This is a genomic window from Psychrobacter sp. UBA3483, from assembly GCF_002377905.1.
GTDB lineage: Bacteria > Pseudomonadota > Gammaproteobacteria > Pseudomonadales > Moraxellaceae > Psychrobacter.
In genome coordinates this window covers 1-44,538 of sequence record NZ_DFQS01000045.1, presented here as the reverse complement: position 1 = coordinate 44,538, position 44,538 = coordinate 1, and the positions used below count along the sequence as shown (strand labels likewise).

General features: G+C 41.6%; 38 protein-coding genes and 1 tRNA gene. 23 read left to right on the top strand and 16 right to left on the bottom strand.

The annotated features are described in order from the left end of the window. Positions 1-216, top strand: a 216-nt coding sequence (locus tag B2866_RS08555; protein WP_296192816.1) for an IS30 family transposase, incomplete at its 5' end; no start/stop codon positions are given. A 164-nt stretch (positions 217-380) separates the two neighbouring features. Here the strand turns inward: B2866_RS08555 and B2866_RS08550 are convergent. Further along, the gene (locus B2866_RS08550; protein WP_296192813.1) at positions 381-1,448 is read right to left on the bottom strand and encodes a maleylacetate reductase; all 1,068 of its coding nucleotides are present in this window, start codon (positions 1,446-1,448) and stop codon (positions 381-383) included. A 53-nt stretch (positions 1,449-1,501) separates the two neighbouring features. Then, the gene (locus tag B2866_RS08545; protein WP_296192810.1) at positions 1,502-2,419 is read right to left on the bottom strand and encodes a LysR family transcriptional regulator; all 918 of its coding nucleotides are present in this window, start codon (positions 2,417-2,419) and stop codon (positions 1,502-1,504) included. 187 nt (positions 2,420-2,606) lie between these two features. On the opposite strand from B2866_RS08545, the gene B2866_RS08540 reads away from it, so the two are divergent. The 14 genes from B2866_RS08540 to B2866_RS08475 all read left to right on the top strand — a co-directional run bounded on the left by B2866_RS08540 (position 2,607) and on the right by B2866_RS08475 (position 16,538). Then, positions 2,607-3,779, top strand: a complete 1,173-nt coding sequence (locus tag B2866_RS08540; RefSeq protein ID WP_296192809.1) for a muconate/chloromuconate family cycloisomerase — start codon at positions 2,607-2,609, stop codon at positions 3,777-3,779. A 42-nt stretch (positions 3,780-3,821) separates the two neighbouring features. Next, positions 3,822-4,112, top strand: coding sequence for a muconolactone Delta-isomerase (gene catC, locus B2866_RS08535; protein WP_011513602.1), 291 nt, complete (start codon positions 3,822-3,824; stop codon positions 4,110-4,112). A gap of 99 nt (positions 4,113-4,211) precedes the next feature. Then, positions 4,212-5,135, top strand: a complete 924-nt coding sequence (gene catA / locus B2866_RS08530) for a catechol 1,2-dioxygenase (protein WP_296192806.1) — start codon at positions 4,212-4,214, stop codon at positions 5,133-5,135. A gap of 128 nt (positions 5,136-5,263) precedes the next feature. After that, positions 5,264-6,649, top strand: a complete 1,386-nt coding sequence (benA, locus tag B2866_RS08525; protein WP_296192803.1) for a benzoate 1,2-dioxygenase large subunit — start codon at positions 5,264-5,266, stop codon at positions 6,647-6,649. A gap of 61 nt (positions 6,650-6,710) precedes the next feature. Beyond that, a complete protein-coding gene (gene benB / locus B2866_RS08520; RefSeq protein WP_296192800.1) occupies positions 6,711-7,208 on the top strand; it encodes a benzoate 1,2-dioxygenase small subunit in 498 nt (165 codons plus the stop codon). A 65-nt stretch (positions 7,209-7,273) separates the two neighbouring features. Further along, on the top strand, positions 7,274-8,290 hold the full coding sequence (gene benC, locus B2866_RS08515; RefSeq protein ID WP_011513598.1) for a benzoate 1,2-dioxygenase electron transfer component BenC: 1,017 nt from the start codon (positions 7,274-7,276) through the stop codon (positions 8,288-8,290). Positions 8,291-8,349: 59 nt separating this feature from the next. Continuing rightward, complete coding sequence (locus B2866_RS08510) at positions 8,350-9,129, top strand: 1,6-dihydroxycyclohexa-2,4-diene-1-carboxylate dehydrogenase (RefSeq protein WP_296192798.1); 780 nt, start codon at positions 8,350-8,352, stop codon at positions 9,127-9,129. 75 nt (positions 9,130-9,204) lie between these two features. Next, complete coding sequence (gene benE, locus B2866_RS08505) at positions 9,205-10,434, top strand: benzoate/H(+) symporter BenE (protein ID WP_296192794.1); 1,230 nt, start codon at positions 9,205-9,207, stop codon at positions 10,432-10,434. 111 nt (positions 10,435-10,545) lie between these two features. Continuing rightward, positions 10,546-11,235 (top strand): 3-oxoacid CoA-transferase subunit A, encoded by a 690-nt coding sequence (locus B2866_RS08500; RefSeq protein WP_238052631.1) that lies wholly within the window; start codon positions 10,546-10,548, stop codon positions 11,233-11,235. A gap of 59 nt (positions 11,236-11,294) precedes the next feature. Further along, complete coding sequence (locus B2866_RS08495) at positions 11,295-11,960, top strand: 3-oxoacid CoA-transferase subunit B (RefSeq protein WP_296192786.1); 666 nt, start codon at positions 11,295-11,297, stop codon at positions 11,958-11,960. A 17-nt stretch (positions 11,961-11,977) separates the two neighbouring features. Further along, positions 11,978-13,216, top strand: a complete 1,239-nt coding sequence (pcaF, locus tag B2866_RS08490; RefSeq protein WP_296192821.1) for a 3-oxoadipyl-CoA thiolase — start codon at positions 11,978-11,980, stop codon at positions 13,214-13,216. A gap of 54 nt (positions 13,217-13,270) precedes the next feature. Further along, positions 13,271-14,053, top strand: coding sequence for a 3-oxoadipate enol-lactonase (gene pcaD / locus B2866_RS08485; protein WP_296192782.1), 783 nt, complete (start codon positions 13,271-13,273; stop codon positions 14,051-14,053). 279 nt (positions 14,054-14,332) lie between these two features. Further along, complete coding sequence (locus B2866_RS08480; RefSeq protein ID WP_296192818.1) at positions 14,333-15,697, top strand: MFS transporter; 1,365 nt, start codon at positions 14,333-14,335, stop codon at positions 15,695-15,697. 307 nt (positions 15,698-16,004) lie between these two features. After that, positions 16,005-16,538 (top strand): DUF2058 domain-containing protein, encoded by a 534-nt coding sequence (locus B2866_RS08475; protein WP_296192779.1) that lies wholly within the window; start codon positions 16,005-16,007, stop codon positions 16,536-16,538. A 156-nt stretch (positions 16,539-16,694) separates the two neighbouring features. Here the strand turns inward: B2866_RS08475 and B2866_RS08470 are convergent, their stop codons facing one another. From B2866_RS08470 to speB, 4 genes are all read right to left on the bottom strand, one after another. Continuing rightward, positions 16,695-18,194, bottom strand: coding sequence for an aldehyde dehydrogenase family protein (locus B2866_RS08470; RefSeq protein ID WP_227514997.1), 1,500 nt, complete (start codon positions 18,192-18,194; stop codon positions 16,695-16,697). A gap of 263 nt (positions 18,195-18,457) precedes the next feature. Continuing rightward, on the bottom strand, positions 18,458-19,864 hold the full coding sequence (locus tag B2866_RS08465) for a YjiH family protein (RefSeq protein ID WP_296192775.1): 1,407 nt from the start codon (positions 19,862-19,864) through the stop codon (positions 18,458-18,460). Positions 19,865-19,998: 134 nt separating this feature from the next. Next, on the bottom strand, positions 19,999-21,741 hold the full coding sequence (locus B2866_RS08460; protein WP_296192772.1) for a 5-guanidino-2-oxopentanoate decarboxylase: 1,743 nt from the start codon (positions 21,739-21,741) through the stop codon (positions 19,999-20,001). 114 nt (positions 21,742-21,855) lie between these two features. Next, complete coding sequence (gene speB / locus B2866_RS08455; protein ID WP_296192769.1) at positions 21,856-22,824, bottom strand: agmatinase; 969 nt, start codon at positions 22,822-22,824, stop codon at positions 21,856-21,858. Positions 22,825-23,068: 244 nt separating this feature from the next. On the opposite strand from speB, the gene B2866_RS08450 reads away from it, so the two are divergent. Next, positions 23,069-23,968, top strand: a complete 900-nt coding sequence (locus tag B2866_RS08450; protein WP_296192766.1) for a LysR family transcriptional regulator — start codon at positions 23,069-23,071, stop codon at positions 23,966-23,968. 36 nt (positions 23,969-24,004) lie between these two features. On the opposite strand, the gene B2866_RS08445 is transcribed toward B2866_RS08450, so the two are convergent. After that, positions 24,005-25,795 carry a potassium/proton antiporter gene (locus B2866_RS08445; RefSeq protein ID WP_296192763.1) on the bottom strand — a complete coding sequence of 597 codons (1,791 nt, stop codon included), beginning with the start codon at positions 25,793-25,795 and terminating at the stop codon, positions 24,005-24,007. Between the two features lie 461 nt (positions 25,796-26,256). Further along, positions 26,257-27,921, bottom strand: coding sequence for an alpha-keto acid decarboxylase family protein (locus B2866_RS08440; RefSeq protein ID WP_296192761.1), 1,665 nt, complete (start codon positions 27,919-27,921; stop codon positions 26,257-26,259). Positions 27,922-28,181: 260 nt separating this feature from the next. On the opposite strand from B2866_RS08440, the gene B2866_RS08435 reads away from it, so the two are divergent. Next, positions 28,182-28,256, top strand: a tRNA-Gly gene (locus tag B2866_RS08435). Positions 28,257-28,732: 476 nt separating this feature from the next. On the opposite strand, the gene B2866_RS08430 is transcribed toward B2866_RS08435, so the two are convergent. Further along, entirely contained in the window at positions 28,733-28,969 is a 237-nt protein-coding gene (locus B2866_RS08430) for a helix-turn-helix domain-containing protein (RefSeq protein ID WP_296192759.1), read from the bottom strand. A gap of 122 nt (positions 28,970-29,091) precedes the next feature. Between B2866_RS08430 and B2866_RS08425 the strand changes: the two genes are divergently transcribed. From B2866_RS08425 to B2866_RS08415, 3 genes are read left to right on the top strand one after another with little or no spacing between them, the layout of a single operon-like run. Next, entirely contained in the window at positions 29,092-29,307 is a 216-nt protein-coding gene (locus tag B2866_RS08425; protein ID WP_149492551.1) for a hypothetical protein, read from the top strand. Positions 29,308-29,333: 26 nt separating this feature from the next. Continuing rightward, a complete protein-coding gene (locus tag B2866_RS08420) occupies positions 29,334-30,557 on the top strand; it encodes a site-specific integrase (RefSeq protein WP_296192747.1) in 1,224 nt (407 codons plus the stop codon). Next, positions 30,554-30,847 (top strand): hypothetical protein, encoded by a 294-nt coding sequence (locus B2866_RS08415; RefSeq protein WP_296192744.1) that lies wholly within the window; start codon positions 30,554-30,556, stop codon positions 30,845-30,847. The genes B2866_RS08420 and B2866_RS08415 overlap by 4 nt, the downstream gene beginning before the upstream one ends. Positions 30,848-31,323: 476 nt before the next feature. Here the strand turns inward: B2866_RS08415 and B2866_RS08410 are convergent, their stop codons facing one another. From B2866_RS08410 to B2866_RS08385, 6 genes are all read right to left on the bottom strand, one after another. After that, a complete protein-coding gene (locus B2866_RS08410) occupies positions 31,324-33,333 on the bottom strand; it encodes a DUF262 domain-containing protein (protein WP_296192742.1) in 2,010 nt (669 codons plus the stop codon). Further along, on the bottom strand, positions 33,326-34,861 hold the full coding sequence (locus B2866_RS08405) for a DUF262 domain-containing protein (protein WP_192992426.1): 1,536 nt from the start codon (positions 34,859-34,861) through the stop codon (positions 33,326-33,328). The genes B2866_RS08410 and B2866_RS08405 overlap by 8 nt, the downstream gene beginning before the upstream one ends. A gap of 118 nt (positions 34,862-34,979) precedes the next feature. Beyond that, entirely contained in the window at positions 34,980-35,606 is a 627-nt protein-coding gene (locus tag B2866_RS08400) for a hypothetical protein (RefSeq protein WP_296192739.1), read from the bottom strand. Positions 35,607-35,940: 334 nt separating this feature from the next. Continuing rightward, positions 35,941-36,378, bottom strand: coding sequence for a DUF1810 domain-containing protein (locus B2866_RS08395; RefSeq protein WP_192992427.1), 438 nt, complete (start codon positions 36,376-36,378; stop codon positions 35,941-35,943). An 18-nt stretch (positions 36,379-36,396) separates the two neighbouring features. Then, positions 36,397-37,485, bottom strand: a complete 1,089-nt coding sequence (locus tag B2866_RS08390; protein ID WP_296192735.1) for a helix-turn-helix transcriptional regulator — start codon at positions 37,483-37,485, stop codon at positions 36,397-36,399. 48 nt (positions 37,486-37,533) lie between these two features. Continuing rightward, a complete protein-coding gene (locus B2866_RS08385; RefSeq protein ID WP_296192733.1) occupies positions 37,534-38,391 on the bottom strand; it encodes a PP2C family protein-serine/threonine phosphatase in 858 nt (285 codons plus the stop codon). A gap of 478 nt (positions 38,392-38,869) precedes the next feature. Here B2866_RS08385 and B2866_RS08380 point away from each other — a divergent pair, with 478 nt between their 5' ends. Both B2866_RS08380 and B2866_RS08375 read left to right on the top strand, forming a co-directional pair. Then, positions 38,870-39,925: a WG repeat-containing protein gene (locus B2866_RS08380; protein WP_296192731.1), complete on the top strand. Its 1,056-nt coding sequence runs from the start codon at positions 38,870-38,872 to the stop codon at positions 39,923-39,925. A gap of 249 nt (positions 39,926-40,174) precedes the next feature. Further along, positions 40,175-41,131: a WG repeat-containing protein gene (locus B2866_RS08375; RefSeq protein ID WP_133104077.1), complete on the top strand. Its 957-nt coding sequence runs from the start codon at positions 40,175-40,177 to the stop codon at positions 41,129-41,131. 489 nt (positions 41,132-41,620) lie between these two features. Here the strand turns inward: B2866_RS08375 and B2866_RS08370 are convergent, their stop codons facing one another. Beyond that, the gene (locus B2866_RS08370; RefSeq protein WP_414706784.1) at positions 41,621-42,880 is read right to left on the bottom strand and encodes an MgtC/SapB family protein; all 1,260 of its coding nucleotides are present in this window, start codon (positions 42,878-42,880) and stop codon (positions 41,621-41,623) included. An 879-nt stretch (positions 42,881-43,759) separates the two neighbouring features. Here B2866_RS08370 and B2866_RS08360 point away from each other — a divergent pair. Continuing rightward, positions 43,760-44,533 carry a leucine-rich repeat domain-containing protein gene (locus B2866_RS08360; protein ID WP_296192722.1) on the top strand — a complete coding sequence of 258 codons (774 nt, stop codon included), beginning with the start codon at positions 43,760-43,762 and terminating at the stop codon, positions 44,531-44,533. Positions 44,534-44,538 lie beyond the last annotated feature (5 nt).

Genomic DNA, 44,538 nt, shown 5'->3' with positions numbered 1-44,538 from the left:
CATCTGGTCGCGGATGCGATGGTATTTATGCTAACTTCAGTGAGACTACACGTTAAGACGATTACGTCTGACAATGGCAAGGAATTTGCGGATCATAAAGCCATTAAGCAAAGACTCTATAGGGGGTTCTACTTTGCTGATGCTTATGCCTCATGGCAACGAGGAACAAACGAAAATACCAATGGCTTGATTAGAGAGTACTTGCCTAAAGGATGAGACTTTAGACAAGTATCTGATGATGAGGTTCAGAACATCGAAGACAGGTTAAACAACAGACCAAGAAAGCGTTTGGGGTTTAAAACGCCAAACCAAGTGTTTTATTCCATTAATTAGCGTTGCACTTGGTGTGTTAATCTAGGACATAAAACCCATAATGATACTTAAGCAGGCGGTAAACCTTTATAAGCTCTTTGTAATAAGCCTTCTAGTTCATCGTAATTGTATTCACGAGGATTATAATAAGGACTGTCACACACCATCCTTGCCACATCAGCGGGACCCTCTTCAGGTAAACCGATATCTTTTAGTGCCAATTCAATACCTAGAGACTGGTTTAGACGGTAAATTGCCAAGCCAACTTCTTCACGGCTGCTGACGTCCAAAGCCTCTGCCAGTCTATCCATCGCTTCAATATCAGCGTTACGATTGTAGTGTACTGAATACGCAAGCGTAATGGCATGTGCTTGCGCATGCGGTAGGTTAAAAGTGCCACCTAGGGTATGGCAGATTTTATGGTGAATGGCCATACCAACCGAACCAAGACAAATACCCGCAAGCCATGCACCATAGCTTGCTTTTTGGCGGGCTGAAATATTGGTGAGCTCTTTGACAATCACAGGCAAGGAAGACTTTAATGCTTTGATAGATTCAATCGCCATCAGGCTGACGATTGGGTTTTTATCCTCAGCATATAACGCTTCTACAGCGTGCGTCATAGCATTCATACCTGAGCAAGCTGAGATTTTAGCGGGTAATGCTTGGTTTAGCTTCGGATCATAAATCACTACCTTAGGTAGGACATGACTGTCTTTGCCAGTGGTTTTTAGATTGTTTTTGGTCAAACCATAAATGGCTGTCATCTCGCTACCAGCATAGGTAGTCGGTATGGCAACGATAGGTAAATGTGTTTTTAAAGCAATTATTTTGGCAAATCCAATTGTAGAGCCGCCGCCCAAAGCCAGACAACAATCAATATCACTCTCTTTGGCAAATTCTACTGCTTTATTCGCCACTTCAACTGGCACATGCATGACAGCATGCGGATACACGCCTGCACAGATTTCTTGTAGTTCTTTTGCCAATTTACGACCCGCTTCTTCTTGACCAGGTGTCGTAATCACTAATACCTTATGATAACCATGCTGAAGTAATATATATTTGGTTTCAGCTGACTTTCCCACGCCAAAATGAACGTCAACTGGTAAGGCTTTATAATGAAATTCTTGCATAAAATTATCCTTTTATGAGTTCATATTAGGATTCTTAATGAGTGCAGAGTCTCTCAAATTTGCTCACGCTTATAATCAAACCCTTCTTTATCGTAAATCTGATAAGTCACCTCCAACAATGTTTTTAATAGCTCTGATTTGTCAAAGTGTCTCACACTCATGACGATAGGCGAGGTTAAAAGCCCGTCCTCGAAAGGAATATAAGTCACTTCCTGACTCCGCAGATGCTCAAGCGTTTTTGGTACGATAGTCAAGCCCTCACCTGCTGCTACCAATCCCAAAGCAATATGCAACTCACGTACCTCAGTAAAATAGTTTGCTTTTAGATTGCGTGCCTCAAACAACTCTAAGACATAGTCAATAAAACTAGGACGAGGTGCCATCGGATATAACAATAAGTTTTCATTGGTTAAATCCATTAAATTAATACTTTTTAGCCTCTCTTGTGCCAAACGATGTTTAACAGGAACAGCTACAACTAAGCTCTCCTCTCTTAATAGTAATCGCCTAATAGAAGCGTCTTCGAATAATAACCTTCCATAACCAACATCTATTTTACCCTCTACCAAGCTTTGTGTTTGCTGCCAAGAGTTTAATTCATATAACTTAATTTCTATATTTGGATAGACCTCTCTGAAGCGCGCAATCACTTTTGGCAATATGCCATATAATATCGACGATACAAAACCTATAGAGAGTGAGTTGTCAAAACTGCCTTTACGAAAAGTCATAGCACGCAGATCATCTGATTTCTTTATTATCTGCAGCGCATGATCATAAAAAAACTCGCCAGCTTCAGTAAGTTTTAAAGGGCGATTGTCCCTATCAATGAGCGTGACACCTATCTCTTCTTCTAACTGTCTTACCTGACGGCTTAACGGTGGCTGTGAAATAAACAAACGCTCTGCTGCCTTATTAAAACTTTTTTCCTCTGCCACCGCTACAAAATAGCGTAAATGTCTCAATTCCATTGAATGTTATTCCTTGAGTGATCTATAAGCTTATCGATACCTAAAGAACATAACATGGTGCGGGTTGGTTATCAAAATACCTAAAAGGTATTAATAATAGACTAAATGGGTCTTAGACATGTCGTTATACAGCAACTATAGTTCTTATTAAGCATAAGGAAGCAGCATTAACTTAATAGGGACTGTTATGATTCGTTCAATTAATACTTTATTGGTACCGATACCTACTATAAGAGCTCATAAGCTCGCTTGTACCGTTATGAACGAACAAGTTCTGGTGTTGGTGCACATTCAAACAGAAGATGGCTATGAAGGTTGGGGCGAAGCAACCACCATTGGCGGTCTAAGCTACGCAGAAGAAAGCCCTCATAGCATCAAGACTAATATCGACACCTACTTTACGCCTCTGTTATTAAAAGAACAGCCTACTAGCCCAGCAAAAGCCTTGCAGCTGCTAAGTCTTCATATCAATGGCAACCGCTTTGCAAAGTGCGCGATTGAAACTGCCCTACTCGATATCGAAGGCAAACGCCTAAACCTACCAGTAAGTGAGCTGATTGGTGGCCGTGTTCGTGACCGTATCGAAGTGGCATGGACGCTTGCCAGCGGCAATACAGCGACCGATATCGCCGAAGCTAAGCGTATGATTGAGCAAAAGCGCCATCGCATTTTTAAATTAAAAATCGGTAGCAATCCGATTATTGATGATGTTGCCCACGTATTGGCTATCAAAAAAGCGCTGCCTGATTGCCGCATTACAGTTGATGTTAACCAAGCATGGACAGAGCTTGAGGCAATGCAAGGTATTAGCCTATTGCAAGCTGGCGGCGTTGATTTAATAGAACAACCTGTCTCAATGCGCAATAAAGCCGCCCTAAAACGCTTAACCGAACATTTCGATGTGGCCATTATGGCGGATGAAATTGTCCAAGATCCTCAGAATGCCTTTCATTTAGCAGCAGATCATTGTGCTGACGTCTTTGCCGTGAAAATCAATCAAGCAGGCGGATTAAAAGCAGCATGCTTAATCGGACAAATGGCACATCTAGCAGGTATCGAGCTCTATGGTGGCACCATGTTAGAAGGTCCTATCGGTACGGCCGCATCCGCCCATGTATTCTCAACCTATCCCAGTTTAAATTTTGATACAGAACTTTTTGGTCCTTTACTATTAACCGAAGACGTTTTAGTACAGCCTCTTGATTATCAAGATTTTGGTTTAAATGTACCTATGGGCGCAGGTCTTGGTATCGAAGTAGATAGCGATAAAGTCTATCACTACGCCAATCAAGCAATCAATAATTCACTTAAATCATCGAAGCCGCAATTTGCCACTAATGCTCAAACTGAAATACTGTAACAGCTAAAAAAATTACCCGTCATCAAATATAAGGAAATAATTATGTTATACCACGTCAGAATGGATGTCTTAATCCCAACAGATATGGACGCCGACAAGGTCAACGAGCTTAAAGCCACCGAAAAAGCATTATCACAAAAGCTCCAAGAGCAAGGTAAATGGCGTCATATTTGGCGCATAGCCGGTCAGTACTCTAACTTCAGTATCTTTGATGTTGAGAGTAATGAAGAGCTACACGACATTATGATGTCATTACCGCTCTATCCGTACATGAAGGTTGAAGTGACACCATTGTTACGTCACCCATCATCTGTTCGTAGTGATGACAGCTAAATCAAGACAGTACAGCTGATGTCAGAATCTATAAAAACTGAGTAAGAATACTCACTGTAATTACCCCTTAATAAAACAGTCCTCAACAAGGAGAGAGACATGGAACGCAGCCAAATTGAAGCATTAGCCACTCAGTTCATCAAAGGCAAAATCGACTTCCCTGAGCAAGTTAATCCACGCGTACAAGAGATTGTCTTGCGTATCGTTACCGACCTTATGCAAACCATTAACGACTTAAAAATCACTGCCGATGAATATTGGTCTGGCGTTGAGTTTATCGGTGATTTGGGCAAAGAAGCTGGTTTATTATCACCAGGCTTGGGTTTCGATCACTTCATGGATTTAATGATTGAAGAGGATTTAAAAGCAGCCGGTCTTGACGGTGGTACTGTACGTACTATTGAAGGTCCACTCTATGTCGCTGGTGCGCCAGAAGAAAAGGGCTTTGCGCGTCTAGATGATGGTACTGACCTTGACAATGGTACCGTGCTATTTATGCAAGGCACTGTTTATGGTGAAGATGGAAAGCCTATTCCAAACGCAAAAGTTGAAGTGTGGCATGCCAACAGCTTAGGTAACTACTCTTTCTTTGATGAATCACAGTCTCATTTCAACTTACGTCGTAGCATCATTACCGATGAAAACGGCAATTATGCATTCCGCAGCATCGTTCCGCTAGGTTACTCGGTACCACCAGAAGGAATGACGCAAAAAGTATTGGGCGCGCTAGGACGTCACGGTCATCGCCCAGCTCACATTCATTTCTTTGCCAGTGCTGACGGTCATCGCAAACTGACCACGCAGATTAACATCGATGGCGATGAGTACCTATGGGATGACTTTGCTTTTGCAAGCCGCGAAGGTTTGGTACCAGAGGTAACGATGGTCGAAGATGCGGACAAGCTAAAAGAAAAAGCGCTTGATAAGCCTTACGCAAGTATCGACTTTGACTTTCATTTAGTAAAAGACATTGACCAAGCTATACAAGGCAGCGAAGTAGAACGCCGCCGTGCTCAAGGTTAATGAGCACTCATATTAAATAGCATTAATTAATAACGATTAGCGACTTACGTTTGATATGTCCTCAGTTGTCGTATCAAACGTTAGCTTCTAATCTCATTTTATACCGTCATTATACAAGGAAGGCAGCCATGAGCGAGCGTATCAATCTAGTACCTGAAGGATCAGACATCACTATTGATGATTTTTTAGAAGAGAACAGTGAAAAAGGGATTTATCGCCTGCATCGTAGCGCCTTCACTAACGAAGAGTTGTTCGAGCTTGAGATGAAGTACATCTTTGAAAACAATTGGGTGTATTTGGCTCATGAGTCTCAAGTTCCTGATAACAACGACTACTACACCTCATACATTGGTCGTCAGCCTGTTATTCTTGCCCGCAATAAAGAAGGCGAGCTGCATTGCATGATTAACTCATGCTCACATCGTGGTGCACAGCTCTGCCGACATAAAAAAGGCAATAAAGCCACTTACACCTGCCCATTTCATGGTTGGACCTTTAACAACTCAGGTAAGCTGCTTAAAGTTAAAGACCCAAGACATGCAGGCTATCCAGAATGCTTCAATAAAGAAGGCTCACACGACCTAAAACAAGTAAAGATGGCCAATTATAAAGGCTTTATCTTTGCCAGCTTAAATGATGATGTGCAGCCAATCGAAGAATGGCTTGGCGGCTCTACCAAAATTCTTGACATGATTGTCAATCAGTCGCCAGAAGGTCTAGAAGTTCTACGCGGCACTTCCACCTATACCTTTGATGGTAACTGGAAACTGCAAGCTGAAAACGGTGCCGACGGCTATCATGTCTCAGCCGTCCACTGGAACTACGCTGCTACTACTGCACGCCGTAAAGAAACTGAAGCGGTCAAAGAAGACAATATCAAAGCCATGAACGCTGGCAAATGGGGTCGACAAGGCGGTGGGTTTTATTCTTTTGAAAACGGTCACATGCTGTTATGGACACAATGGGAAAACCCACAAGATCGTCCAAACTATGCCTATCGCGATGATTATATCGCCAATTACGGTGAAGCCATGGCGGACTGGATGATTGGACGCTCACGTAACTTATGCCTATATCCGAACGTTTACATTATGGATCAGTTCAGCTCACAAATTCGTATGCTCCGCCCGATCGCGGTTGACAAAACTGAAGTCAGCATCTGGTGTATCGCACCAAAAGGCGAAAGCGATGAGGCACGTGCACGCCGTATTCGTCAGTATGAAGATTTCTTTAACGTTACTGGTATGGCAACACCTGATGACTTAGAAGAATTCCGCTCGTGTCAAGAAGGTTATAACGGTATCAAGCTTGAATGGAATGATATGTGCCGAGGCTCTGAGCATTGGATTCAAGGGGCAGATGAAGGCGCGGCCGCTATTGACCTCAAACCTTTAATGAGTGGTGCTAAAACTGAAGATGAAGGACTATATACAGTTCAACATCGCTACTGGCATGAAGAAATGAAAAAAGCGCTAGAGCAAGAGCAGCAGCTACACGGTGCTAATAGCGACTAATACATGTTTATTATTACTCTGTTATTTATTGTAGAACTGACAAAAAATAAGGATATCAATCATGAAAAATGCAACTGTTCAAATTGAAGACATTAGACAGTTTCTATACCGTGAAGCGCGTTTATTGGATGAGAAAAAATGGGAAGAATGGCTCACTTATTACGATGAAGACTGTCCCTTTTGGATGCCAAGTTGGGATGATGATGGTCAGCTCATCAGCGACCCACAACGAGAAATCTCGCTGATTTATTATCCGGATCGCCGTGGTCTTGAAGATCGTATCTTCCGCATCGAGACTGAGCGCTCATCAGCGACCATACCTGATACGCGTACCACGCACAATTTATCGAATATTGAATTACTCGAAGACAATGACGGTATTGTGACGGTACGTTTCAACTGGATCAACAAGTCCTTTCGCTATCACGAGACCAATACCTATTGGGGTTACTCTCAGTACAAAATAGACATGACTCAAGACCAACCAAAAATTTTGGATAAGTATGTGGTCTTAAAAGACGACTATGTGCATCAAATCATGGACGTCTATCACGTCTAATCATTATTCACTCATTATTTAGCCACTAGCTTTTAATTAATACGTGTTGAAAAGGGATATTTCTCATGGAATATAATATTGCTCTACAGTTCGAAGACGGCGTCACAGGCTTCATCAAATGTGAAGCCGACGAAACCGTCGCCGAAGCCGCTTATCGTCAAAAATTCAATATCCCTGTGGATTGCCTAGATGGTGCTTGCGGTACTTGCCGTTGCCATTGTGAATCTGGCAGTTACGACATGCACCCTGATATGTATATCGAAGATGCACTGACAGAAGCTGAAGCTGCTGAAGGTTATGTACTCACCTGTCAGATGATTCCAGAAAGCGACTGCGTGATCAAAGTACCAACCTCCTCTGAAGCCTGTAAAGTCGGCAAGTCTGTATTCAAAGGCAAACTACAACAGCTGAATGTACTGTCAGAATCTACCATTCACTTTGGCGTCGAAGTCGACAATCCAGATGCACTAGTATTTTTGCCAGGCCAGTATGTCAATGTCAGTATTCCTGACTCTAACGAGACACGCTCCTATTCATTTAGCTCTATACCTAGCGCCAATCAGGCCGAATTTGTCGTCCGCAATATTCCTAATGGCAAGATGAGTACCTTTTTATCTGATACTGCGACTATAGGTCAAGAGATTAATTTTGAGGGTCCATTTGGTAGCTTTTACCTGCGCCCTCTAATCCGCCCGACCCTATTTCTAGCAGGTGGTACTGGTATCGCGCCTTTTTTATCGATGCTAAAAAGTTTAGAGGTGTCTGGTGCTCATCATCCTGTCAGGATGGTCTACGGCGTCACCAACGACTTTGATCTTATAGAAGTTGAGAAACTAGAAGAAGTCAAACAAAACCACCCTTGGTTTGACTACCGCACCTGTGTCGCCACTGAAGACAGCCAGCATGAGCGTAAAGGCTATGTTACCGGTCATGTTGATAATGAGTGGCTGAACGATGGTGACGTCGATGTCTACTTGTGTGGTCCGTTAGGGATGGTGGATGCGGTGAGTAACTGGTTAGACAGCAGCAATCTAAAACCGAGTAATTTTTACTATGAAAAATTCACGCCCAGTGAACAATAACGTAGCCTAGCCGTATTACTCTACTAGCAAAGCATGAGCAAGATTTTTAGGAGACTGTCATGAGTAAAAGATTTGATAATAAAGTATGTATCGTTACTGGTGCCGCCCAAGGCATCGGACGCGGAGTCGCTTTACGTTTGGCAAGCGAAGGCGGAAAAATCGTCATGGCAGACTTCTCTCCATTAGTAGAAGAGGTGCTAGCTGAAATCATCACTAACGGTGGGGATGCAGTTACTATTCAAGCTGACCTTGAAACCCATCAAGGTGCTAAAGAGGCTATTGATAAGGCACTTGATAGCTATGGGCGTATCGATATATTGGTCAACAATGTCGGCGGCGCAATATGGATGAAACCTTTTACCAGCTTCTCTGAAGCAGAAATCCAAAAGGAAATCAGCCGCTCATTATTTCCAACATTATGGTGTTGTCATGCTGTTTTACCAACCATGGTCAAACAGCAATCAGGCACTATTGTTAATGTGTCCTCTATCGCTACTCGCGGTATTAACCGCATACCCTATTCGACAGCGAAAGGCGGCGTGAACGCCATGACCGCATCGCTCGCTTTTGAGTATGCAAACGATGGTATACGCGTGAATGCTGTGGCAACTGGCGGTACTGAAGCGCCGCCCAGAAAGATTCCACGTAACGCCAAACCATTAACTGATGATGAAAAATCATGGATGAATGCGGTGGTTGATCAGACCATTGATCGCACCTTTATGAAACGCTACGGCACGATTGATGAGCAAGTCAATGCCATCTTGTTTTTAGCATCCGATGAGTCTTCTTATATTACTGGTAGTACCATTCCTGTGGGCGGTGGCGACGAAGGCTAATAATAAATCTGCCAATTAGTAGCATGCATCTTAATTTGCAACCCCGTAACGAATGCTAATTTGCAAGGAAGCAATATGGCCTCTGTAATCCAAACCTTAAAAAACGACTGGTCGCTATCCGCATCGGTTGCAGGGTTCTTAGCGGTTCTTATTTCTTATGCGGGTCCTTTGATTATTTTTTTTCAGGCCGCACAAGCCGCACAAGTTTCAGATGCCATGATGGCGTCTTGGATTTGGGGTGTCTCCATCGGTGCTGCCATTCCTGGTATTTATTTATCTATTAAATATAAAACACCGGTTATTACAGCATGGTCCGCCCCTGGTACCGCTTTACTGGTTACCCTATTTCCACAGATGAGTATTAATGAAGCTGTCGCCGGTTATATCATCTCAGCGATTGTCATATTTATTGTTGGAGCGACCGGTTACTTCGACAAAATATTAAAATGGATTCCTAACGGTATTGCCGCTGGCATGATGGCAGGCATCCTATTTCAATTCGGCTTAGAATTATTTAAAGCCACTGATAGCATGCCATTTATCGTCTTTAGCATGCTCGGTTGCTATTTATTAGCCAAACGCTTTTCGCCGCGCTATACGATGATCTGGGTATTGATATGCGGTGTTATCTTAAGCGTCTTACTTGGCAAAATGAACCCTGTCCATTTCGATTTAGCCGTTACCATACCTACTTTTATTGCACCTGAATGGTCATGGAACTCAACGTTTAACCTCGCTATACCACTCATCCTTGTGAGCTTAACTGGCCAGTTTTTACCGGGTATGGCTATTTTAAATCTTAGCGGTTACGACACGCCAGCCAAGCCTATTGTGAGTGTCGCAAGCCTCGCCTCGTTAGCAGTTGCATGTGTTGGTGGTATCACTATCGTACTTGCCGCTATCACAGCCGCGCTTTGTACTGGTAAAGATGCGCATGAACTTAAGGAAAAGCGCTATATCGCAGGTGTCGCTAATGGCATCTTCTATTTATTTGGCGGTTTATTTGCTGGCAGTATCGTGATGGTATTTAGCTTGCTTCCAAAAGAGCTTGTCGCGGCACTCGCCGGCCTTGCGTTAATCGGCGCCATTTCTGCCAATATCACCATTGCTATGAAAAATGATGAGCAAAGAGATGCAGCGTTAATTACCTTTTTGGCGACAGCATCGGGTATGAGCTTTTTGGGATTAAGCTCTGTGTTTTGGGGCATTGTTATTGGCATGATTGCTTACTATATTCTGACCAAAAAACGCCTACTACCAACACCATCTATCTCATTAACGACCTCTAATAATGAAGCCAATTAATAATAACTCGCTTACAAAAAAATTAAGTAGTGTCAGAGTAATGACTCAACCTGTACACCGCTTATCAATCTTAAAGATACTACCTCATATGACTTTTTATAGGATATAAACATGATTAATAAAGCAGATAAAAATATCACTGACGTACTCAGTCAAATTAAAGACGGAGCCACCATTATGATTGGTGGCTTTGGCACAGCAGGTCAACCTGCTGAACTGATTGATGGCCTTATTAATTTAGGCGTAAAGGATTTGGTCATCATTAATAATAATGCCGGTAATGGCGATCACGGCCTTGCCAAGCTCTTAAAAACGGGCGCTGTGCGTAAAATCATTTGTTCTTTCCCGCGTCAATCGGATTCTTGGGTATTTGATGAGCTTTATCATGCTGGCAAAATTGAGCTGGAGCTAGTACCACAGGGTAATCTGGCTTGCCGTATTCAAGCAGCAGGTATGGGACTCGGTGCGGTATATACGCCCACAGGCTTTGGCACTTTACTCGCAGAAGGTAAAGAGACTCGAGAAATCGATGGTAAAAACTATGTCCTTGAATATCCGATCAAGGCTGATTTTGCTTTAATTAAAGCTTCTAGAGGCGATCGTTGGGGCAACTTGGTATACCGCAAGTCTGCACGTAACTTCGGCCCAATCATGGCAATGGCGGCTGATATTACTATCGCCCAAGTCTCCGAAACGGTTGAGCTTGGCGCGCTTGATCCTGAGCACGTTATTACGCCGGGTATCTTTGTGCAGCATGTGGTGCAAATTCAGCCTGCTAGCACTGAATATGCTAGCGCTTAACTTTCTAACACAGCTACTACAGCCACCGCTTAATACTGCTAATTATAAGGATCATAATCATGAGCCATACTTCCTACACCGTTTTGACCCGCGATCAAATCGCCGAGCGCGCTGCACAAGATATTCCAGATGGTGCCTATGTCAATTTAGGCATCGGACTACCGACCAAAATTGCAAAATACCTACCGGATGATAAAGATGTATTTTTGCATTCAGAAAACGGTTTACTAGCTTTTGGACCACCACCTGCTAAAGGTGAAGAAGATCCCGAGCTGATTAATGCCGGAAAAGAGTACGTTACCATGCTTGATGGCGGTAGCTTCTTTCATCATGGCGACTCCTTTGCCATGATGCGTGGTGGTCATATCGATATTTGCGTATTGGGTGCGTTTCAAGTGGCTGAAAATGGTGATCTAGCCAATTGGAGCACCGGTGCGACAGATGCAATACCTGCTGTTGGCGGCGCTATGGACTTAGCCGTCGGTGCCAAAAAAGTCTTTGTGATGACCAATCACACCACCAAAACTGGCGACCCTAAAATCGTTAGCAAGCTTACCTACCCTGTGACTGGCAAAAAATGCGTGGATCGTATTTATACTGACTTATGTGTCATTGACGTCACTGATAAAGGTTTGGTCGTCACTGAAATGGTCGATGGCTTAAGCTTTGCGGACTTACAAGCATTGACTGGTGCGACATTAATTGATGCTGCAAATTCAAAATAATAAAAAGGACAAGGATGATGACTGATTCAACCACTGGTTTAAATAATGCTTATATTATCGATGGCATTCGCACCCCTTTTGGTCGCTACGGCGGCGGTCTAGCCCCTGTACGTGCCGATGACTTAGGTGCTATCCCTATCAAGGCGCTAATCGAACGTAATACCAATGTCGATTGGGTACAAGTAGATGACGTTATTTACGGCTGTGCTAATCAGAGCGGTGAAGACAACCGCAACGTCGGACGTATGTCGTCGTTACTAGCTGGCTTACCTTATCAAGTGCCTGCCACTACCGTGAATCGCTTATGCGGCTCGTCAATGGATGCGTTAGCGATAGCGGCGCGCGCGATTAAAGCGGGTGAAGCCAACCTTATTATTGCAGGTGGTGTTGAGAGCATGAGCCGTGCGCCATTGGTAATGGGCAAGTCAGATCAAGCGTTTAGTCGTAGTCAAAAGCTCGAAGATACCACGATGGGCTGGCGCTTTATCAATCCAAAGCTTGATGAGCTATATGGCACGGAAACGATGCCGCAAACCGCTGAAAACGTCGCAGAGCAGTTCAATGTCAATCGCGCTGACCAAGATGCATTTGCATTACGTAGCCAACAACGTACCGCAGCGGCGCAAAAGGCAGGATTTTTCAAAGATGAGATTACTCCAGTCAGCATCCCGCAACGCAAAGGCGATCCTGTCACCGTCGATACCGACGAGCACCCTCGTGCTGATACCACACTTGAGAAGTTGACCAAACTGCGCCCTATCGTCACCTCAGATGGCACCGTGACGGCTGGCAATGCGTCAGGTATCAATGATGGCGCAGCGGCTTTTTTAGTAGCATCAGAGCAAGCCGTTAAAGAGTTTAATCTAAAGCCGCGTGCACGTATTGTTGCCTCAACTACAGTAGGTGTTGAGCCGCGTATTATGGGCTTTGCTCCAGCACCGGCGATGAAAAAGCTGCTTAAGCAAACTGGACTGTCACTCGATGAGATGGATGTCATTGAATTAAACGAAGCCTTTGCCGCCCAAGCTCTCGCTTGTACGCGTGACTTAGGGTTAGCTGATGATAGCGAGCGCGTCAACCCTAATGGCGGTGCGATTGCCCTTGGTCATCCACTCGGTGCCTCAGGAGCACGTTTAATCTTAACAGCACTCAATCAACTTGAGAAAACTGATAAGCGTTATGCCATATGCTCAATGTGTATTGGTGTTGGACAAGGTATCGCGATGATTATTGAGCGGGTTAATGACCAAGCGTGATACTCATCCCTACATATGCCTTCAACATTTTAATCCTAAATAAGGATGCTTAGTATGCCCATATTTAATAACCAAGAAATTGCCCTAAACTATGCCACTTTTGGCGATAAAAGCAACCCCGCTCTACTATTATCCAACTCCTTAGGTACCAGCTATCATATGTGGCAGCCGCAAATCGATGCCTTACAAAACGATTATTTTATTATCTGCTACGACACCCGTGGCCATGGTAAGTCTTCCGCACCAAAAGGTCCTTATAGTTTCGATCAGCTTGGACAAGATGTGATTGATTTTCTTGATCATTTAAACATTGATAAAGCATTTTTTTGTGGCATCTCTATGGGCGGCATGACTGGTCAATGGTTAGCTATCAATCATCCTGAGCGCTTCCATCACTTGATGCTATGCAATACCGCCGCAAAGATTGGTAATGAAGCGGCTTGGGTAGATCGCGCGCAATTGGTACGTGAGCAAGGACTAAAACCTATCGCCGCTACCGCTGCTTCGCGTTGGTTCACAGCAAGTTTTATCGACAATTATCCTGATGTCGTTAAAGCATTATCTGATGCTCTCGCAGCTGGTAGTAGCGAGGGTTATGCCAGCTGCTGTGAGGCATTATCTGTCGCTGATACTCGCGAGCAGTTAAAGAACATCCGCGTGCCTGTCACAGTGCTTGCAGGTTCTGAGGATCCAGTGACAACGGTTGCCGATGGTCAATATATGGTCGATCATATCCCCAACGCTACGCTTGCGACTATCGATGCCTCGCATATTTCAAATATTGAACAGCCTAAAATTTTCAATCAGTTTATCAAGCAATACCTGCAAGATGAATAAGATTACGAATATCAGCAGATTTTCTAGTAATAAAAAAACCTTCTAATCACTTAGAATTTAAATATTCATTCAGTTTAGAAAAAAGCACCTATATATCTTTTAGATATACAGGTGCTTTTCTTTTCTATTTTTTAGCGTATATCACTGCTCTTTATTAAGCTCCATCAAATATCCATACCTTATAGGTATAAATTAATACTTAGATGGTTTTTGACTTACTTGATAGAAAACAATAACTTAATAAATACTTATAGGGATATTACCCACGGAGAAAAAAGAATGGACTCACCTACCTTAAACATAAATAGGGTTATTGATGAAGCTAAATTTGCACCTTTTCACTGGAAGGTGTTATTTTGGTGCTTATTGATTATTATCTTTGACGGCTATGATCTTATTATTTATGGCGTAGCTTTACCTTTACTAATGGAAGAATGGTCATTAACTGCCGTACAAGCAGGCTTTCTTGCCAGTGCGGCGCTTTTTGGTATGATGTTCGGTGCTATGATTTTTGGAACGCTGTCAGATAAAATTGGCCGCAAAAAAACAATCATGATTTGTGTTGGTTTATTCAGTAGCTTTACTTTTTTTGGTGCTTTTGCTAGCGGTCCAATGCAGTTTGCGGCTTTGCGCTTTGTCGCAGGTTTAGGTATTGGTGGCGTTATGCCTATCTGCGTGGCGCTAACCTCCGAATATGCGCCAAAACGTATCCGCAGTACCTTGGTTGCTGTAATGTTTAGTGGCTATGCCATTGGTGGTATGGTATCGGCATTACTGGGTTCGTTTTTGGTGATAGATTTTGGCTGGGAGATTATGTTTTATATCGCCGGCATTCCAATGCTACTTTTACCAATTATTTGGAAGATGTTGCCTGAATCCTTAATGTATTTGGTAAAAGAAAAACGAGATAAAGAAGCCAAAATTATTGTTCAAAAATTGGCACCACAAGAAACGATTACCACTTCTACCAGCTTGCTACTGGACGAGCCAACCAAAGGCGATGATGCACCAATTAAAGCTTTATTTATGAAAAATCGTGGCTTTACAACTATTATGTTTTGGGTTGCTTTCTTTATGTGCTTACTGATGGTATACGCTCTGGCTAGTTGGCTGCCAAAACTAATGATTCAGGCTGGTTACTCACTAGGGGCTAGCATGCTGTTCTTATTTGCACTCAATATTGGTGGCATGGTGGGTGCTATCGGCGGCGGCGTACTGGCTGATAAATTTCATCTTAAACCTGTCTTAGCCATCATGTTTGCGTTGGGGGCCGTGGCTTTAATACTACTTGGCTATAACAGTCCTCAGATAGTATTATATACTCTAATAGCGATTGCAGGCGCTACCACTATTGGCTCACAGATACTACTCTACACCTTTGTCGCACAGTATTATCCGACGACTGTACGAACAACAGCCATGGGCTGGGCATCAGGTGTTGGTCGTATTGGTGCTATCGTAGGTCCTATATTAACTGGAGCATTGCTCACGCTCGAACTAAGCCATCAGACCAACTTTTTGTTTATCGCGATACCAGGAGTAATTGCAGCCACTGCTATTTTCCTGGTAAATTTGAACGCAGCAGTAGATAGCAAAAAAAGCAAATTAACAGCCGTTAATTTAGATACACCTATAGCGACCTAAATCTAACTTAAGCTCTATTTTTATTTCAAACTTATATGGCTTTTAGCGTATTCACAATGTGGGTACGCTTTTTTGATACTTGGAATGAAAGGTTTGTCCTCTCACGTTAAACATAATGAGATAATTCTTTATACATAATTATTTTTTATCAAGAATTTTATACGTTAACGTTAGGACATATTGAATAATTTTCACCCTACACTGTGACATGACTGCGCAAAATTTGTTACCATAACTTTTTAAAAGTCTACAATTTAGATAATTTCAGATTTAGGCAATTTCACTTAGGTACTTAGGTAATATAGACATGGCCAAAAACGCCCTACAAGAACAACTCTTAAAAGCTGGATTGGTTGATAGCAAAAAAGCCAAAAAAATCAGCAAACAGTCGCAGCATGCCAAGCGTACTGGTGACGCCTCAAACCTTGAAGCCAAAAAAGCCTTGGCAGAAGCTCAAGCCAAAAAAATAGAAAAAGACCAAAAGCTTAATCAAGAAAAACAGCAGCTTTTAGAAGAAAAGACGCTAAGAGCCAACGTCATTCAGATGATTAAGCAGCACCAGATTACAGAAACACAGGGTGACATCACTTATCAGTTTGTTGATAATGGCAAAATTAAAAAGATTTATATCACCCAAAAGCTCTATGATCAAATCGTAGCTGGTCATGTGGTGATTGCACGCCTAGAAGACGATTATGCGCTGCTCCCTCGTCCACTAGCTGATCGTATCAACTCTAAGCTCGAAGGTTTCATTGTGGTGTCAAATGACAAGTCAGAGGTCGAGCTGGCAGAAGATGATCCTTATGCCGCTTACGTCATTCCAGATGATTTGATGTGGTAATCTATCATCTTATGGCTAAGCATTAACCAAAATCCCCTGTATAGAATATCTATAACAGGGGATTTTTATTAGCGAGATAGAAAAATACTCTAAGCGCAGCAAAGCATGATGATTAAAATGACAATGATTAAAATGACAAGGCGCTAAAAACAGCAATTATGACGGTAGTAAAACGTGCTTACTCTTCTGATAAGCAGACAAGCCATCAGCACCCAACTCGCGACCAATGCCACTTTGCTTAAACCCGCCCCAGCCTGCTTCAGGTACTACAATTTGCTGCTCGTTAACCCAAATATGACCAGCTTGAATTTGTAGCGCCATCTCTAACGCTCCACTTTCATTAGCACTGACAATAGTTGCTGCCAAGGCATACTTACTATCATTGGCAAGTTCAATCGCCTGCGTATCGTCTGCAAACGTGGTACTGACCAATACTGGTCCAAATACTTCTTCTGTCCATAACTGACTGCTTACTGGTACATCTGTATAAATAGTTGGCGTTGCAAAATATCCTTGACGGTCTAGTATCTCGCCACCTGTTAGGCAAATAAGATTTTCATCAACTGCTATATCGATATACTTTTTGACTTGCGCATGTTGTTGCGCGCTAACCAATGGACCCATTTGCGTATCGACAGCAAAACCATCGCCTATTTTTAAGCTTTCTGTTTTTGCTTTTAATGCCGCAAATAACGACTGGGCAATGTCTTGATGGACGAGCAGCCTTGAGGTCGCAGAACAAATTTGTCCAGCATTGGTAAAGATACCACCGACGATTAAATCACAGGTATAATCAATATCAGCATCTGCGCGCACTACAATAGCGGACTTACCTCCCAGCTCTAGACTGATATCCTTGACACCTGTTGCTGCTTGGCGCATTACTTTTTCACCGACGACATTACTGCCGGTAAAAGACACTTTGTCAATCAGCGGGTGGCTGGTCATTGCCGCACCTACTTCTGCTGCGCCCGGTAGGATATTGACCACCCCTTTTGGCAGCTTAATAGTAGACAATATATTGCCCAGCATCAACTCTGGTAATAGTGTCACCTCTGATGGTTTGAGAATAACTGTACAACCTGCCGCCAGCGCTGGCGCTAGTTTCCAAGCGGTGGTGACCATCGGAAAGTTCCAAGGCACAATAAGGGCGCAAATACCGACCGGCGCATAGGTTTTTAATAAGCGGATACCTGTCTCGTTTGTAGCAACCTTAGACCAAGTCGCCTGCTCGATGATAAGATTGGCATAATAGCGATAACAAGCAATGGCGTCGCTCACGTCTATTTTCGCCTCTGCAATCGGCTTACCATTATTCAATACCGACAGCCCAACCAGCTTATCAAACTGCTGCGACATCGTATCTGCAATCGCCTGCAGATAGCGCGCGCGCTCATCAACACTGGTTTGCGACCAAGTTGCATAAGCGCGAGATGCGGCATGAGCGGCGCTTTCTACCTCTGTACTATTGCACAAATGAGTTTTTGCAATGACCTCGCCAGAGTTTGGATCATATAAAGCATGTTCATCTACTGAATCAGATGCTGCAATCGTGACCCAATCACCCTCTATGTAGGCAGCATTTAACCTAACTTCATTTTTCATGCTTTGCTGAGCGGCGGCTCTCGTTAAAGATAAAGAATTGGTCATTTCCATGATGATTAGTTGCCTTATATTGTTTAATAAAGTTGTCTTTACGCTAACTGTTCGCTGCTTTTTTAATGCCAAATGATGGTTGTAATCATGACTAGGGCGTGTCTTCATTTTAAAAATGGTGATAAAAATGAGATAAATTGCAGTCAAACAAGGAAAATAGCGCCGTTAATATCGGGATATTACCTAGCTATTTGATGAAGTTTGGCAAAATTTAGCCATTTTTAGCCCATTTAGATGTCCATCGATTGAATTGAAGACACGCCTTAATACAATAGATGCGCCACCGACGTAATGACCACCAAGCTAATCAGCGTCCGTAAGATAAAGATCATAAACAGCTCTAAGACGTTCAGCTTGATGTTTGATTTTAATATCAGCGCGCCCACCTCAGACATGTAGATAATCTGGGTAATAGAAGCCGCACCAACGATAAAGCGCGTCATTTCACTCTCGATACTTTTACCAACCAAGGCTGGCAAGTACATATCGGCAAAGCCCATAATCATCGCAGGTGCCGCCTCTGCTGCCTCTGGAATTTGCAATAATTCAAGTAATGGCACGAGCGGCGCAGAGAGCCAATTAAATACCGGCGTGTATTCTGCCAAACCAAGACCAATGACGCCAATAGCAAAAATAACCGGAATTAAGCCAAAATAAATATCAAATAAGTTCTTTAGGCTGTGCTTAAACACCCTCCCTAAGCTTGGCATGGAATGCGCGCGCGTGACGGCACGATTGACCGCCCATTGGTAAGTAGAATACTCAGTAGGGATTTCTTCATCGAGCATACTTTTGCCAGAATGATAAGTGTCAGGCTTTAATGACAGCGGCGGTATGCGCGGCATAATAATCGCAGCGATAAAACCAGTTGCAGCAATGGTCAGATAAAAGAAAACAAAGTTATTATCGACACCGATAGTTTTGGCAACGACATAAGTAAAGGCGATGGACGTCACCGAAAAAGTGGTGGCAATAATTGCCGCTTCACGCTGACTATAGTAGCTTTTATCATACTCTTGCATGGTCACCAGCAGACCAATAGAGGCGGCGCCAAACCAAGAGGACATCGCATCGACCGCAGAGCGACCCGGTAACCTAAACAACTTAACGAACACCTTGCTAGATAAAGTACCCAAAAATTCCATCAAACCAAAATCAGTCAGAAATGGTAAGGATAAAATGGCAAAAAAGAACAAAGGAATCAAAATAGGAATCAGGTCTTCAAAAATCACCCCGCCGGTATTACGATTGATGATAAATTCAGGGCCGACTTGTAAATAAATCATCCACGCAAACAGCATGCCCAAAAAGCGGGCAGCAAGCCAAAACCAATCGACATCAAAAAGCTTTGCCCACATAGAGCCTTCATGCAGATTGGGTCTTAATACTTTAACTGCCAGCCCCCCGATAAAGGATGTCGTCACAATCGCCAATACCGCGTAAACCACATAACTGCCCAGCACTGCTTGCAAGGTATCGGTTAATACGCCCAATAAAATGGTGACTTTGCCATCCCACTGAAAGGGAATAATAAACAGCGCAATACCCAGTGCTGAAAATAGCAAAAACTTCCACATTGAAGCTCGCCAATGTAGGCCTTCTGGCGTGCCTGAAACGATGGTATTGTTGCCTAAAATTGGCTGCTGGGATTTATCGATATAGTTCGTCATTTAATCCTCCTTGATAGGCGACGAGCGCCAATTTTTTCTTTGGCTGCCCAATCTATCCATAGATTGAGCGAACTGAGCAAACAGTTAGATAACGTTTTATGAGTTATTTTTAGTACCAATGACGCTTTAGAATATTAGCTAAAGCAGGTAAAGGTCTTACCCATTTCAAGAAGAAATTTATCGGCTTCATCAACTTCATAAATAATTGGTTGTTTGCCTTTGATGTCTTCTTTTAATGCGTCTAGCAGCTGCTGCTTATCCGTGATTCGACGATAACCGGCGCCAAATCCTGCGGCTAACGGCTCAAAGTTCGGGGTTTTAATATTGACTCCAATCAATGGCAAGCCGCCCTCTTGCATATAGCGGCGAATCTCACCGTAACCTTGGTTGTTCCACAGCAAGACAATCAATGGCAGCTCAAGCTCGGCGGCACAGATCAACTCTGCGATGGTAAATTGAATGCCGCCATCACCAATCAGACTCACAACGGGCGCGTTTGCGCCAATCATGGCACCAATCGCAGCGGGTAAACCATAACCCAAGGTTCCAAAGCCAGTCGATGAGTTAAACCATCGGCGCGTGGCCAAAGCCTCAAAACCAAGATTGCCGCTATAGACAGGCTGGGTTGAATCGCCAACGAAAATGACGTCTTTTACTTCATCTCGAATCAGCTGTAACAGCGCGTTTTGACCAGCAAAGTCTGGCGTCATTTCTTCTATCAATGCTTGCTTGACCTTTACTACTAGCGGTGCGGCTTGATGATTCAGCGGTTGATTCTCTAAGCGCGTACATAAACCGCTGATAGCCATTTGTGCATCTGACAATACGGCAATATCCGCTCTAAAAGGACGCTGTAATTGCTGAGCATCACAGTCGATACGAATCAACGTGCCATTGATTTGGAACCCACCATTAAAGAAAACGTCGTAATCGGTCTCACCAAGCTCAGTGCCAATCGCCAATACTAAGTCGGCCTCGCTAATGACAGCGCGACCAACAGCCAATGACTGATTGCTACCCAAACTCAGCATATGCCCAGGCGGCAACAACCCTTTGGCATTGATGGTCAAAAATGTCGGCGCATCGATAAGCTCTGCCAGTTTTTGTGCGTCATGATTAACATCCACGCAGCCACCACCGTAAAGCAAGACTGGATTTTTTACCATTTTTAAGGTTTCAACAATCAAATCTAATTGCGCAGGGTTAGGAAGTGGTTTGTTTGCTTGTAGTTGCGCCAAAATATTATTAGTAGATTGGCTGTTGAGAGAAGTGTCTAGCTTATTTAGCTTAGGCGGCTTGGCGACATGACTGGCATCGGCGGTAATCACATCAATAGGCAGCTGGATATGCACCGGCCCTGGACGCGCGCCATTAAATAACGCAAAAGCTTCGGCGATGACTTTCGGTAACGCCTCAGGTTGCCAGACGGTTTTACTCATAAGCGCAACCTTACTGACCATACCTTGCTGGTCGTGCAATTCATGCAAGTGCCCTTCACCGCTGCCGGTATGCTGCACTTTATTGACACTAGATATCACCAGCATCGGTATAGAATCCGCCAAGGCTTGCGCCATCGCCGTCATGATATTGGTCATGCCGGGACCAGTGATGATAAAACAAACCCCCACTTTACCAGAAGCGCGGTAATAACCATCGGCCATAAAGCCTGCGCCTTGCTCGTGACGCGGTGTCACGTGACGAATATTGGTACTCGGCAGGCCGCGATATAGCTCGACCGTATGTACGCCCGGAATACCAAATACCGTCTCAACCCTGTAATACTCTAACCACTGGACAAGCAGCTCACCGCAAGTTAAAGATGAGGCAGTTGGCGCGGAATTCGGTAATGAAAAAGGCGTTTGCAGAGAATGCGTCATGAGTTAATCATCCTAAAAAATTCAATCGCAATTAAATAAGTCGTTCAGTATCAAATCCAAGCTAAACTGACCTTTAATTCCTTATAAAGGACAGTTTGGAATTATAAGTCATGCTTAATAAATGGCTTTAACCTTATCGTCATAGCGCACGCCCGGTAGGATACATAGCATCTCAAATAGCAGGTTCGCGGCTAGTACCGAGGTATTACCAAACGGATCATACGGCGGTGACACTTCTACTAAATCGCCACCAACCACATCAAGGCCACGCATACCGCGAATGATTTCGATACCTTGTGTTGACGTCAGACCACCGATTTCAGCGGTTCCCGTACCCGGTGCAAACGCAGGATCAATACCATCGATATCGAAACTTAAATAGACAGGGCCGTCGCCTAATTTTTCGCGTACTTCTGCCATGAGTGGTGTCAGTGATTTATACCAGCACTCTTCAGCAGGCACGACGCGAAAACCTTGCTCGGTTGACCAATCAAACTCTTCAGCGCTATAACCTGTGCCACGTAAGCCAATCTGCACCACACGGTTGCCATCGATGAGGTTCTCTTCGACAGCTCGGCGGAACGGCGTACCATGGGCGATTTTTTCACCAAACATCTCATCATTTATATCGGCATGCGCATCGATATGTACCATACCGACAGGGCCATGTTTTTTGGCGAGCGCACGCAAAATAGGCAGTGCAATCGTATGATCACCGCCTAATGTCAAGGGAATAGCGCCATGACTGAGAATCTTATCGGTATAGAATTTCTCAATAATATCGACGCTTTTTAACAGGTTAAAGGTATTGATAGGCACGTCGCCAATGTCAGCGACTTGTAAGGATTCAAAAGGTGCGGCGCGAGTGGCGACGTTATAAGGGCGAATCATGCGTGATTCATCGCGAATCTGTCTCGGACCCAATCTTGCACCGCTACGGTTTGAGGCGCCAATATCTAAAGGCACCCCAACAAATGCTACATCCAGTCCTTCAGCATCGGCTTGGGTTGGCAGGCGCATCATAGAGGCGAAGCCGCCAAATCTTGGCATATCGTTGCCGCTTAATGGTTGATTAAATTTCATCACTCACATCCTTGTATCGATTGGTCAAAACAGACAATTTGTCTATATTACTTTTTATCTACATTACTTTTTTTCTATGCTCTTTTTTCTATAGCTCTGACAATACCTAAATATCGGAGGCGAGACCATGGTAAAATTTAGAAGTAAACTTCTAATTTTTCGTAGTAACTTTGATTTATTCGTTATTTATAGAAGTTTTATAAAAAAATCGGTTAAGAGAATAGATACGGGGACATAACTTTCGATGCTAGATGAATTGATAAAAATTGACATCAAAACCCTGCGGAGCTTTATGGCCATCGTGGAGTGTCAAGGTGTGACCGCCGCGCAGTCACGCTTAAATGTCACGCCGTCTGTCATTAGCGGTCATTTAAGCCATTTAGAAGATCGTTTGGGTATGACGCTTTGTCATCGTGGTCGCGCAGGATTTAAGCTCACCGAAGATGGCGCAGCGGTTTACGAAGCATGTTTAAGTTTTAATGAGGCGGTGGCCAGCTTTCAGCATCAACTGCATTATATTCGGCAATTAGATTCGGTACGCGGCGGTCATATTCGACTGTGTCTTATCGATCAAATGCCGACAGTTTTTTATGATGCGTTACGTCAGTGCTTGGCAGCAAGCTATCGTAATAATCCATTGATACATTTTTCTATCGATGTGCAAAGCCCTGAGAGTATGCTTGATAAGTTACTTAGCAATGAAAGTGATATTGGCGTGGGCTATTTTGGCAGCTTCCCGCCGCTATTGACCTTTCAGCCGGCATTTATCGAAAAACAGGTCGTCTGCTGCGGACGCGAGCATCGGCTATTTTATGAGGCAGACGGTTTAACCTTTGAGGATTTGGAACAAAATTATCCATGGATAAAACGAGGCTATATTACTGATTTGAGTATCAATCATGTCCGCCCAAAAACGTTAAGCGCCACCACTTACCATATGGAGGCGACCGCACAGTTGATTTTGGCAGGTCATCATGTCGGCTACTTACCCAATGATTTGGCCAAGCGTTATGAAGAAAAAGGAATGATGAAAATACTATTGCCCAATGAGGCAAGTTACGAGGTCAAGCATCATTGGGCTTATCGAGAAAATCTGCATAAGCACGTCGCTGATTTTTTACAGCAAATGACGAGCCTTTTATAGAGTAACAAAGCATTTATTTGCAATAACGATAAACAGCTACCCTGCTTTCGGTAGCTCTTCACGTTTTAAACCAATCGTTCTAAGCTTGCCTTTATCATCAACTTCTTTGATGACCAGCGACCACTCATCATTAATCGCCACCGTATCACCCGATACTGGCGCCATATCTAGGCTACCTTTGACATATTCAGCAACCGTTTGCTCCCACATGCTTTTTTCATTATCTTCTGGTTTGGACTTAAGCTTATCGACCAAAGACTCAGAGGTCATAACACCGGTAAAAAATGGCAAGTCGCCCAATTTGACACTCGGCGATAATAGCCAGTCGCCATAAAAATCATCGATGGCTTTACGGTCTAAGGTGGTGTCATTAAAAATCCGCGCAATTTGGCTAGCATGATTACCGCGCATCGCATACCACACGCTATCACCAAATTTCAGCTTAGTCTCTTCGTCGACAATCACAATCTGCTGCCCGCGCACCAAGGCAAACACACTGATTTCATCAGGATTAACGCGGTTAGAGATGCCCATCGGATGGCGACCAATCGCAAACGCCCCCGACTTTACTTGGAACTGATATAAGGTAATGCTCGCTTTGTCCGATACCCAAACCTCATGCTTCTCTTCGGGGTCTTTATTATTCGGGATACGTACTTTAAACAAATCCGCCATAAAGGGAATGGTCGTACCTTGCAAAATCAAGGATAAAACCACCACGCCAAAGGCAATATCAAACAGCATAAAGGCGCCATCAATACCCGCCATCACTGGTAAAATAGCAAGGGTAATCGGTACGGCACCGCGCAAACCAACCCAAGAAATAAAACCGATTTCTCGGTCTTTAAACTTAAAGGGCTTCACGCTACTGTAAACGGCAATAGGACGAGCAATCAAAATCATAAAGGCGGCAATCGCGACTGAATAATACCAAACGTTAATGACGTTCGATGGTGTCACCAATAGACCCAGCACCACAAATAAGACCGCTTGCGATAACCAAGCAAAGCTGTCCATTACGCGCATCACGTGCTCGGTTGAGCGCACTTTATGGTTGCCTATCAGCACGCCAGCCAGATAAACCGCCAAAAACCCACTACCGCCGATTAAATTGGTCGCCGCAAAGACGGCCAAGCCCGCCGACAATATCAAGATGGCATACATGCCTTCTGCTAGACGCACCTTCGGTAATAGCCTTGCCAATAAGTAACCGAATAATAAACCCATACCGAGGCCAAAGCTCAGCTGCTGTAATAGCAAGCCTATAAAGCCCAGTACCGTTTGTCCCTCAGGGTCGACATTTAGCGCAATCAATCCTGTGACTAATAAAATGGCTAGTGGATCGTTGGCACCAGATTCGAGCTCCAACGTCGCTTGTACGCGATCGTTAAGTTTCACCCCGCCATTACGCAGCAATGAAAATACCGCTGCCGCATCGGTCGAACCGACAATAGCCGCCATCAATAGCCCAAAGCGCCAATCGACATCGAGTAGCCACGTGACAAAGACGCCCAGTATCATGACCGTTGCCAGCACTCCCCACGTGGCAAGTGTGATGGCGGGTCTTAGTCCAACTCGAAAAGATTTAAAGGAGGTGCGCAGTCCACCATCTAACAAAATACAAGCCAGCGCCGCCTGCCCGACAAAGTTAGCAAGACCATATTGAGAGAACTCAATACCCAAGATACCTTCTTCACCGGCAAGCATCCCGACCACTAAAAATAACAATAATAACGGAACGCCCAAACGCGCCGACAACGTACTTGCCATGATACTGGCAAAAATTAAAACTGCTCCTACGAGATACAGGATATTTAAGGTATCCATCTTTTTTAAGCCCTATTTTTAATCATTATTATGTGAGTGGTGGCTTTAGCCTTTTCTAGCGCATTGGTTCCGAAAAATTGCACGTTAAAACGCCCTACGTTAAATAGCATTAATCTAATTTTCTTAACTGTCTAATTTTAAAAACCCACTTTATAAAAGCCCACTCTATTGTATAACATAGAATCCTAACAGTAGTTTGTGTTAAGCGTCGCAAGCCTGCAATTCATATAAAAACTATCAATGACTACCCATTTATATCGTTCAATCATAAAGGCTTTTAGCGTCGCTATAAACCTTCGTCTGAGAATATTAAAAGTCAGATAAATAGCCTACCTTTTAACCATCAAAAAAGCCCTACTTAGCATGATGCCAAATAGGGCTTTTTTGTTTTATAAACGCTTAATTATTCTCTTCCACAAATAAAAGATATAAATCTATGGCAATGCAATTTTATGCTTAGGCTATTTTGGTTTAAGGGCAGCGCTGATATCAGCCAATAATGGTGGGATATCATGCTTATCTGTCATCACTTCTAACATCACTAGCTTATCTTTGGTGGCAGCGGCTTTTTCGAGCGCTGCTTTTAGTTCGCCAGCGGTTTCTGCTTTAAGGATTAAGCTGTTCTCGTCTGTCGCGCCAAAGGCTTTTGGCATCATTTGCCAGTCGCACTTAGGAATATCATTATAGCGCTGATTTTCACCATGAATCGCTCGCTCAACGGTATAGCCGTCATTATTAATCAGGACAATAACCGGATTGATGCGCTCTTTAATCATTACCGCTAATTCTTGAATGGTTAATAAAGCCGAACCATCACCAATCAGTAAGATACTACGCTTATGCGGTGACGCAATAGCACCACCCAAACTCGCTGGCAAGGTATAACCGATAGAACCCCACATTGGTTGCCCATAAGACGTCACGCCCTCTGGCAGACGCACATCACTGATACCAAAATACGCCGTGCCTTGGTCAGAAAACACAAGGTTTTTGTCATCGAGCGCATCGGCAATGATATGCCATAAGTCATCTTGGCGAATCGGCTCATCATCTTTGCCATTTTGTTTATGGGGCTTCATCTCTTTGCAAAATTGCTTAGGTACGATATTGATGCCTGAAGTCATTACCTCATGTAGGGTTTGCAGCGCATCTTTGAGCGCAATCGGCGCAAAGTTCTGACCGCTGATAGACGCACGCTCATAATGCAAATCAACCACGACTTTTTCATCGATATCTTGGCTAAAGCCCGCCGTCGTCGTATCGGTATATTGCACGCCGATTTTAATTAAGCATTCGCAATTTTCTACTGCGTCTTTAACCACAGGCCGCGATGCCACGCCTGCATAAGTACCTGCCCAACGCTCACTGTTTTCATCAAGCAAGGTTTTGCCCCATGATAACGTCGTATAAGGAATGTCGGTGTCAGCGATCAATGCTTTGAGCTGATTTTGTAATCCTAAACGATGCACCATCAAATCTGCCATCAGTGTGGTGGTTTTATTAGGTAAAAAATCTATCAATGCTTGCTTGAAGTCTGCCAATGCCGCTTGGCTAGTGATATCTTCTTGGCTGTCATCAAGCTTAGTCGTTGGCGGATAAATCGGTGTTTTTGCCACATCGGGTGATAACAACAAATAACCGGGACGATGCTTTTTCAAAATCAGGCGGATGACGCGATCAATCTCAGAGGCCGCGTTATCAGGCGTGATATGAGCGCGCGCGACAGTGACGGGTTCAACCATTTTAATAAAATGATTAAAAACGCCATCACCCAAGGTGTGGTGAATCCGGCGTTTCGAATCTTGCAGCGCGGTACTGGGTGCACCGACCACATGTAGCACGGGTGCATACTCGGCAAAAGAGCCTGCGGTGGCATTAATCGCCGACAGCTCCCCCACACCAAAGGTCGTCACCATAGCAGCAAAGCCACGCTCACGGGCATAGCCGTCGGCTGCATAGCCTGCATTTAGCTCATTGGTATTGCCGACCCAGCGTAATTTATCAGACGCAATAATATTATCTAAAAACGTTAAATTAAAATCACCGGGCACGCCAAAGATTTCAGTCGCACCCGCTTCAGCGATACGATCGAATAAATAATCAGCGATGGTATATTGTTGACTCATTTTTTATCCTTAATGCTTAAGATTATAAGTATTGATGACTATCAATAAGAATGACGTTTTTTATAAAATGCACACCAGCTCATTGCTTCCATACAAAGCTTTTGGAATACATATTATAATAAACTGTTATAACATAAAATTATGGCTGGATGACATGCCTGTTTTGCTAACTTTTACTTTTTTTCGTGATAGGTGTTGACAGATAAATAAAACTGCGTATAATACGCCTTCATCAACTGACGATAGTTAATTGATAATTAGCGGGAATAGCTCAGTGGTAGAGCATAACCTTGCCAAGGTTGGGGTCGAGAGTTCGAATCTCTTTTCCCGCTCCAAATACTTAAAAAGCCTCACTTAACAGTGAGGCTTTTTTTTGTCCGATTTTTAAGGCTTGTAGAAGATATTTCGCAATATCTTTTCTGTTTCAGTTAAGTTTAGCTACTCAATCATAAAGCTCGTTTTCGGTGCGGTGCCCATTTGGTGCCCAAATCGTGCCCTGCCCTAAAACTCCATATACGTATCTGACTACAACCTAGCTATTTTTGGTTCAAAAACCATCATGACACCTAACCTAGTGAATTTGGCACTATGCTAATTTTTGAACCCAACCTCAATTCAGTAAAAAACGTGTTTTTTAGAGGCCTAAATTTTCCGAAATCCATTTCAGATTTATAACATTCAAAATTAATTGTCGCTTAAACGGTGATGACTACAACCTAATATTTAAAAGTAATTAGACCGAGTAAAATATGTATCGGCGCTAAGTTTAATAATTTTCAAGACACTTCGAACAACAATCTTAGTAAGCATTCTAACTTTCTTCTGAACCTACTTCCTCACAAACCTCATCTTCTTCATAGAGGATAATATCTCCAGGTGTGCAATCTAAAAGCTTACAAAGCTCATTTAATGAATCAAAGTCTATTCTCGTGACTTCATTATTGTACATCCTATATAAAGTAGATCTTCCTAGTTTAGACATCCTGTCAGCATCCGCTACACGGATGCCTCTTTGTGCAAATAAAACAGGTAAATTGAGCTTAATCATACATAAAATCCCTAAAGTGATAAAAAAGTGCTTGCAAGTGATAATATATACAGATAATATGTACTCATTAGTGATAACTAATAACCCACTAATAGTAAATTTATTTCACATGGAGAACTATTATGTCACAGACTTATCTTACTACTCAAGAATTAGCTGAACGTATCAAGTACGACGCACGTACTATCCGCAATCAAATGAAAGACACTGTTTTGATTGAAAACATTCACTACATCCGTCCTTTTGGCGGTCGTAAGATTTTATATGTCTGGGAGCGTATTGAAGAAGATATGTGCAAGCCGGTTATGAGTGCCATCAATGGTATGGCTTTACAGTAAGTTTTATTTAAACAAGGAAATTAACAATGGCATCAGTAAGAGCAAGGCGTGGCAAACTATTCATAGATTTCACATATATGAATATTCGTTGCCGTGAGACAACTAACTTCCCTGATACTCCAGCAAACGTTAAAAAGCTGGCTTTAGTAGCAAAAAAAATGGAAGCAGAAATAACCCTAGGCATCTTTGACTATGGCGCCTACTTTCCGAAGAGTACGCGTTTAAAAGAGATGACGGCACTGGCTGATAGAGCGGAAGCTTGTATCAGTCGTAATCCAACCTTTAGGCAGTTTTCAGAGATTTGGTATGAGGAGAAGAAAATTGAATGGCGGCCGAGCTATCGGCAAAAGACGCAGATTATTTTAGATAAGTACTTGTTGCCTGAGTTTGGTGGTAAAGCAGTACATGCCATAAAAAAACCAGACTTGCTGACCTTCCGTAGCTCCCTCGCCAAAGTTCGTTACGGTAAAGATGGTCAGTCAAGTCTGTCAGTAGCACGGATCAACCAGATCATGATACTTCTTCGTATGATACTAGAAGAAGCGTCAGATCGCCATGAGTTTGAGATGCCTTATAAAAATATTAAGAATCTTAAGCAAGCTCGTCCTGATGTCAGTCCTTTTACATTAGATGAGGTATGGCTAATTTTAAAGCATGTCCGCGCGGACTATAAGCCCTACTACACCGTTCGCTTTTTTACCGGGATGCGTACCAGTGAGATCGATGGGCTTAAGTGGGACTGCATTAACTTTGATCGGCGTGAGATAAGTATTCGCGCAGCATTAGTAAATGGTGAGATGGGTCCGACTAAGACGTTGGGCTCACAACGTGATATTGCGATGTCGCAGTTGGTCTATGACGCCCTACTAGAGCAAAAGGCACGCACCTTTGGTAAGTCAGAGTTTGTGTTTTGCAATTCACAAGGTAATCCAATGGAATATCGCAATGTGAACCGGCGGGTGTGGAAGCCTACGCTTGCCCTACTCGGTCTTAAACATAGACGTGCTTATCAGACTCGGCATACCGCAGCGACGCTTTGGCTCGCTGCTGGTGAGAATCCTGAATGGATTGCACGGCAGATGGGTCACAGTAGTACGGAGATGCTGTTTCGGGTGTATAGCCGCTACGTACCTGATATTACCCGTCAAGATGGCTCAGCGATGGATAACTTGCTACTAGCGAGTAAGGAGAAACTGACAAGCGCATCGAATAGCTCTAATGCACAAACAAACAAGGAGACGTCACAATGACAATCATCAATTATAAAGAGCTGTTTGCTGAGTTTAAGCCTGACGGTGCAATCAGTGAAGATGCGAATGAGATTGCTAATGCATTGATGCGTGAGTTGTATATTTCATCGGGTCATAACCTCGCTCGCTTCTTGGGAGTGAAGCGCTGCTTTGATAACGATATGGCGATGCGGGTATGGGTACAGAAGCGTTTGGATGCCAGTCTTGACTATGTGATTGAGGATATGCGTTGTCAGCTTCAGAGCGAGCTTTATGAGCTATTACCGCACTCTGACTATGTCGGCTACTAAGGAGAATATGATGAGTTTAAAACTTCAGCCGAATATGACGCAGAACGCACGCGATCTAAAAATCTGTGAGGATTACTGGTCATATGATAACGCAAGTGATTATATCGTGCATGTAGAAACCATCTGTGAGAAGTATAGAATAAGCACTCGAGTACTGTTTGAGACAATCGGTGAGTGTTTTGCTTATTTAGATGATGTGCGATGCGAATACTGTGGTTATGTGTGCCCTCTGCAGATACCAGCAGACATTCCGTATATGCGCTCAAAAGAGAGTTGGTGCTGTGAGGTATGTGAGCATGCTGTGTGGCGGGAACCTAATCATAGATAAGTCTTTCAAGATTTTAGAGCCAGACAGCTTGGGTTGCCTGGCTTTTTTGTGGTTAATAATTTTTAAATACTATAAAAATTTAGTGTATCACTACAGACATACCTACGGGTCTTGTTACCTTTCCATTAGATAGGGTCAACTTCAGAACTCATAGTGCTAGTTCTACATCCTCTTTCAAAATCTCAAATACTTTATTTTTATGTGCTTTTATGGCTTCATCGTTCCATGACTTGTTTTCTAGTGTTGCTATCATCAACTCTAATTTCAAGCTTAAGGGAGCCATCTTGTTGCGCTGACTCTCTAATATCTCAGCCTTTTGCTTAGGAATATCATTACTTAAAGACGAGTTTTCACTAGCACTCATTAAACATAAGTTACCAAACCCATGTAAGTCATTTTCAGATAACATCTCATTAACTCTAGAAGTCTGAGGTGAAAAGTGCTCAACAGAACTTTTAAAACTAAACCTAAATTTAGACTTTATTTCTTGACGTAACTCAGTGTTTTTCCATAATAAATAATCTAGGTAATTAAACACAAATACTCTTACTTGGCCGTATCTTAAGAGTTTATTAAAGTCTTCAAGCTTTACTTTATGACTTTGATCAGCGATATACATAAAATCGGTATATTCTTGAGGCTTCACAGTCAAATAACGATTAACCATAAAGCCTCTACCTAGACTCTCTAGAAATTTTAAATAATTTTCTGCGGTAAAAGAGTTTGTATGCTTATTTTGGTTTAACCAATATAACACTGCAGATAACCAGTTTTTGCGAGAGTTAGTCGGGTAAGACACATGAAAGGCAGAAAGTAACATCGCACAAGACCAGTTCTCATCAGATTTATCTCCCTCCTCTTTACCAAAGCTATTCACATAGCTTGAGCCATTTTTATCGAATTTATACCGTTTTAATGACCAATCTTCTTTGCCACTTGCGCGCTCACGCTTAACAATATATTGATCAAACAAATAACGTAATTTTAGCAATGAAAAAACAAAGCCCTCTACCTTCTTAATGTCTTTTCCTATAAATTTTTCGAATGCATTAATTAAATCTTTATCATCTAAAATAGGAAGGTCCTTACCAGACTGTAACTTTATATAAATACGCAATACTTGCATAAGAAAGTTAGGAAAATCGATAACGCTGGTAAATCGCTCCTCTTTACCTTCATCACCATCATCCTCACTACTCGTATTTTTATCACTTTCTTTTTCTCGTAATTCTTTACCAGCTTCGAGTGCACTCTCAAGAGAGAATGGAGCATTTTTTGAGCTTGAACTACTGCTTTGCACGGTAACCTTATTAGTCAAATCCCCAAATCTTTCCACTAAAAAACCTGTAGAATCTTCACTAAATATAGCTTTACGCTCATCTACCGTGAAACCTAACTGCACATAACGGCTCATGTCTGCACAGGCAAGCCATACCTTATGAATAACAGCAGTAGCTTGCGTATCTTCTTTGACGGCCGATAGCAAGCTTGCTTTGACCACTTCATGCTTCTCTAGCTGCTCACCTCTATTGTTCATCACCTCAAAATAGTGCGTGACATCAGTATTTTTAGGTACACAGACGCGCAGTATTTTCACTTTATTCAGTAAGTAAGTAGCAAATTCATTTAGCGAATCAGCTTCCTTATCAGCGAAGCTTCTAGTGATCACCCGATCTATAGCCTTAAAACCCTCTAATATTGAAGCATTAGTCTTATTTGTGCTGACTGTGCTTATTAACTCAGACAGCTTGCCCGGCGAATCGTATTTAGATGTTGCACTTGAACAAAAAACGTCAAACAATTTATCGATTGTAAATTCTGATTTGCTTCGGCTTTCAAAGCCGAGATTTACCTTCTCATACCATTTAAAACTCTCAGGTATACGATAATTCAAATAACACGCTAATAAACTTAATGTGGTAAAACGTTGCTGACCATCCAGAATTTCAAAGTAGTTTGTTTTCTCATGTACTACTAAACTACCAATATAGTAGTAACTTTTTTTACTTTCTTTTTCTGCAAAATCTTGAATATCATTGATAAGTTGCTGTATTTGAGGCTCACCCCAGTCGTAGTTACGTTGATACACTGGTATCTTATAATGATCTTGACCAAGTAGTTGCTGAAAATCAAGAATTTTTTGAGTGTTATTAGACATTGGTAATCTCCGTTACTTGCTTTGATATATAGTAGCCAAGCTCCTCAAAAATAGTTTTGATACCTGCTACTGTCTCTAAATTTCTTATTTTTAAATTTTTTTGATTAAGCTGCTGCAGTGGTTTATTTAAAAAATCAACGGGGGACAGTGATTGCTGCAAACGCATAAATAAATTATCATGCCTAATGTGTTTTTCTATACTCTCCAAGTAAACACTTGCATTCTGTAGGCGCAATGAATAAGCCCAAATAAATATGTACTCAATTGCTCGTGCTAAATCTTGCTCACCAAAGCGGTCGTAATAACAGAGAACAAGGGCGTTAAACATGCGTCGAACGTATCTGTCACCTTGGCGCCACCAGTGGCTATATTCGTAACCTTCTTTTCTATTATCTATAGTCTGCATAATAGTTAAAGCAGTGGGTCTAGACACTTTGCCATGCTTGGATTTTTGTAATTTTTCTTGCTGGTATAAAACATCTTTTAGCCAATTATCATCTTTTTCTTCAATAGCCTTATTTAGTAGCGGACTTAAAAGCGTTTGATAGTAGGCAACCCAATCAAAAAAGCGCCTTCCATTAATTAATGTTTGGTTAATCTGAAACGGGTATTCCATTATTTGCTGATCAAAATTACGATGCGCGTGCTGGTTATAATTATCAACTGTATTATGGATAACTTTTAGCCCTTGTTGAAAAGGATATGAGTGTGGATAGTACTCACTATTCAAATTAATCCCTTTAAATACATGAATATCAGATTTTGAAAAGTATAGATTAGGCTTGCCAAGACTCCACTGACGAATAGGGTATAGATAATTGGAGAACAACAATTTCAGATCCTTTGTGTTTTTTTGCTCCCACTCATTCACAACGGATTCTTTTAAACTATCCTCTGACGTAGCAAACTCGCGTAAATGAAATGCTTTTAGCAAATCATGAGGGCTTAAATCAAGACCACGTGAATTTTGTGAGTCGAAAAACTGGAAAGCTTCAGATAGATCATGCAAGGTTACTTGAACCACTTCGCAATGATTCAGTAAAAAGTCTAATACCTCTGGCGTAAACTCTGGGCTCCTGACATGACGTTCTATAAACGCAAGATTCTTACTTAAGTTTTTTTGAGTTTCACTACAATCAGGAAGGTTTATCTCTACTGGAGTAAAGCCATTAAACTGCTCTTTAAATTTTTTGGAATCCGCAGCAGCCTTTATAAGCAGCAGCAGTGTCAAAGTACGCTGCTGGCCATCAACTAAAGCAACCTCAGTCTGACCTGCTTCTTGATGTAAAACCACAGTACCTAAGCGGTACGCATTATCTGGGTTATAAACATCACTTAAGTTATAATCAAGCCTTTTACACTGGTAGTACAAGTCTGTTAGCAAGTCGATAATGTTGTTTTCTGTCCAACGATAAGGTCGCTGATAGATAGGTATAACTAGCTGTTTATTTGAATATTCTTTTTCAGATAGAAAGCTTGAAATCTTTAAAATATTGTAACCTTCATTAACGCTGCTTTCTTCTACCATGAATTTATACCTATTTGATTTTAGTTGTTGTTAGCTATTATATATAACTAGAATTCTTATCATTTGTCGAAAGATATCAAAATATAATAAATTTAATCCTCCTATTTTAAACTTCTATTTACGCTTCAGCATACATTACTCTTAACCGAAAAGAGTTAGGCTCATCAGTCATACCTGAGTGGTAATAGATATACGCATCATTATTAGATAATAACTCTTCAACAGCTTCCGATATATATGCAAAAGCTTCTAGTGGTAAACTTTGAACGCTCTCCATCCCAATAAACAACCCTTTGGTATTACGGGCTTTTGCAAGCTGACTTACAAGATTATGAACGGTTACTTTTATTAAATCTGATTCGGAATCACCTGTCGCGCTTACTTGAATAAACTGGAATAAATTGCCACACTCAAACAAACTTTTGATATCTACAACATCTATACCGATGATGGTACTTGCAGCGTTTACATCAAGTAGCTTGGTAACATCTTTTACTTCATCAGGCTGACACCTAATAATGCCCTCTATAATATCTAAGCGCTCGAGTTCACTATTGTCTGTTTGCAATCCCACTAAAAACCAAGCCTCTGATTTCTCTTTTAGCTCTAGTAGTGCCTCCTCATCCCAAGTATCACTGATGATAAAACAACCAATAGCAGACTTAGGGTAACAATCCATAATTCGTTGATATAGGAATGCACTAGGTTTGTCATCTATATACGAGTCATCCATATGGTATTTCATAGTTATACTCACTGATAAGTAACGGTTTTTTAAGGTCGTCAAAAGTATCAAGTTTTGACGAGAGTTAACGACTATAAAGCGCTTGCACAGTCTCAAAGGCATTCATCATCTAGCATCATTCTTTTATTAAGGTTTGAACTACACTCATGCTCATACATCCTTTTTGGGTGGTGTTCTAAAAAGTATGCTGGCGATAAAAGTCAATGAGAAATCTATACTAAGTTTTCTGATTCTATAGGGCTTTCAAGGCTTCAAAAATTGTTCAAAAACTAATCAGCATACTTTTTGATACACCACCCCTTTTTGAAATCTCATTCAATCCTGTTTGGCGCTATTATTGACCACTCAGTTGCTTTAGTATTCTGATAGTGTTTATATCGTAACTGCCTTCAAAATACTGATCCAAAAGCTCGTTAAAAACACATTTTTTATTAGGGGATGCCAAAGTAAACAACGTAAACGAAGAGTGTAATTTCAGCGTATCGATTGATCCAAAAATTTCTAAAGCGCTTTTATCAGGATGCAACAATAATAATTCAGTGCACTCTATTAACCGTGCTCCAAGCACGTCATACTGCAAATACTCTTTTGCTTGCTCTAGACTCTCTATTGCAAAGCGCCGAGCCATTGTACTGCGCCCTAAGCCTTTCACCTGTGGAAAGATAAACCACATCCAATGCGTACGCTTCTGTCCTTCGGTCAACTCTTTAATAACCATTGGATAAATAGTATTTTGAGCTTGGATAAAATCGTTGAATAAAGTTTTATTCATAATGCTACTCCTATGTAATTAGTTTTTATAAAGCGCTAATGCACTCTGTAGGCGCTCATGAATAACTGCTTTCAGCTCATTTGGTTCTACTATCATTGCCAGCTGCGACATACTCACCAGCCAATCTTGCAGACGAAGCGTATTAGCAACAGTGGCACTGACTTGATTCCAAGTGTCATCAATAACCGTAATCTTTTGATCTATCGATAATGGACGCTCGTATAAATGCTGACACGCATATCTTTGTACCTTTAGAACCATTTTGATTTGGGTGTCGTCAGTCGGCTCTAGCTTACCCAGTTTATACAAATGCTCTAATGAAAAAGTGTGTCGCTCTACCCAGTCAGGTATTGGCTTATCTATGACTACTGCCTCAGTAATACGATTGACTGCAAAGTTGCGATGCGCTTCTAGCAGCACCTCATCATCGATATGATCATCAGTAGGATTAAAGCCTGTTAAATAAATCATATTGTCAATAAAGATAAGCCCTTTAGGATAAACCACTCTTTGGATTGGTTTTTCTTCCCATTTGTTCTGATAGCTTATTTTAAGTTGTAATTCACTTAACAGAGCTTGGTGAATGCTCGTAATCACCTCATTATCAATTGTAGGGGCTTGGACGATATTAGGTAAGGTAATGAGATAATCCTGCCATTGCCCTAGCTCACTTTGACTGAAACTGGTCTTATCTTGCCGACGTAATTGATTAAGCTTATCTGTAATACTTTGCTTAAAAGAGGCTGGCAAATAGTTTGCAGTATATTTATCTAGCATCTCCCAAAAGAACATCATTTGCTCATTCATAATATCAATGCTAAAGCTCGGCTCAATATAGAACCTTGCTGTTTGTCCGCTGATGTTTTGCCCCCACGCTGGTACTCTAATCAAGGCGTCACTATAAAAAATATCATTAAAAATTTGATTTAAAGCAATCAGATCATTCTCTAAGTTCTTACGCTCATTAGCAAAATCTTTAGAATCATCTCCATAACTACTCATAAGCTCAGTTAATGAGATGGCTTTGGCTTTATCACGTGGCAAACGTTGATAGAGTATAAATAGACGTTCTGACTTGTTATAGCTAGCGATAGCATGTGTAGGCATATTTGTTACTCTATTATTTAAAACGAATTTCATTATTAGAATAGACACTCAATCAAAACGAAGCAAAAGAGCTGTGCCATTATCATAAGCATTGCCATCTGAATCATAGACTTGATTTTTAAGAGTGATTAGCCATTCCTGTAAATCCGTTTCCGCACTGACAGTTTGCCACTTATTGCTCGGCACTAAGTCATGAATACCATCTGTACAAACCAAGAGACAATCGCCCCTACTAACCTCAACCTTTCGAGAGATGCTCTCTGGTGCTTCACTGCTCATATAACTTTCATCAGTGGTTAAGGTAAAGCATTCAGTCATGCTGTATAAGCTCCCCGCCATTCCTTCTCGGTTATAGTCCGCAAACTCTGCTTGGCGACCTTGCTCTTGCGCCTGCTGGTCGATAAGCTCATTTAATAGATTATGATCTCGAGTTAGACACCGCCATTGTGCCGCGCCTTTGGGCAGCCAATAAACACGACTATCCCCTACATGGGTAATCGTTGCTTTTACTAACCCTTCACTATCTAATTCTCTCATTACCATCGCGAGGGTTGCCGCTGCACCATGACGCTTGGATGAGTGCTTGGTTTGATTAATCAGCTGATGAATACTGTCTGAGCAGATGCTCTTCTGCTCACTCCACAATCGACTAATCGCTTTTACCACAGCTTTTGAGCAGTGCTGTGAATGGTTGGAACTTGCAACCCCGTCAGATACTGCTAAGCAAAAAGGTAATGCTACTGGTGTCACTGCCATCACCCCTAAGTCTTCTTGATACCAATTATCTAAAAAGAAAAAAGCGTCCTGTTGCAGATTATTGCTGGCATTACCTTGAAAGGTAATCGCACAGGCTTGTGCGGTAGATATAGTTTCTTTGACAAGACAGTTATTAAAAGAGGCAGTCATGATGGTAAGCCTATATGTTTATCATAAAGGCCAGTATAACGGATTACCTATAAAATTATTTTCTAGGTTATATTTTTTATCTAAATGAATTACAGACACTCCTGATCATTTTTCGCGAAAACGAGTGTCATCTAATTTTGGTTTCTTATACTTATAAATAACACTTAGTTTGATGACATATATCCTTAAAACTAATTCTCACTATTGGTCTCTTACATCTAAATAAAATAGCAGGTATTTCTGTATAAAACTTACTTTGAATTAAACTAATGTTTGTATATGAAATCAAATAAATTGTTGCTAGAATATAACCATTTTATTAAAGTGAATATGTATCATGTATCAAAATGGTTTCTCTATTTAATTAGTGATTCAGCAGCACTATTAAATTCAAAAAGACACTTACTACTAAAACTTGACGTCAAATTAGTGCTAAGTCTTTAACAAGTAATATAAGAGTATAAAAAGTACAATTAGGATGTTACGAGTAAAAATGATGGTTTTTTCAGTGATAACAAGTCTTGCCCTGAGTGGCTGTAGTAAAAATGAGTCCGTCCCAGATACCGTAAATACTACCGATGATATCAGCGTCGAATCAAAAAAAATTGAGACAGAATTAAATACAAATCCAAATACAGAAGTAGCGCCAGAACCAGAAATATTACCAACTGTAGAGACTCATTCTAAGCTAGTTCAATATACTGTGTCTGATGGTGAATACTCGGAACTATGCGGCTTCAAAAATAGTGAAGGAAAGATTGTCATAAAAGCAGAGTATGATTTCTGTGGCGCGTTCCATGATGGTATGGCTTATCTACTCAAAAAGAATCTAAAGTCTGATTCTGACGGCGGTTATTACATTGGATACGTTAACAGCTCAGGCGAGCTTGTGATCCCAGTAAATATCGAAGTAGATTATGGCTGGATGCTAGATGCAAGAGATTTCAATGAAGGCTTAGTCGCTATTCTAAATAAAGACCAATGGGGATATATGGATAAAAAAGGCAATACAGTTATTCCTTTTAAATATGAAAGTGCCTCAGATTTTTCTAACGCTCTAGCAACGGTATCAAAAGACTATAAATACGGTGTGATTGATCATACTGGTAAAACAGTACTTGACTTTAAATACAACCACTTAGGGGAGTTCAAAGAGGGTTTAGCGAGTTTCACACCGGCAGACTCAGAGAAACAAGGTTTCATTAATACCAAAGGTAAAGAAGTAATTGCCCCTATTTGGGACCAAGCAATGAACTTCTCTGAAGGGAGAGCTGCTGTCGCTAAAGGCGACTATGAAAACGCTAAGTGGGGCTTCGTTGATACTTCAGGTAAAGTCGTTATAGAACCACAATACGATCATGCTTTTCTTGATCCAGGTGGGGATTCACCCGATGTCATCGGTGGTTATTTTGAAAATGGTAATACGGTTGTCTACAAAGACGGTGAGAACGGTCAAATTACGGCGATTACTATTGATAAAAATGGTAAAGAGCTTAAGCGAAAAAACTATGCAAATTATTCTGATTTGCTCTGATAGATCCATAGTCAGACATGAAAGCGGTCTACACCCATAACGTCATTTCTCAAAGTTAAAGTGACAAGATAGTAAAAATAAAAAAGGTTTTATATCTTACTTTATACCTGTGAAGTCTCTTATCTTAAGGGCTGCACTAGAGATTACCGTTCGTCGGATCGATATTCTAACGTTAAATTAATCGATATAATCTCAAATATAAATTGAGTTCAAATAAACACCTTCATTCAATAACAAGGAATACAAATTATGACTTCATCCCCTAGCCGTTTACTTCCCCTAATTGCTGCACTCAGCCTTACTGCATATGCCCTACCTGCTCAAGCCTATGAAGGCGAATGCAAGCCACCAAAATCTAATTATAAAGAAGTTTCCTGTACTTCAGATGATAATTATTTTGTTGCAAATGATAATAACTATAAGCCACAAGCTTTATTAAACAAACAGGGCAAAGTGGTAGTGAGTCTGAAAGGCTATGACGCTATCGATCAATGGCATGTTAATGATGGCATCTTTGCGGTCTTAAAGAATGATAAAGTCGGCTACATGAATACCCAAGGAAAGCTCGTAGTACCAGCCATTTACGACAGCATGCAAGATCCTGATGATAAATACGATGAGACATGGGCTGAATCGCCATCGCAAGGCCGTATTATAGTTGCCAAAGGCGGGAAATTAGGTATTATCGATACCTCTAATAAGGTCATTATGCCTTTTAGTAATAAATACAGTTCTATTGAATCCTTTAGCGAAGGCGCAGCACCTGTGATGTCAAAAGCAGGTAAATGGGGTTTTATCGATAAAGAGGGTAAAGAAATTATTGCTCCGCAGTATGATGGCATAGATGGTAACTTTGGGGGTGCATATGGTTTCTCTGAAGGACTGGCCGGTATGGAGAAAGGTGGGAAATGGGGCTATATCACTAAGACAGGTAAAGTCGCTATACCCTTTGTTTATGATGAAATACGTCCATTTAAAGAAGGCGTCGCTGGCGTCCTAAAAGGTAATAAATGGGGCTTCATCAATGGCACGAATAAAACCATCATTCCTTTTAAATATGCTGATAGTAATGTCGAACGTTATAGTTCTAACTTTATGGCTGCCAATTATTTTATATTTTGGGATGGTGTAGCAGAAGTTGCAACTATCAATCAGCAAACGGTTTGTATTAATAAATCAGATAAAAAAGTCGCATGTCCACAATAAGTGTGTTTTTCTATTCATGAATAGTTATTAATTATTTTTACACTTTATTAAACACGTAAAGGTGCTTTGCGAGAAGTATGAGATTGGCGCACAGGTACTATTCGAAACAATCAATGAGTGTTTTGCTTATTTAGATGATGTGCTTTGTGAGTACTGCGGCTATGTTTGCCCTTTACAGATACCAGCAGACATCCCTTATATGCGAGCAAAAGACAGTTGGTGCTGTGAGGTATGTGAGCATGCTGTATGGCGGGAACATAATAGTAGATAAGTTATTATAAATTTTAAAGCCAGGCAGCTTGGGTTGCCTGGCTTTTTCGTATGCAATATATTTTCTCTTAAATTCAGTCTAACTTTAGTGTGCCTCTACATATGCTCTTTGAGTTAGTATAACCCCTTATAAGCTGTCCAATTTTATTATGCCACTACACATTAGACCCTGTATCAGCATGAAAAATGTCCATTACACCAATGAAGTAGAGAAATTTTTTAATTATTCGTCATAGTATATATCAAGATAATTAAAACAGTCATGTGAATAATTTGGATTGGAACAAAAGCAAGTGCGTATTGAAAACCACCCGTAATTGCCGCATTAATTGATTTAGAAATTGCATGTGTCGCTAAACCTAATAATAAGGCGAGCAATAAAATAGGGTTAGTTGGGTTCCCTTGCATGACTACGGCAGCCATTGCTGCATGCACCTCAAACATAGAACTCAGTACGGTTCCTGCAATAAGACCGGCGTCACCCAGCCATAAACTTAAACCATAAACAAGTACTTGAATAATAGTAAGTGTGACTACAATGATACCTGCCTCTTTTAAACTAAACATGGGTGTATCAGTTAACTTAGCTTTCTCTTCGGATCGAGCTTTTCTCATCAACCATATCCCAGGAATAATTAAAACTATCATGGCAATAATAGAGGGGAATAATAAAATTTTAAGCCAGCTAAAACTTACACCTGCAACAATAATAAGAAGCTGTACCACTGTTGCGACACATGATATAAGCGCAGCTCCAGCATTTTCTTTTGCATCTGCACGACCCTGACGAACTTCTATTCCAAGGCTTGCAATCGTGGCTGTACTGGATATAAATCCTGATGCTAAAGCAGATAAAAACATGGCGTGGCGTGATGGTAAAAGCCTCTTTGCCATATGTGCTAGTGCTTGAATGGCTAAAATCAATATCAATAATTTTAAAATAATATAAGGATTTAGTACTGAACCCCAAAGATCCCTATTGGGGGTTAAAGGAAGTGCAATTAAAAGTAAAGCCAGTAAAAAGATACCATCTTTGAATTCACGCTCAGTAATCCATTTAACCGCTACTCCATGCATTGAATGCTTTGTCATTAGAAGGAAGGTAAGGACGACGGTAAGTGCCGCTGCATAAGGAATATGCCATAAACATAGTCCGCCTATAAAATAGGTGAGTATAAAAGCAAGTTCAGTGGTTACACCTGGATCTTCAATTTGTTTATGAGTAGAGATGATACTGATACCACCTACTATCAATGCCCCTATGAGTCCCATAAGAGAACCGAAAGAGAAACAAATTACCCCTAATAGAGAGCAAATTGCAAAAGATCTAATACCTGCAAAGCTGTGTTGATTTTCACGTTGTTTGCTACGCTCTCTTTCTAGACCAATGAGTAGTCCACAACCTAGTGCTGCAGTAGATGCAGTAATTAAGTTTTGGACAGGTTCAATCGTAAATGTATTAACAATCATGAAATTCATCCCACTCTCTATGACCCCTGCTGTCAAATCCGTATAACTAAACTTGGGAGATTTTGATTACGCAGCCTGACGATAAAAATCAAGCCACACCTGTCTTGGCGATCTATATCTCAACAGAACCAGTCATTTTACGCTTTAAACCTGTTAATAGACCACTTAAAACAGACTTCCATAATGGAACCACTTATAACTGAACCGCACCAGTACCGTCGAAAACTCGATATGTCTAGCTGCCTTGCAGTCAGTGAAACATTGCTGTTGTTGCTTTCTATTTATTTAACAGCTTCAGCTTTGAAAGCTGTACTATAGACTCTGGTTTTCTTAGTCATGATAAACTCCTTATAGAGTCGTTAGTTTACCAAGTTATTCTCCAAGATTCCTTCAGCATAGCTCAATGTCACTTTTGACAAATGCTAAACAGCTTGTTATGATAAAAAAACATCGTGGGTTTACGGCTACTTCCAGCGCGATGAAAAACAAAGACTGGTAAAACGCACACCTCCTTTTCGCTCTGTAAGGTGACTGTGTCGTTTCAATTTGACACAGACAGAGCAACAGGAGATTTCTTTATGACTACTTCTAGTCAATTGATTCCAAAATTCATACCTCTAAAATATTCTTCTCATACTCAGCGACTGAGTCTTATGAGCGCTTTCTGCTATTCCGCTTCTTTAAGCAAACCCATAAAACCGCTTCATAAACCTTTATCAGTCTCAGTCACTGATAGTCCAAGCTTTGTTAAAAATATGGCTTACCTTGGTCTTATTACTGTGCCTAACGACTCTTAAGTTTGACACATAACAATAAGACCGGATAAAAATTTGAATGCACTCACCTCATTTAACCATCATTATTTAACAGGCATTAAAAGGTAACCTTATGACAGCATATAGCGGTAAAACCAACCAAGATGACAACACTAATAGCAAGCAAGATACGGGCGTTGAAGACTGGATGACAGAGATATGGGACTGGATGGACAACCATAATATAGCAGGCAGTTCTGACAGCACTATCCCTCGTGAATCTGACGCATTACGTCAGTTAGAGCGACTGGATTTGGGGTATGGAAAATCAACGAGTTATAGTTATATTGATAATAAGTCAGTATTACAAAGCGAAAGTGAGTCTACTGAGCCATTACCTAGCGCTATCGGCCATTTAAAAAATCTAAAGTACCTTAGGCTAAGAGGTTTTAATGAACTACCAGAAGAGATTGCTCAATTAGATAGCTTAGAGACACTGGTTTATATGAACTGCGCTTTCACTGAATTCCCAAAGGTGCTGTGTAAACTAAAGAATCTTAAATCGCTTAAGATTTTTTCAAAAAGCTTAGAGAGGTTTCCTGATGAGCTCGGTAATCTATCATCACTTACCCATTTTGATATGAAAGGATCGAAAGTTCATGAGTTACCAGATGCTATTGGCAATCTAAGCAAACTCACAATTATTGAGCTGTATGCCAATGAAGCGTTGAAGGCTTTGCCTGATAGTATCGGAAAATTAACAAACCTTAAAAAACTAGAGATACGTGCTTCTGATCTCAAAACCCTGCCAAGCTCGATAGGCAATCTACATCAATTAAAAAGTCTTGGACTCTATCACAATGGCCTACAAAGTCTGCCTGATAGTGTTACTGTAGTGGTCAACTAATTTAG

Coding starts and splice junctions, on each gene's coding strand:
- catC (WP_011513602.1), top strand. CDS start 3,822: ATGTTATACCACGTCAGAATGGATGTCTTAATCCCAACAGATATGGAC.
- pcaF (WP_296192821.1), top strand. CDS start 11,978: ATGACTGATTCAACCACTGGTTTAAATAATGCTTATATTATCGATGGC.
- B2866_RS08380 (WP_296192731.1), top strand. CDS start 38,870: ATGTTACGAGTAAAAATGATGGTTTTTTCAGTGATAACAAGTCTTGCC.
- benE (WP_296192794.1), top strand. CDS start 9,205: ATGGCCTCTGTAATCCAAACCTTAAAAAACGACTGGTCGCTATCCGCA.
- benB (WP_296192800.1), top strand. CDS start 6,711: ATGAAAAATGCAACTGTTCAAATTGAAGACATTAGACAGTTTCTATAC.
- B2866_RS08470 (WP_227514997.1), bottom strand. CDS start 18,194: ATGGAAATGACCAATTCTTTATCTTTAACGAGAGCCGCCGCTCAGCAA.
- B2866_RS08390 (WP_296192735.1), bottom strand. CDS start 37,485: ATGCCTACACATGCTATCGCTAGCTATAACAAGTCAGAACGTCTATTT.
- B2866_RS08385 (WP_296192733.1), bottom strand. CDS start 38,391: ATGACTGCCTCTTTTAATAACTGTCTTGTCAAAGAAACTATATCTACC.
- B2866_RS08475 (WP_296192779.1), top strand. CDS start 16,005: ATGGCCAAAAACGCCCTACAAGAACAACTCTTAAAAGCTGGATTGGTT.
- B2866_RS08480 (WP_296192818.1), top strand. CDS start 14,333: ATGGACTCACCTACCTTAAACATAAATAGGGTTATTGATGAAGCTAAA.
- B2866_RS08440 (WP_296192761.1), bottom strand. CDS start 27,921: ATGAGTCAACAATATACCATCGCTGATTATTTATTCGATCGTATCGCT.
- B2866_RS08540 (WP_296192809.1), top strand. CDS start 2,607: ATGATTCGTTCAATTAATACTTTATTGGTACCGATACCTACTATAAGA.
- B2866_RS08460 (WP_296192772.1), bottom strand. CDS start 21,741: ATGACGCATTCTCTGCAAACGCCTTTTTCATTACCGAATTCCGCGCCA.
- B2866_RS08375 (WP_133104077.1), top strand. CDS start 40,175: ATGACTTCATCCCCTAGCCGTTTACTTCCCCTAATTGCTGCACTCAGC.
- B2866_RS08395 (WP_192992427.1), bottom strand. CDS start 36,378: ATGAATAAAACTTTATTCAACGATTTTATCCAAGCTCAAAATACTATT.
- B2866_RS08425 (WP_149492551.1), top strand. CDS start 29,092: ATGTCACAGACTTATCTTACTACTCAAGAATTAGCTGAACGTATCAAG.
- B2866_RS08450 (WP_296192766.1), top strand. CDS start 23,069: ATGCTAGATGAATTGATAAAAATTGACATCAAAACCCTGCGGAGCTTT.
- B2866_RS08510 (WP_296192798.1), top strand. CDS start 8,350: ATGAGTAAAAGATTTGATAATAAAGTATGTATCGTTACTGGTGCCGCC.
- benC (WP_011513598.1), top strand. CDS start 7,274: ATGGAATATAATATTGCTCTACAGTTCGAAGACGGCGTCACAGGCTTC.
- B2866_RS08415 (WP_296192744.1), top strand. CDS start 30,554: ATGACAATCATCAATTATAAAGAGCTGTTTGCTGAGTTTAAGCCTGAC.
- B2866_RS08500 (WP_238052631.1), top strand. CDS start 10,546: ATGATTAATAAAGCAGATAAAAATATCACTGACGTACTCAGTCAAATT.
- B2866_RS08550 (WP_296192813.1), bottom strand. CDS start 1,448: ATGCAAGAATTTCATTATAAAGCCTTACCAGTTGACGTTCATTTTGGC.
- B2866_RS08465 (WP_296192775.1), bottom strand. CDS start 19,864: ATGACGAACTATATCGATAAATCCCAGCAGCCAATTTTAGGCAACAAT.
- catA (WP_296192806.1), top strand. CDS start 4,212: ATGGAACGCAGCCAAATTGAAGCATTAGCCACTCAGTTCATCAAAGGC.
- B2866_RS08405 (WP_192992426.1), bottom strand. CDS start 34,861: ATGGTAGAAGAAAGCAGCGTTAATGAAGGTTACAATATTTTAAAGATT.
- B2866_RS08420 (WP_296192747.1), top strand. CDS start 29,334: ATGGCATCAGTAAGAGCAAGGCGTGGCAAACTATTCATAGATTTCACA.
- B2866_RS08495 (WP_296192786.1), top strand. CDS start 11,295: ATGAGCCATACTTCCTACACCGTTTTGACCCGCGATCAAATCGCCGAG.
- B2866_RS08430 (WP_296192759.1), bottom strand. CDS start 28,969: ATGATTAAGCTCAATTTACCTGTTTTATTTGCACAAAGAGGCATCCGT.
- B2866_RS08370 (WP_414706784.1), bottom strand. CDS start 42,880: ATGAATTTCATGATTGTTAATACATTTACGATTGAACCTGTCCAAAAC.
- B2866_RS08400 (WP_296192739.1), bottom strand. CDS start 35,606: ATGAAATACCATATGGATGACTCGTATATAGATGACAAACCTAGTGCA.
- B2866_RS08445 (WP_296192763.1), bottom strand. CDS start 25,795: ATGGATACCTTAAATATCCTGTATCTCGTAGGAGCAGTTTTAATTTTT.
- B2866_RS08545 (WP_296192810.1), bottom strand. CDS start 2,419: ATGGAATTGAGACATTTACGCTATTTTGTAGCGGTGGCAGAGGAAAAA.
- benA (WP_296192803.1), top strand. CDS start 5,264: ATGAGCGAGCGTATCAATCTAGTACCTGAAGGATCAGACATCACTATT.
- pcaD (WP_296192782.1), top strand. CDS start 13,271: ATGCCCATATTTAATAACCAAGAAATTGCCCTAAACTATGCCACTTTT.
- B2866_RS08360 (WP_296192722.1), top strand. CDS start 43,760: ATGACAGCATATAGCGGTAAAACCAACCAAGATGACAACACTAATAGC.
- B2866_RS08410 (WP_296192742.1), bottom strand. CDS start 33,333: ATGTCTAATAACACTCAAAAAATTCTTGATTTTCAGCAACTACTTGGT.
- speB (WP_296192769.1), bottom strand. CDS start 22,824: ATGAAATTTAATCAACCATTAAGCGGCAACGATATGCCAAGATTTGGC.